At 38.9% G+C, this 57,671-nt stretch carries 46 protein-coding genes, 2 pseudogenes and 1 CRISPR repeat array (2 of these 49 running past the window's edge); of the genes and pseudogenes, 12 read left to right on the top strand and 36 right to left on the bottom strand.

Annotated elements, in window-relative coordinates; translation table 11 throughout:
* On the bottom strand, positions 1–282 hold the start of the coding sequence (locus MTP09_RS08440) for a DNA polymerase III subunit alpha (protein WP_243547888.1). It extends 2,781 nt beyond the left edge of the window; 282 of the gene's 3,063 nt are visible here — the first part of the coding sequence; it begins with the start codon at positions 280–282; its stop codon lies off the left edge, out of view.
* A 19-nt stretch (positions 283–301) separates the two neighbouring features.
* Complete coding sequence (gene dinB, locus MTP09_RS08445; RefSeq protein WP_243547889.1) at positions 302–1,444, bottom strand: DNA polymerase IV; 1,143 nt, start codon at positions 1,442–1,444, stop codon at positions 302–304.
* A 61-nt stretch (positions 1,445–1,505) separates the two neighbouring features.
* Between dinB and MTP09_RS08450 the strand changes: the two genes are divergently transcribed.
* On the top strand, positions 1,506–2,285 hold the full coding sequence (locus MTP09_RS08450) for an XRE family transcriptional regulator (RefSeq protein ID WP_243547890.1): 780 nt from the start codon (positions 1,506–1,508) through the stop codon (positions 2,283–2,285).
* 109 nt (positions 2,286–2,394) lie between these two features.
* Here MTP09_RS08450 and MTP09_RS08455 read toward each other — a convergent pair whose 3' ends face one another.
* The 3 genes from MTP09_RS08455 to MTP09_RS08465 form a co-directional block, all read right to left on the bottom strand.
* Entirely contained in the window at positions 2,395–2,775 is a 381-nt protein-coding gene (locus MTP09_RS08455; protein WP_243547891.1) for a transposase, read from the bottom strand.
* Positions 2,711–2,947, bottom strand: a complete 237-nt coding sequence (locus MTP09_RS08460; RefSeq protein ID WP_243547893.1) for a helix-turn-helix transcriptional regulator — start codon at positions 2,945–2,947, stop codon at positions 2,711–2,713. The genes MTP09_RS08455 and MTP09_RS08460 overlap by 65 nt, the downstream gene beginning before the upstream one ends.
* Before the next feature lie 136 nt (positions 2,948–3,083).
* The gene (locus MTP09_RS08465) at positions 3,084–3,314 is read right to left on the bottom strand and encodes a tautomerase family protein (RefSeq protein WP_243547895.1); all 231 of its coding nucleotides are present in this window, start codon (positions 3,312–3,314) and stop codon (positions 3,084–3,086) included.
* A 132-nt stretch (positions 3,315–3,446) separates the two neighbouring features.
* On the opposite strand from MTP09_RS08465, the pseudogene MTP09_RS08470 reads away from it, so the two are divergent.
* Together MTP09_RS08470 and MTP09_RS08475 are read left to right on the top strand one after the other, a co-directional pair.
* Positions 3,447–3,793, top strand: a pseudogene (locus tag MTP09_RS08470) (transposase).
* 32 nt (positions 3,794–3,825) lie between these two features.
* Entirely contained in the window at positions 3,826–4,224 is a 399-nt protein-coding gene (locus MTP09_RS08475; RefSeq protein WP_243547899.1) for a transposase, read from the top strand.
* 196 nt (positions 4,225–4,420) lie between these two features.
* Here MTP09_RS08475 and MTP09_RS08480 read toward each other — a convergent pair whose 3' ends face one another.
* The 6 genes from MTP09_RS08480 to MTP09_RS08505 all read right to left on the bottom strand — a co-directional run bounded on the left by MTP09_RS08480 (position 4,421) and on the right by MTP09_RS08505 (position 8,638).
* A complete protein-coding gene (locus MTP09_RS08480) occupies positions 4,421–4,675 on the bottom strand; it encodes a hypothetical protein (RefSeq protein WP_243547901.1) in 255 nt (84 codons plus the stop codon).
* 322 nt (positions 4,676–4,997) lie between these two features.
* Complete coding sequence (locus MTP09_RS08485; RefSeq protein WP_243547903.1) at positions 4,998–5,846, bottom strand: aldo/keto reductase; 849 nt, start codon at positions 5,844–5,846, stop codon at positions 4,998–5,000.
* Positions 5,847–5,870: 24 nt separating this feature from the next.
* Complete coding sequence (locus tag MTP09_RS08490; protein WP_243547905.1) at positions 5,871–7,055, bottom strand: NAD(P)-dependent alcohol dehydrogenase; 1,185 nt, start codon at positions 7,053–7,055, stop codon at positions 5,871–5,873.
* A gap of 33 nt (positions 7,056–7,088) precedes the next feature.
* Positions 7,089–7,475 carry a DUF2255 family protein gene (locus tag MTP09_RS08495; RefSeq protein ID WP_243547907.1) on the bottom strand — a complete coding sequence of 129 codons (387 nt, stop codon included), beginning with the start codon at positions 7,473–7,475 and terminating at the stop codon, positions 7,089–7,091.
* Between the two features lie 5 nt (positions 7,476–7,480).
* Positions 7,481–8,212 carry a carboxymuconolactone decarboxylase family protein gene (locus tag MTP09_RS08500; protein WP_243547909.1) on the bottom strand — a complete coding sequence of 244 codons (732 nt, stop codon included), beginning with the start codon at positions 8,210–8,212 and terminating at the stop codon, positions 7,481–7,483.
* A 12-nt stretch (positions 8,213–8,224) separates the two neighbouring features.
* A complete protein-coding gene (locus tag MTP09_RS08505) occupies positions 8,225–8,638 on the bottom strand; it encodes a (R)-mandelonitrile lyase (RefSeq protein WP_243547911.1) in 414 nt (137 codons plus the stop codon).
* Positions 8,639–8,852: 214 nt separating this feature from the next.
* On the opposite strand from MTP09_RS08505, the gene MTP09_RS08510 reads away from it, so the two are divergent.
* Positions 8,853–9,749, top strand: a complete 897-nt coding sequence (locus MTP09_RS08510) for a helix-turn-helix domain-containing protein (protein ID WP_243547912.1) — start codon at positions 8,853–8,855, stop codon at positions 9,747–9,749.
* A 118-nt stretch (positions 9,750–9,867) separates the two neighbouring features.
* Here MTP09_RS08510 and MTP09_RS08515 read toward each other — a convergent pair whose 3' ends face one another.
* From MTP09_RS08515 to gyrA, 18 genes and pseudogenes are all read right to left on the bottom strand, one after another.
* Positions 9,868–10,101, bottom strand: a complete 234-nt coding sequence (locus MTP09_RS08515) for a restriction endonuclease subunit S (protein WP_243547914.1) — start codon at positions 10,099–10,101, stop codon at positions 9,868–9,870.
* Between the two features lie 1,720 nt (positions 10,102–11,821).
* A CRISPR array of direct repeats spans positions 11,822–20,778; the repeat unit is 30 nt; unit sequence ATTTCAATTCCAGATTGGTTCGATTAAAAG.
* Between the two features lie 206 nt (positions 20,779–20,984).
* Entirely contained in the window at positions 20,985–21,248 is a 264-nt protein-coding gene (gene cas2, locus MTP09_RS08520) for a CRISPR-associated endonuclease Cas2 (protein ID WP_263008864.1), read from the bottom strand.
* A gap of 1 nt (position 21,249) precedes the next feature.
* A complete protein-coding gene (cas1b, locus tag MTP09_RS08525) occupies positions 21,250–22,254 on the bottom strand; it encodes a type I-B CRISPR-associated endonuclease Cas1b (RefSeq protein ID WP_243547918.1) in 1,005 nt (334 codons plus the stop codon).
* Entirely contained in the window at positions 22,254–22,781 is a 528-nt protein-coding gene (gene cas4, locus MTP09_RS08530; protein WP_243547920.1) for a CRISPR-associated protein Cas4, read from the bottom strand. The genes cas1b and cas4 overlap by 1 nt, the downstream gene beginning before the upstream one ends.
* A gap of 29 nt (positions 22,782–22,810) precedes the next feature.
* Positions 22,811–23,878: a hypothetical protein gene (locus MTP09_RS08535; RefSeq protein ID WP_243547922.1), complete on the bottom strand. Its 1,068-nt coding sequence runs from the start codon at positions 23,876–23,878 to the stop codon at positions 22,811–22,813.
* 15 nt (positions 23,879–23,893) lie between these two features.
* Positions 23,894–25,204, bottom strand: coding sequence for a hypothetical protein (locus MTP09_RS08540; protein WP_243547924.1), 1,311 nt, complete (start codon positions 25,202–25,204; stop codon positions 23,894–23,896).
* 1 nt (position 25,205) lies between these two features.
* On the bottom strand, positions 25,206–27,380 hold the full coding sequence (gene cas3 / locus MTP09_RS08545; protein ID WP_243547926.1) for a CRISPR-associated helicase Cas3': 2,175 nt from the start codon (positions 27,378–27,380) through the stop codon (positions 25,206–25,208).
* Positions 27,364–27,957, bottom strand: a complete 594-nt coding sequence (locus MTP09_RS08550; protein ID WP_243547927.1) for a hypothetical protein — start codon at positions 27,955–27,957, stop codon at positions 27,364–27,366. Before MTP09_RS08550 ends, cas3 begins: the two co-directional genes overlap by 17 nt.
* 3 nt (positions 27,958–27,960) lie before the next feature.
* Positions 27,961–28,629, bottom strand: a complete 669-nt coding sequence (gene cas6, locus MTP09_RS08555; RefSeq protein ID WP_243547929.1) for a CRISPR-associated endoribonuclease Cas6 — start codon at positions 28,627–28,629, stop codon at positions 27,961–27,963.
* Between the two features lie 113 nt (positions 28,630–28,742).
* Positions 28,743–29,459 carry a CRISPR-associated endoribonuclease Cas6 gene (locus MTP09_RS08560; protein WP_243547931.1) on the bottom strand — a complete coding sequence of 239 codons (717 nt, stop codon included), beginning with the start codon at positions 29,457–29,459 and terminating at the stop codon, positions 28,743–28,745.
* A gap of 106 nt (positions 29,460–29,565) precedes the next feature.
* Positions 29,566–29,829, bottom strand: a pseudogene (locus tag MTP09_RS08565) (transposase); the annotation flags it as partial.
* An 838-nt stretch (positions 29,830–30,667) separates the two neighbouring features.
* A complete protein-coding gene (locus MTP09_RS08570) occupies positions 30,668–31,039 on the bottom strand; it encodes a hypothetical protein (protein WP_243547933.1) in 372 nt (123 codons plus the stop codon).
* Positions 31,040–31,289: 250 nt separating this feature from the next.
* Positions 31,290–31,472 carry a hypothetical protein gene (locus tag MTP09_RS08575; protein WP_243547935.1) on the bottom strand — a complete coding sequence of 61 codons (183 nt, stop codon included), beginning with the start codon at positions 31,470–31,472 and terminating at the stop codon, positions 31,290–31,292.
* Between the two features lie 315 nt (positions 31,473–31,787).
* Positions 31,788–32,633, bottom strand: coding sequence for a tyrosine-type recombinase/integrase (locus MTP09_RS08580; protein ID WP_243547936.1), 846 nt, complete (start codon positions 32,631–32,633; stop codon positions 31,788–31,790).
* A gap of 427 nt (positions 32,634–33,060) precedes the next feature.
* Entirely contained in the window at positions 33,061–34,449 is a 1,389-nt protein-coding gene (mnmE, locus tag MTP09_RS08585; RefSeq protein WP_243547938.1) for a tRNA uridine-5-carboxymethylaminomethyl(34) synthesis GTPase MnmE, read from the bottom strand.
* 70 nt (positions 34,450–34,519) lie between these two features.
* Positions 34,520–36,292, bottom strand: coding sequence for an aminopeptidase P family protein (locus tag MTP09_RS08590; protein WP_243547939.1), 1,773 nt, complete (start codon positions 36,290–36,292; stop codon positions 34,520–34,522).
* Positions 36,293–36,749: 457 nt separating this feature from the next.
* Entirely contained in the window at positions 36,750–38,138 is a 1,389-nt protein-coding gene (locus tag MTP09_RS08595; RefSeq protein ID WP_243547940.1) for a tetratricopeptide repeat protein, read from the bottom strand.
* A 28-nt stretch (positions 38,139–38,166) separates the two neighbouring features.
* Entirely contained in the window at positions 38,167–40,836 is a 2,670-nt protein-coding gene (gene gyrA, locus MTP09_RS08600; RefSeq protein ID WP_243547941.1) for a DNA gyrase subunit A, read from the bottom strand.
* 149 nt (positions 40,837–40,985) lie between these two features.
* Here gyrA and MTP09_RS08605 point away from each other — a divergent pair, with 149 nt between their 5' ends.
* Entirely contained in the window at positions 40,986–41,300 is a 315-nt protein-coding gene (locus MTP09_RS08605; RefSeq protein WP_243547942.1) for a DUF4286 family protein, read from the top strand.
* A gap of 1 nt (position 41,301) precedes the next feature.
* Here the strand turns inward: MTP09_RS08605 and MTP09_RS08610 are convergent, their stop codons facing one another.
* The gene (locus tag MTP09_RS08610; protein WP_243547944.1) at positions 41,302–42,336 is read right to left on the bottom strand and encodes an acyl-CoA reductase; all 1,035 of its coding nucleotides are present in this window, start codon (positions 42,334–42,336) and stop codon (positions 41,302–41,304) included.
* A gap of 61 nt (positions 42,337–42,397) precedes the next feature.
* Between MTP09_RS08610 and MTP09_RS08615 the strand changes: the two genes are divergently transcribed.
* The 6 genes from MTP09_RS08615 (at position 42,398) to MTP09_RS08640 (ending at position 48,645) form a co-directional block, all read left to right on the top strand.
* Entirely contained in the window at positions 42,398–42,748 is a 351-nt protein-coding gene (locus MTP09_RS08615; protein ID WP_243547946.1) for a 4Fe-4S binding protein, read from the top strand.
* A gap of 58 nt (positions 42,749–42,806) precedes the next feature.
* The gene (gene serC, locus MTP09_RS08620) at positions 42,807–43,871 is read left to right on the top strand and encodes a 3-phosphoserine/phosphohydroxythreonine transaminase (RefSeq protein ID WP_243547948.1); all 1,065 of its coding nucleotides are present in this window, start codon (positions 42,807–42,809) and stop codon (positions 43,869–43,871) included.
* A 50-nt stretch (positions 43,872–43,921) separates the two neighbouring features.
* On the top strand, positions 43,922–44,881 hold the full coding sequence (locus MTP09_RS08625) for a D-2-hydroxyacid dehydrogenase (RefSeq protein WP_243547949.1): 960 nt from the start codon (positions 43,922–43,924) through the stop codon (positions 44,879–44,881).
* A 7-nt stretch (positions 44,882–44,888) separates the two neighbouring features.
* Entirely contained in the window at positions 44,889–46,133 is a 1,245-nt protein-coding gene (locus tag MTP09_RS08630; RefSeq protein ID WP_243547951.1) for a DUF1015 domain-containing protein, read from the top strand.
* A gap of 645 nt (positions 46,134–46,778) precedes the next feature.
* Positions 46,779–48,143 carry a M20/M25/M40 family metallo-hydrolase gene (locus MTP09_RS08635; protein WP_243547952.1) on the top strand — a complete coding sequence of 455 codons (1,365 nt, stop codon included), beginning with the start codon at positions 46,779–46,781 and terminating at the stop codon, positions 48,141–48,143.
* A 145-nt stretch (positions 48,144–48,288) separates the two neighbouring features.
* The gene (locus MTP09_RS08640; RefSeq protein ID WP_243547954.1) at positions 48,289–48,645 is read left to right on the top strand and encodes a diacylglycerol kinase family protein; all 357 of its coding nucleotides are present in this window, start codon (positions 48,289–48,291) and stop codon (positions 48,643–48,645) included.
* Between the two features lie 445 nt (positions 48,646–49,090).
* Here the strand turns inward: MTP09_RS08640 and MTP09_RS08645 are convergent, their stop codons facing one another.
* From MTP09_RS08645 to lpdA, 3 genes are all read right to left on the bottom strand, one after another.
* On the bottom strand, positions 49,091–49,864 hold the full coding sequence (locus tag MTP09_RS08645) for a patatin-like phospholipase family protein (protein ID WP_243547955.1): 774 nt from the start codon (positions 49,862–49,864) through the stop codon (positions 49,091–49,093).
* A 174-nt stretch (positions 49,865–50,038) separates the two neighbouring features.
* Entirely contained in the window at positions 50,039–51,982 is a 1,944-nt protein-coding gene (locus MTP09_RS08650; RefSeq protein ID WP_243547957.1) for a S9 family peptidase, read from the bottom strand.
* Positions 51,983–52,110: 128 nt separating this feature from the next.
* Positions 52,111–53,502, bottom strand: a complete 1,392-nt coding sequence (gene lpdA / locus MTP09_RS08655) for a dihydrolipoyl dehydrogenase (protein WP_243547958.1) — start codon at positions 53,500–53,502, stop codon at positions 52,111–52,113.
* 416 nt (positions 53,503–53,918) lie between these two features.
* Here lpdA and MTP09_RS08660 point away from each other — a divergent pair, with 416 nt between their 5' ends.
* Entirely contained in the window at positions 53,919–54,182 is a 264-nt protein-coding gene (locus MTP09_RS08660) for a hypothetical protein (RefSeq protein WP_243547959.1), read from the top strand.
* A 1-nt stretch (position 54,183) separates the two neighbouring features.
* Here the strand turns inward: MTP09_RS08660 and MTP09_RS08665 are convergent, their stop codons facing one another.
* The 3 genes from MTP09_RS08665 to lat form a co-directional block, all read right to left on the bottom strand.
* Entirely contained in the window at positions 54,184–56,613 is a 2,430-nt protein-coding gene (locus tag MTP09_RS08665) for an alpha-ketoacid dehydrogenase subunit alpha/beta (protein ID WP_243547960.1), read from the bottom strand.
* Between the two features lie 308 nt (positions 56,614–56,921).
* Positions 56,922–57,170, bottom strand: a complete 249-nt coding sequence (locus MTP09_RS08670; RefSeq protein ID WP_243547961.1) for a DUF2007 domain-containing protein — start codon at positions 57,168–57,170, stop codon at positions 56,922–56,924.
* An 88-nt stretch (positions 57,171–57,258) separates the two neighbouring features.
* Positions 57,259–57,671, bottom strand: the end of a protein-coding gene (gene lat, locus MTP09_RS08675) for an L-lysine 6-transaminase (protein WP_243547962.1). The gene runs 922 nt beyond the window's last position; only the last 413 of its 1,335 coding nucleotides appear in the window; the start codon falls outside the window, past its right edge — the gene reads right to left on this strand; it ends in the stop codon at positions 57,259–57,261.

The raw sequence follows: 57,671 nt of genomic DNA on the forward strand, positions 1-57,671 counted from the left end.
ACAGTTGAAAGCGGTAATTATCCGGTTGATTTCCGAAATTCCATCAGGATTTTTCGCAAGTGCCACATAATACTGCTCATTATCCACACGAATATCTACGCCGACAATCGGTTTGATGAGATGCGTTTTGCAAAGTTTATAGAACTCGTAAATTCCCGTAATCGTGTTAATGTCCGTCAAAGCCAATGCAGGAATACGCATTGCGGCAGCGTTTTCCACCAAATCTTCAATAGATATGGTTCCGTAACGCAGGCTGTGGTAGGAATGGCAGTTGAGGAACATTGGTAATTTTTCAATTGATTTAGACTAAATATCCCGACGCTCTCTGCACCGCATCACTTCCAAATCTTTTCTTCATTTTGTCCATCGCCTGATACAGATTCATGAGTTCTTCCGTGTCTTCAAAAAGATTCATCTGATGCTGTCCGTGAACCAATCCTGAAAATTTGACGCCGATTAATCTTAGACGCATTCTTCTTGTGTAGAGTTTTTTGAATAATTCCAAGGCGTACTTCAGCAAAGTATGGTCTGCAGAATTGTAGGGAATACGGCATTGTTTGGTTTCCGTATCGAAGTTGGCGTAACGGATTTTCACCGTGACAATTGAAGTGAGAAGTTTTTGTTCGCGCAGTTGGAACGCCAGATTTTCCACCATTCCGGAAATTAAACTCCGCATATTTTCAACATCAATCGTGTCTTCCGTAAATGTATGTTCCTTGGAAATGGATTTTCTTTCGGAATAAGGAATGACGGGCGATTCATCGATTCCGTTGGCCTTTTTCCATAGTTCGCTTCCGTTTTTCCCAATCATCTGTTGCAGAACTTCCACAGGCATTTCCGACAAAGTTTGAATGGTTCTAATTCCGATTCTCGACAATAATTGAAAAGTCACACTTCCCACCATTGGAATTTTCCTGATGGACAAAGGATTTAAAAAAGGTTGAACCAAATCGCTTTTAATTTCCAGTCTTCCCAAAGGTTTTGCTTCGCCGGTTCCGATTTTTGAAACGGTTTTGTTCGTAGAAAGTGCAAAGGAAATTGGCAGTCCGGTTTCTTTGGTAATGGTTTGGGTAATTTCATTCGTAAGTTTGTAGCATCCGAAAAATTTGTCCATACCCGATAAATCGAGGTAAAATTCATCGATGCTTGCTTTTTCCATCAAGGGAACATTTTCCTGAATGATTTCGGTAACCTCGTTGGATTTTTTGGAGAATAATTCGTAGTCGCCTTTTACCACTTTTGCATCAGGACAAAGCCGTAAAGCCATCTTCATCGGCATTGCGGAATGCACCCCAAATCTTCTCGCTTCATAAGAACAACTTGCGACGACACCCCTTTCTCCACCACCTACTATTACGGGAACGCCTTCCAGTCTGCTGTCCAACAATCGGGTGCAGGAAACAAAGAAGGTATCCAAATCCATATGTACAATCGAACGATTCATACTGCAAAACTATTGCGGATTTATAACATTTTTATTAAATTTGTTGTTCTAATTTATAACAATGTCTATTTTTTCAGATAACATCAGGGTTTTGAGAGACCGCAAGAATATTTCCCAACAAAAGTTGGCGGACGACCTTTTAATTACCAGAAGCCGGTATGTAAAATACGAGGACGGAACTTCGGAACCGCCTTTGGAACTCTTGCTTCGCTTCTCCAAGTATTTTAATGTGAGTGTCGATTTGCTTTTGAGTGTCGATATTCGAAAATATCCTTTAGACGACATGCTGAAAGTGGCTGAAAACCGAATTCTACTGCCTGTCACAGTAGATTCTAAAGGTGACAACAAAATTGAAATTGTCCCCGAAAAAGCATCAATGGGCTATCTGAACGGTTACAATGATCCAGGTTATATCGAAAGTCTTCAAACTTTGTCGCTTCCGTTTTTAAGGAACGGGAAATACCGTGCTTTTCCCGCGAAAGGCGATTCGATGCCACCTTACAAGGACGGAACATATATCGTTGGGAAATTTGTGGAAGATATTTCGGAACTGAAAACCGACAAAACTTATGTCTTTATCACAGTAAATGACGGTATTATTTACAAGCGTTTCCAATTTCACGAGGGCAGTTCGATTTGGGTAAAATCCGACAATAATTTCTATGAACCATACAAAATTTCGCTGTTTGACATCTATGAAATTTGGGAATTTGCCTGCAGTATCAACACCGAGGAATACCGCCCCGACGAATTTGAAAACCAAAATGTGCGGGAAATGTTTTCTGAGATTAAGAGTGAGATAAAGTATATCAGCGAAAGGATTAATATTAAGACTAAATAACTTGTTTATAATAACATAGCCCACGCTTACTTAAAAAATAATATTTTAAAAAATAATTACTTAAATAAATAAACTTTTATATATTTACATAATTATATATTGAAGTTGTTTAAAGTTTCCTAATCAAGATGCTGCAGAACGGGATAAGGTGCAGATTCCTCCAGTAACTTTCCTTTTTCTCGTATCTGACCAATAGGGATTTGAAGCCGTCAATCCACGCATTCATCCGCTCAATCACGAATCTTCTTTTGTATAGTTCCCTATCCAGGATTTCCTCTCTGTCGGAAATGTTTCCGTTTCTTTTGTTGAAGTCGATATTGGTGAAAATCTCGTTCGCCGTAAAGTAGCTTCTCAAACTTTCGGCATCAAACCCAGCGTCTGCATTTAGGAACAGCCCGTCCGTCCTTCTATTTGACTTTTTGATTTCATCCAGCATCTTTTCCATCTGTTTCTCCACATCGTAAAGGTCGTGGTGGTTGCCTGGAATCACTTCCGAACAATGCTAAAACCTGATTTACTTTATCCAGCCGAAGTGTTTGCTTACCCTGTTCCATTTCACGAATAAAACGCAAGCCGACGCCTGCTCTTTCCGCAAGTTCGGGTTGAGTAAGTTTTAGTTGTTTCCGTTTTTCTTTTATGAATTGTGATAAAGAAAGATTCATTTTATACCTTTTAGGGTATAAAATTATAAAATTATTTTTAATTATACCTTTTGGGGTATAAAAATTAAACTCCCTTCAGCATGTTTTACCTTCAATTGCAAAAAATCCTGTATACTGATTATTTTTCAAACTGTTTTTACTCCATTTTATATCCCGGTGACTTGTATAACTTATTTTTCTGTTCTATAATATCCGACTGATATACTTTTTCTTTCCAATCGTTTGGTTCAACATCTTCTATAGCTACAGAGAAGGAGCTTTCATCATAACCAATAACAGATATTGCTGCATTAGTTAATGCTTCGGCAAGTTTTTTCTTCTGTGTTTCTGATTTGCCTTTCCAAAGTTTTACAATTATATGTGGCATTATTTAGTGTTTAATAAGATTATTCGATACTTCTTTTTTACTGGTTAAATCATGTACTTTTTAATTAGAGATTATCTCAAAAATGGTTTTGAATAGGTATGGGCTTTGTGGATTGGAATAGAAAAGTGAGTTATGAAAGGTGGTGTTTGTCTTAGTGATGGTGAATGGGCTGCAGTAAGTGATTTGCTGCCTAAACAAAAGAAGCGAAAAGACGGCAAAGGAAGGCCTCGGCGCAACCCAAGGGAAGTGCTGAACGGCATTATCTATATTCTGTTTTCCGGTGCGCCTGGCATCTGCTGCCTGCTGAGTACCCGCCCTACCAAACTTGTCACCGGTACTTTCAGGCATGGACAAAGGCTGGTGTGTTCAGGAAAATGCTTACGAGATTAAGCGCTTATCACAACGGTAAAAGCCGTAAGGCACAAACAGCATTCATCGACGGCTCTTTTGCCGGGGCAAAAAAAGGGGCTTTGGCGTAGGCAAAACAAAGCGCGGCAAGGGCTCTAAGATCATGGCAATCACCACAAGGGATAGCCGGCCACATTCGGTACATGTGTTTTCAGCCACTCCTTTTCAAGCCACTTTGGTGGAACAAACCTTCAAGCATCGCTTTAGCAAGGCCAGAATCGGTAAGTTGGTTGGTGATAAGGCTTATGACAGCGATCCATTGGACAAACGGATGAAGCGAAGGGGTATTGAACTTATTGCACCGCACAAAAGAAACCGCAAGCGAAAGAAAACACAAGATGGAAGAAAGCTAAGGCCTTACAAAAAGCGCTGGACCATAGAAAGGTTCTTTGCCTGGCTGCAGAACTATAGGCGCTGTTTAGTAAGGTGGGAACGAAAGCTCGAAAACTTTCAAGCGTTCATCTTTCTAGCTTCTGTCATTATCCTATTAAGGTATTTTTAAGATAGCCTCTAAGCTCTTTTACTTCCGAAATTAAAATTTACAGCAAATGCTAATAAAAGCATTATTATCCCCACCATACACACACCTATCCAGTTGTACAAATTCCAGGCAATTGAACCCAATGTAGAGCCTACCGCACCGCCTACGAAGTTTGACACAACAAATACAGTATTCAACCAGCTTCGCTCGCTGTCACTCAAACTATAAATAAGTGATTGTGTAGAAACCATTGTCCCCTGAATACCAGATCCAAAACAATAATTCCAAGAATAATTCCGATAATGTATGTGCCTGCAAACCCTAACACTGCATAAGCAATGAGGCATGAAATGATACATACTACGATGATTCTACGGCTATCTTTTTTATCATTAAGCCCACCAATTACCCGAGCACCTAATGCACCTACTGCACCCACAAGACCAAATAAACCGATTTGATTGGGGTTCATGTTATATGAGGGACTTTCAAGTAAAAATGTCAACGAAGTCCAAAAGACACTAAATGAACTAAATATTATTGCTCCTGTGAATTGCCCCTCATCTCAATACTGCATACTTTTTAGTAATAGCCAGCAGCGATTGAAGTAATTGTTTATATGAAAGATTTGCATACGCAGTGACTGCCGGTATACTTCTAATCCACTACTTCCCAACTTTCTTGTTGCATAACTTCTTGTTGTACTTTATTTTGTATGCAGCCTGAAATGCTCAGAATTTGCAGAAGTATCAGAAAGAGGAATTTCATTGCATTTTGCTTTTGTCCTGTAATGTTTAAAGTCCAGACCAAAGTTTAAACTGTTTTACCATCTCTGGAGTAGCGTGAGTGAAAAAAGCACTTTCAGGATTATCGAGTTTGGCAATTTCCTGCATATCATCAGCGGAAAGTTCAAAATCAAAAACTTCAAAATTCTCTTTAATTCTGGAAGGGGTCACTGACTTTGGAATCACAACCACATCACGCTGAATAAGCCATCTTAATGTTACCTGTGCTGGAGTTTTACCGTATTTGTTTCCAATTTTCAGAAGTGTTTCATTACCAAAAAGATTATTTCTGCCTTCTGCAAACGGCGCCCAGGACTGGTGAACAACACCATATTCATCCATTGTTTTTCGGTCTTCATTTCTTTGGAAAAACGGGTGCGTTTCAATCTGGTTGATGGCCGGAATGATTTCATTGAATTCAATTAAATCAGCCAACCGGTCAGGATAAAAATTACTTACACCAATCGCACGGATTTTTCCGGATTTGTTCAGTTCTTCCAACGCTCGCCATGAACCATAAATATCATTGAAAGGTTGATGAAGCAAGTACAAATCTAAAGCCTCCAACTGCAGTTTTTCCATGGATCTCTCAAAGGCTGTTTTGGCTTTCTCATAACCGTAGTCAGAAATCCAAAGTTTGGTGGTAACAAAAATTTCGTTTCTTGGAATTCCACTTTCTTTTATGGCGTCGCCAACGGCTTTTTCGTTTCCATAAGCCTGTGCGGTGTCGATACTTCTGTAACCGGTTTCCAGAGCGGTTAACACGCTTTTTTTACATTCGTCATAATTCGGAATTTGATAGACTCCAAATCCTAAAATCGGCATTTCCACACCGTTATTAAATTTTACTGTTTTCATAATTTTTTTATTTCTTTTATTGTTTTAAATCGTTGAAGCATCGATTACATAGCGATACCGTGCTTCTTTGTTTACAATTTTTTCCCAGGCATCATTAATATCTTCTGCCTTTATTAACTGGATTTGCGGATAGATTTTCTTTTGAGCACAGTAATCCACTACTTCCTGTGTTTCGGGAATACCCCCAATTAACGAACCATTGAAATTGACACGGTTGAAAATCATGTTGAAGTTGTTAATAGTAAGCTCACCATTAACAGGTTGCCCTACTTGTGTAAAGTAACCGTAAGGCTTTACGCAATCAATGTATGAGGACATTTCATAAGCATATGGGATAGTGGAAATCATGTAATCCAATTTCCCCTTCCATGGTTTAAAGCTATCTGCACCGCTCACTACAATTACTTCTTTCGCTCCAAACTTTTTGATGTCTTCTACTTTTGACGCTGAAGTTGTGAATGCATAAACTTCAGCTCCTTTTGATACTGCTAATTGAATAGCCATGTGACCTAAACCTCCAATACCCGCTACGCCAACCTTATCACCCTTTTTAATTTTTGCGTGCATTAAAGGAGAATAAGTTGTAATACCCGCACAAAGCAGCGGTGCTGCATGTTGCAGATCTATATTGTCCGGGATTTTAATTGCGAAATGATCCCTTACCACAAGATTATTGGAATAACCACCTTGTGAAATTCCAGTAGGTGATGATTTTTCCGGTGAACCATAAGTGCCAGTAAAACCAGTTGTTTCACAATGATGCTCTTCGCCCTTTTTACAGCTTTCACATTCCATGCAGCTATCAACCATACAGCCTACACCTGCTTTATCTCCCACTTTGAATTTGGTTACATTCTTTCCTACTGCTGATACGATCCCTGCAATTTCATGCCCCGGAACCTGTGGGTATTGCTGCGGACCCCAATGTCCTTTCATCTGATGTATATCTGAATGGCATATACTTGCATATTTAATGTCAATGAGAATGTCATTATCACCCAATGGTCTGCGTTCAAACTCCCAAAGGCTTAATTTACCGGAACTGTCTTTTGCGGCATAGGCTCTTGATTTAATGTTGTTGCTCATATTTTTAAAATTATTTGTTTGTGAAAGAAGTTGTAAAGGGTTTGTAACTATTAAAGCTGCACCAGCCAATGCTGTTTGCTCTATAAATTTTCTTCTTGATAATTGATTGTTTTTATTTGCCATAGCCTTATCAATTAATTGTATTTATACATTCATTTATTTAATCGGTATAACTTTTACAGTAGCTTCTTTGGCACGGGTACTAATCATTGAGGACAGGTATGGGCTTTTAGCATACTTTTTTTTGTAAGCTTCATCAATTTGTTCATTGATACTGCCGTTAACTTTTTCAAAATTCACATCCTTAACCATACCCGCCGCATGAACACGACCTGCCTTTTGTGCAATAGCTGATTGATACCAGCGGGATTTAATGCCATTATAAGCCCGTACATATAAATCATCATTCACTACTACTGCCCATATCCATGTAGGTGTGCCATAAGTAACACCATCGGAACGGAAAGGCGATATTTTTAAGTCATCTGCTTTGTTTATATTTTGTAATTCTTCCAATGAGAATTTTGTATTTACTGAATCCATTTTTATTAATTGTTTATTAAAAAATTTGACAAGACGCTTCTTGCAGTATCTGCCTGAGTTTTATTAATACTTTCTTCAATCAGGCTAAATACTTCCATCAATTGCATTTTTGTAATACCTGTATTTATTCCCATTGTAATGTGGGCTTGCAACTGCGGCTCAACACCGGGCATTGAAGCCAAAGCCGAAATTGTAACCAACTCCCTTTGCTGATAACTCAAAACATCGCTATTAAAAATATCGGCAAACAAATGTTCCTTCAGAAAAGCATCAATACGAGGTGCAAACTCGCCAAAACCCAGAGCCGGTTTGGACTGCGAAACTTTGGTAAGAACTTCTAAAACCTTTCTACCTTGTTCATATTTGTCTGATGATGTGTCTTCAACAATAATTTGTTTTCCTATGCTGTCTGTAATTCCTTTTGCCTTTCTTTCATCCAATACGACTTTAAAAGTATTAAGAGCATTGAGACTTCTTGGAAAACCACAATAGGCATAGAGCTGTACCAATGTTTCCTTAATCTCGTTAATTGTTAGACCAGAATCCAATCCTTTATTTAGCTGCGGTTTTAATTGCAGCAAATTTCCAGCTGCCGTTAATGCAGAAATATTTACAAGGCTTTGCTGCATTGGACTCAAGGTTGGATTTGTAATTGTATTTTGCTGTGCGTACATTTTAGTAATGCTTACTGTGAGAACAAAAAGAATTAGCCAACGAAGGGTTTTGTTTTTCATCATCACTAACAAACTTTATTTTTTGTTTGCTGCTTTATATTCTTCGTCTGTAACAGGATTTAGCCATACAGCGTTTTCCTGTCCTTCGTAATTAGTAATAGCAATGTGAACCATTTTGCTTTGAGCTGTTGCTCCATGCCAATGTTCAACGTTTTCCGGGATATTTACTACATCACCTTTCTTAATGAACTGTGCCGGCTTTCCTCTCTCCTGATATATGCCTTCACCTTCGGTTACAATCAGTACCTGTCCTTTGGGGTGTGTATGCCAATTGGTTCTTGCGCCGGGTTCAAATGTTACTGCACCAGCAGAGAAATTATTATTCTTATCCTTTGAAATCATTGGATACAAAAATGCAGTGCCTGTAAACCACTGTTTCGGCAACTGTTGCCCTTTAGGGAAAATTGAGGTATTGTTATCTGTTGTCATTTTGGAAGTGTTTTTAGTACTATTGCAGGCTGTTAATGTAACAGCTATAATCAGCAATTGAATTAACTTGAATTTCATACTGCAAATATCGCAACTATCTAATGCACCCGGTTTATACAGAATACTGTTCTTTTTACCACTTTTACTGATTATTACTAAACTGAGCCAAAACAGCATTTAGAATTACTAAATTTGCAGAGAGAAAATTTAAGATATGGAAGAGATAAGGAAAATTGGAAATGTAAAGGACTATAACAATTGCCTTGGCGTAGACACCCTGCACCCGCTTGTAAGTATTGTTAATTTTGACGATTTACCTGAGGTACAGACTCATAGACTTAATATGAGTATTTACGCTGTGTTACTCAAAAATATCAAATGCGGTGATTTACGTTACGGCAACAGCCATTATGACTATGCAGATGGCACATTGATTTTTATTGCTCCAGGTCAGTTATATGGTGTGGATAGCAAAGGGGCTAAAGTAAGAGCATCAGGATATGCTTTGGTTTTTCATCCGGATTTGATTGCCGGAACCTCATTAGGGAAAAATATTAAAGACTATACCTTTTTTTCCTATGAGGTTGAAGAAGCCCTGCACCTCTCCAAGAAAGAAAGGAGGACTATCATTGATTGCTTTAATAAGATTAATGATGAGATAGACCAAAATATTGATAAGCATAGCAAGACACTTATAGTATCAACAATTGAACTTCTTTTAAACTACTGTCAGCGTTTTTATGACCGACAATTTATAACACGAAGCACTGCCAATAAGGATATACTGACCCGATTTGAAAACCTATTGAACGATTATTTCAAAACAGACAGGTCAAGTACTTTTGGATTACCAACTGTTGCCTATTGTGCAGATGCACTACATCTATCACCAAATTATTTTGGAGACCTAATAAAAAAGGAAACAGGCAGCACTGCTTTGGACTATATACAAACACGATTAATTGATGAGGCAAAAAATCGGATATTTGACAGAAGCAAAACAATAAATGATGTTGCTAATGAATTAGGCTTTAAATACCAACAACATTTTACAAGGTTGTTTAAACAAAAGGTTGGAGTTACACCTAATGAGTACAGACATTTGAATTAACCTCTTACAGAAACCAAAGACTTTCCCTGCCAAAGTCACCACCATGCATATATCCCATGCTTCCAGAGTAGTCGAGTAATATTCTTAAATGCGTGCTCATATATTGAAAAATAAAATTTTAACCCCCTCCTTCCAGCGCTTCCCTCAAAACCTGTTGCAGAAGAAGATTATTGGCGTTTTGACTTTCTTTTACGCTGGCTTCCAGCGCATCGCAGTGGTGCATCAGTTCATCCAGTTTGGCGACAATTCTTTCCTGAATTTCAAGCGGGGGAAGTGGAAATAAAAATGACTTGATTCGCCCTAAATTAAAATTTCCGGCTGAACCTCCTTTACTTGATATTTCCTTTTGCATATTTTACTCCATAAGGTGAGTTTAATAAATAGGCTAAAAAAAATGAGTTAACAAACTTTTTGAATGGCTTAGATTATTGCATGTAAAGAATTGATTTATTTATATTTGATTTCAATTCCAGATTGGTTCGATTAAAAGACACAATTTATGTAATATCAGAAGGCGGTCATTACGATTTCAATTCCAGAAGGTTCGATTAATAGAATATTGGAAGTTGTACGTGACGGCATCCGAATAGAATTTCAATTCCAGAAGGTTCGATTAAAAGTGTCATCGCCGCGAAGTTCGGAATCAATTAAATCGGATTTCAATTCCAGAAGGTTCGATTAAAAGTTTCCATCGTCCAGGACATCCGAAACGATTTTCAATTTCAATTCCAGAAGGTTCGATTAAAAGAACAATTCTTTAAAATTTTCACCTTTTAGAAGTCTGATTTCAATTCCAGAAGGTTCGATTAAAAGGCGGGAAAGATATTCAGCTCGTTGTCAACGAGATTCCATTTCAATTCCAGAAGGTTCGATTAAAAGCAGCACTACTAAAAACAGCAACTGGAAAAGACGAATTTCAATTCCAGAAGGTTCGATTAAAAGAATCAAAAAAATTAAATAATTATGGCAGATTGCTTATTTCAATTCCAGAAGGTTCGATTAAAAGTTCCGTCTTTCCAACCTGTTAATAAAGTTTCATTGATTTCAATTCCAGAAGGTTCGATTAAAAGTATAAGCAAAATTTAAATCATCCTACTTTTAGGAATTTCAATTCCAGAAGGTTCGATTAAAAGTTGAAAAACCGCCATTTCTCTAAATTGTTTAAATAAATTTCAATTCCAGAAGGTTCGATTAAAAGATTTTGTTGACCAATAGGGAAATAAAGCCATCCAAATTTCAATTCCAGAAGGTTCGATTAAAAGTTAAATCCACATCGAAAGTAACAGAATCAGCGGAATTTCAATTCCAGAAGGTTCGATTAAAAGTTCTATATTCTTTTTTTCTCTTTTTTTCTTCTACGAATTTCAATTCCAGAAGGTTCGATTAAAAGAATTAATAGTTTTTTCATAGCACTTATTTTTTATGGATTTCAATTCCAGAAGGTTCGATTAAAAGCAAATGATATTAGATAACGGAACTGAATGTTTATTGATTTCAATTCCAGAAGGTTCGATTAAAAGTTAAAATTATGCTTCCGAAAGCTCTGTCTGCAATTGAATTTCAATTCCAGAAGGTTCGATTAAAAGTATTTCCAGGAGCGCAGTTTGTGTAGATTTTTCATATTTCAATTCCAGAAGGTTCGATTAAAAGAAGTGCAGGAACATCCCGAACTCGCAAAAATTATATTTCAATTCCAGAAGGTTCGATTAAAAGGTGAGCGTCTTATGCGAATCTTTATTTGAGTACGTAATTTCAATTCCAGAAGGTTCGATTAAAAGCCGAATTTCGGAGCGGTTACGGAAGATGAAACATAATTTCAATTCCAGAAGGTTCGATTAAAAGTTAGTTTTTCGATATGGTATTATAGTTTTTATCAAATTTCAATTCCAGAAGGTTCGATTAAAAGATGTTTTTATTGCCACGCTTCAGAGTTCCATAAGGATATTTCAATTCCAGAAGGTTCGATTAAAAGACTGTTGCTGCTGCTTTTATTGCTCGTCTGCAACAATTTCAATTCCAGAAGGTTCGATTAAAAGGCTGTTCCACTTGCCCGGGTGTTCGTGGGTTTCTCAATTTCAATTCCAGATTGGTTCGATTAAAAGTCGGAAGTGTGGTCGGAGGTGGTGGAACCTGATTGATTTCAATTCCAGATTGGTTCGATTAAAAGTTTTCTACCGCTTTTTGCAATCTTTCTACCACTTTATTTCAATTCCAGATTGGTTCGATTAAAAGCCAAACGCCCAAAACCATTTTTCCTAAAATAGACCCCATTTCAATTCCAGATTGGTTCGATTAAAAGATGCTCCACTTTCGGATTTGGCGTTTACTAACGAATTTCAATTCCAGATTGGTTCGATTAAAAGTCTTTCGGAAGATTTGTCTTTTTCAAAACCATCATATTTCAATTCCAGATTGGTTCGATTAAAAGTTATTTAATTTTCTATCTAAATATCCTGCACAGCACTATTTCAATTCCAGATTGGTTCGATTAAAAGTTTTTCGGCTGCGCCGCTGTGCGTCTCGCCGGCTGATTTCAATTCCAGATTGGTTCGATTAAAAGTCTGATGTGGGAAAATCAGAATCTTTGTCCGGAAATTTCAATTCCAGATTGGTTCGATTAAAAGTAATCGTCGAGCATCGATTCCTCGTAATCAATATTCCATTTCAATTCCAGATTGGTTCGATTAAAAGAATGACGATGATGAACGGTTCCTCGATCATATTCTATTTCAATTCCAGATTGGTTCGATTAAAAGATCTATCGTCTGAAACATTGTGATTTGTTTCATCGATTTCAATTCCAGATTGGTTCGATTAAAAGACTTTCCGGGAAGCGGGCGTTTTGAAGAATAATTCGATTTCAATTCCAGATTGGTTCGATTAAAAGAATCTGATTATCAATAAGTTAAAAGTTATAGTTAAATTTCAATTCCAGATTGGTTCGATTAAAAGCTCGAAAGGCAATGTACATGGGTTTTTTTTACAATTATTTCAATTCCAGATTGGTTCGATTAAAAGATGTTTCCCAGGTTTCCGCATATATTTCGAAATATAATTTCAATTCCAGATTGGTTCGATTAAAAGGAAACATCCGTAGGATTCAGCACCATTTTCTTTTGTTATTTCAATTCCAGATTGGTTCGATTAAAAGATTGACACTCGTAACGTAGTTGCCGGTGCAACAAAATTTCAATTCCAGATTGGTTCGATTAAAAGTGCATCTGGGTAGTTATCCAACATGTATTGTAACGTATTTCAATTCCAGATTGGTTCGATTAAAAGTCCCTGTCCAAATCCTCTACGGTAACTAAAGGATAAATTTCAATTCCAGATTGGTTCGATTAAAAGGGTTTCGACAAATAACGGAATAATAAAGGTTTCAGAATTTCAATTCCAGATTGGTTCGATTAAAAGTTCAAGATGAAGGCGGAAGCGTTCATAAAACTTTATTTCAATTCCAGATTGGTTCGATTAAAAGACTATAATTATTAAAAACAATATAGAAAAATTCAATATTTCAATTCCAGATTGGTTCGATTAAAAGCAGGAACGGAAGTATCCACCATGTTGATGATATGCTATTTCAATTCCAGATTGGTTCGATTAAAAGTTCTTAATGGTTTGCTTTTTAAAATCTTCCAGGGAAATTTCAATTCCAGATTGGTTCGATTAAAAGCGGTTTCGGGGCGGGGGGCTATCGTTACCCCCAGTTATTTCAATTCCAGATTGGTTCGATTAAAAGCCACCGTCTGATTTGTATAGCCCAACAAGCTGTTAAATTTCAATTCCAAATTGGTTCGATTAAAAGTGGTCTGTAAATAAAGTTGACGTGCAAAGCAGGGAAATTTCAATTCCAGATTGGTTCGATTAAAAGCATATACGGAGGGGCAAATAACGTGAATACCATTATATTTCAATTCCAGATTGGTTCGATTAAAAGTTGTAGGTAATACCTGCGTTCACCCATTTTTGCGATTTCAATTCCAGATTGGTTCGATTAAAAGCGGTAATTGCAGCTTTAAACAAAATTACTAATGACATTTCAATTCCAGATTGGTTCGATTAAAAGGAGAAAACGCTCCTGAAGCATGTACGACGTTTTGAATTTCAATTCCAGATTGGTTCGATTAAAAGATTTTAACGCTTTGCCAAAGCAAACTTTTCGAACTGCATTTCAATTCCAGATTGGTTCGATTAAAAGTTTTCGTTTGGTGAAGCAACAACAGCTACAACTTTATTTCAATTCCAGATTGGTTCGATTAAAAGCAGCTTCCCGGATGTTTATTATCGCAAAGGTTTCTTCATTTCAATTCCAGATTGGTTCGATTAAAAGAGCCGCGGCAAATGCAGCCGGTATCGCTCCTGCAATATTTCAATTCCAGATTGGTTCGATTAAAAGTGTCGCTTCCAAAATCGAAAAGGTTTCGGTTGTAGATTTCAATTCCAGATTGGTTCGATTAAAAGTGGTGTCAAACGGCGTGGAGTAGCATATCAGCCAAATTTCAATTCCAGATTGGTTCGATTAAAAGGCCGCGGCAAATGCAGCCGGTATCGCTCCTGCAATATTTCAATTCCAGATTGGTTCGATTAAAAGATATTTGCTAATTAACTTTTAAATTTTATATATTAATTTCAATTCCAGATTGGTTCGATTAAAAGGAAAAATCCCGGTTATCATTTTATAATCGATAAAGAATTTCAATTCCAGATTGGTTCGATTAAAAGTCGCAATAGACCATATAATAGGAACATTCGTACACATTTCAATTCCAGATTGGTTCGATTAAAAGATTACAACGAAAAATCCGCAGAAAATTTAAACCGATTTCAATTCCAGATTGGTTCGATTAAAAGATACGAAAATAACTAAAATAATTCTGGGTGATTTTTATTTCAATTCCAGATTGGTTCGATTAAAAGTCCCTACGACCTTTCGGCAAACTTCCGACTAATCCCATTTCAATTCCAGATTGGTTCGATTAAAAGTAGAACATACTGTCGAAGGTGTTCTGGAGGTAAAATTTCAATTCCAGATTGGTTCGATTAAAAGTTATTAATGACATTTTTTTAGTGTTGAGGGTTATTAATTTCAATTCCAGATTGGTTCGATTAAAAGAGCGAGGAATTTTGAATCAACGTCCGCTTTTTCCGCATTTCAATTCCAGATTGGTTCGATTAAAAGAGCTTAATGAGCGGCTTCAGATCATTATTGTGCTTTCATTTCAATTCCAGATTGGTTCGATTAAAAGGGTAAAAGAAGCTGGATTCGTGGATGATGTGGATTATTTCAATTCCAGATTGGTTCGATTAAAAGACGAATAAATACCATTCTTCCCCTACTATCGCGATCCGATTTCAATTCCAGATTGGTTCGATTAAAAGTTGAGACGCAATACCAGCAAAACCCGAAACCGAAAGATTTCAATTCCAGATTGGTTCGATTAAAAGAAGTCTTCCACGCTGTTCTACTTGTCCCGCTGTTCTATTTCAATTCCAGATTGGTTCGATTAAAAGGATGTCCATCTCCTTTTTCACGTCCTGCTTTTCGGAATTTCAATTCCAGATTGGTTCGATTAAAAGTCCGCCGTCGGCTTTCTCGCCTTCATCAGCTTTTACATTTCAATTCCAGATTGGTTCGATTAAAAGCATTTGATATAAAATTTAAAAGTTAATAATCAATTATATTTCAATTCCAGATTGGTTCGATTAAAAGCCGAAATGAAGGGAGCAACACACGGCAACCGAGGGAAATTTCAATTCCAGATTGGTTCGATTAAAAGAAGTCTTCCACGCTGTTCTACTTGTCCCGCTGTTCTATTTCAATTCCAGATTGGTTCGATTAAAAGAAGCAAGAGTTTCTTGATAAATTTTCAGAATTAAAATTTCAATTCCAGATTGGTTCGATTAAAAGGTAATCTTATCGATTAATTCAACCTTCGAAGGATGATTTCAATTCCAGATTGGTTCGATTAAAAGTCCTGCACCGGACTGATTGATTAATGAATTATTGAATTTCAATTCCAGATTGGTTCGATTAAAAGTTTCGTAAACAAAGCCCGCAATTTGCGCGGGCAAATTTCAATTCCAGATTGGTTCGATTAAAAGTGTAAATCTCACCTTGAAATTCTTTTCCGCAAAAAATTTCAATTCCAGATTGGTTCGATTAAAAGTATATCCTTGCCAAAGAGTATAAATTCTCATTACAAATTTCAATTCCAGATTGGTTCGATTAAAAGTCTACCGCCGTTGCCGGTGGATTTATGAGCAGGAAAACGGATTTCAATTCCAGATTGGTTCGATTAAAAGTAGCAATAGCAATGTTTTCTTTTGCAAGCATTTCCGATTTCAATTCCAGATTGGTTCGATTAAAAGCGCATTCTGTAACCTGAACACGGAACTCGGATTTATTTCAATTCCAGATTGGTTCGATTAAAAGGTCAGTACGGGAACTTTGCTGGTAGGCGACGTGAAATTTCAATTCCAGATTGGTTCGATTAAAAGTCCAAATTCACGTCATCCATCAGGAAAACCTCGTAATTTCAATTCCAGATTGGTTCGATTAAAAGACATCCAGTCAAGCAAACGCGGCAGACCTAAAGAATATTTCAATTCCAGATTGGTTCGATTAAAAGCGTACGGCACTCTAAAACGTGGTAACAAAAACATATTTCAATTCCAGATTGGTTCGATTAAAAGGATTCGGCTTCGGGTAACTTTAGACCTTATTTTTTATTTCAATTCCAGATTGGTTCGATTAAAAGTCTACGATGTGGGATTCAACACCGATACACCTTGTATTTCAATTCCAGATTGGTTCGATTAAAAGTGGTCTGTAAATAAAGTTGACGTTCAAAGCAGGGAAATTTCAATTCCAGATTGGTTCGATTAAAAGAAGAAACCTCTCCCTTTTTTCCGTTACGGCAACTTTATTTCAATTCCAGATTGGTTCGATTAAAAGCTCAGAACGTAACGACGATGTCGTCTATGTTCAAATTTCAATTCCAGATTGGTTCGATTAAAAGTATCCATCGCAGGGAATTTACACCGTGAAGATTAATTTCAATTCCAGATTGGTTCGATTAAAAGCGTTTTGGATAGGCGTAGCGATTGTCTCGAACATCTAATTTCAATTCCAGATTGGTTCGATTAAAAGTTCAACGGAAAAAACATCTTTTTCCAATCTTACGAATTTCAATTCCAGATTGGTTCGATTAAAAGTCATCCTCGGACTTTCGATGGATGAACTTCAACCATATTTCAATTCCAGATTGGTTCGATTAAAAGTTCGGCTTTGACGAGGATTAATAATTTGGAAGCTATTTCAATTCCAGATTGGTTCGATTAAAAGTCTTGTTTGCGATAAGTTCCTTCACAGCCTCTTCCAATTTCAATTCCAGATTGGTTCGATTAAAAGAACTGGTAAAACAACCGAAGAAGCACGTTTTTTCGTTATTTCAATTCCAGATTGGTTCGATTAAAAGTTGTTTACCGTCTGCAATCAATTTCTTAATGTAGTTAATTTCAATTCCAGATTGGTTCGATTAAAAGTATTTGGAAAGGAATAGAATTTCTCCGTCTTGTTCCATTTCAATTCCAGATTGGTTCGATTAAAAGGCCGTAGTTGAAGATATAATCAAACACCTCGTCTTTATTTCAATTCCAGATTGGTTCGATTAAAAGTGAAAACCGTTCGGACTTGGATATGAAGGAAGTAAATTTCAATTCCAGATTGGTTCGATTAAAAGCGTTTTCCAATTTTTAGGATAATTTTTATAATCTATATTTCAATTCCAGATTGGTTCGATTAAAAGGCTGCGATTGAACCCTTCACAAAAGCTCTCTTATCGATTTCAATTCCAGATTGGTTCGATTAAAAGTAGAAAAACTTAGTATTATCAGTAATAGTACCCGTATTTCAATTCCAGATTGGTTCGATTAAAAGATACAATAGTACTCACTATTGTGCTAATCCTAATCATATTTCAATTCCAGATTGGTTCGATTAAAAGATGGCGTAGATTCCATTCGGGGCAGTTTCTTCTACATTTCAATTCCAGATTGGTTCGATTAAAAGAAATTTTCTTTTACTTCAAATTTTCGCTTTCATTATATTTCAATTCCAGATTGGTTCGATTAAAAGCCGGAAGACTGGAAAGATATTACCACAATTTGCTAATTTCAATTCCAGATTGGTTCGATTAAAAGTTATCTGTGTCCTGCAAAAGTTCCGACAATAGGATAATTTCAATTCCAGATTGGTTCGATTAAAAGATAGCTCAGAATTTCCGTTTCGGGGGTTTCAATATTATTTCAATTCCAGATTGGTTCGATTAAAAGATTACCAACAAATAGTGCTATTATTAAAGTTTCAGAATTTCAATTCCAGATTGGTTCGATTAAAAGTGTTTTGCTCCTCCGCCGACATTTTGCCGATCTCTTATTTCAATTCCAGATTGGTTCGATTAAAAGAGCAGAGTTTCGCAACATGGTATCAGGAATTTCCAGATTTCAATTCCAGATTGGTTCGATTAAAAGAGTCTTTTCGGGGCAAATCTGAACCGCAGAGACTTGGATTTCAATTCCAGATTGGTTCGATTAAAAGCCTCAATGTCGGTAATGTCTGCAAGTCCTCATTCGATTTCAATTCCAGATTGGTTCGATTAAAAGTTGAGTTTTACTTTTGCCCCGTCAATTTCCAACACTATTTCAATTCCAGATTGGTTCGATTAAAAGACTGGTTCGGAGATTACTATTTAGGAGGTTCAAACGGATTTCAATTCCAGATTGGTTCGATTAAAAGGGAATTAACGAACTGAATGCAGTTGGAATAAAAAAATTTCAATTCCAGATTGGTTCGATTAAAAGATAATTCCCAAAATGACACAATTACAACAGATGATGATTTCAATTCCAGATTGGTTCGATTAAAAGTACCCGAGCGAAAAAAATATGTTCTCACATTCTACTATTTCAATTCCAGATTGGTTCGATTAAAAGTCGTTTTTCTGTAGAATTTTTCCTGTGATTTCCATATTTCAATTCCAGATTGGTTCGATTAAAAGCATATCAATTATTACCTGATTCGCCCTTTGGTCTATTATTTCAATTCCAGATTGGTTCGATTAAAAGAGCTAAACTATCCATATAGTGGTCGTTCTTTTTAATATTTCAATTCCAGATTGGTTCGATTAAAAGTCTGGATGAGGACGCCATCAATGAGATTTCTACCAATTTCAATTCCAGATTGGTTCGATTAAAAGATGTGGTGCTTTATGCACAATATTACTTATCTTTCGAATTTCAATTCCAGATTGGTTCGATTAAAAGGGGTGAAAAGTTTTGGAGTTTCCGGATTGGTAGTATTTCAATTCCAGATTGGTTCGATTAAAAGGGCAGAAGCATCCAGTAAGAATTCGCCGTTCGATATTTCAATTCCAGATTGGTTCGATTAAAAGCGTCCGCATCGAAATCATTGAAATCGGCAACTCCGAATTTCAATTCCAGATTGGTTCGATTAAAAGACGAAAATGCGTAGAAAGCAATCGCCCTTTTAACAATATTTCAATTCCAGATTGGTTCGATTAAAAGTTTTATTGCCTATTTTCGATAGTTTGGAATTGCATAATTTCAATTCCAGATTGGTTCGATTAAAAGAACAGATACTGTAGGATATCAAGTCTTCAACACAATTTCAATTCCAGATTGGTTCGATTAAAAGTGAGATTTTCCGATTTTATTTTTCCAGTGCTGTCAGATTTCAATTCCAGATTGGTTCGATTAAAAGGAGCGGAGAGACCCCGAAATGAAGGGAGCAACACAATTTCAATTCCAGATTGGTTCGATTAAAAGTCGTTGCAGACGAAACACCGAGAGTTTTAAATCCAATTTCAATTCCAGATTGGTTCGATTAAAAGTTTTCAATAATTCGTGCCAAATTGAGCGGTAGATTATTTCAATTCCAGATTGGTTCGATTAAAAGCAGGAGGGGAACGGAGCGGAGCGAAGTGTTGTCAGGGCATTTCAATTCCAGATTGGTTCGATTAAAAGCCCAAATAGGCTCATCTGCATATTCCGTTAAATCTTATTTCAATTCCAGATTGGTTCGATTAAAAGCTGTCTGCAGAATGATTACGTTACTTTCGATGATAAATTTCAATTCCAGATTGGTTCGATTAAAAGTATTTATAGAAATATCCTAATGATCGTGAATAATATTTCAATTCCAGATTGGTTCGATTAAAAGAATAAAGCGGGTTACCGCTTATTCACTGCCTTATTGATTTCAATTCCAGATTGGTTCGATTAAAAGTTAAATCTTCTGCTGTTCTTGCGTATGGTTTTCTAAATTTCAATTCCAGATTGGTTCGATTAAAAGTATAAATAATGCGCTAATATCTCGTGAACAATGCCAATTTCAATTCCAGATTGGTTCGATTAAAAGCCGAAAACCCACAAGGAAACCAGCCACTAAACAGACATTTCAATTCCAGATTGGTTCGATTAAAAGGTTCGCGGACTGATCAGCTTGTTTAAATCTACATCATTTCAATTCCAGATTGGTTCGATTAAAAGAAACGAAGAACCTTGCTTCTTCCGTTGTTTTTCCTGATTTCAATTCCAGATTGGTTCGATTAAAAGCTCAATGTTGGTAATGTCTGCAAGTCCTCATTCGATTTCAATTCCAGATTGGTTCGATTAAAAGCTTTTAACAACCAATTTTGATGTAGAAACTACCTTATTTCAATTCCAGATTGGTTCGATTAAAAGTTTAGAGCTCCGAGCGGTGCAAGTCTGTTTAGTGGCATTTCAATTCCAGATTGGTTCGATTAAAAGTTCCTGTTGCTGTTTTTAATAATTCCGAATTATTTATTTCAATTCCAGATTGGTTCGATTAAAAGATCCAAAGAAATTCCGCCCAAATCGGAAAGCATCTTTATTTCAATTCCAGATTGGTTCGATTAAAAGGCAGGATGCAAAGATATCAAGTATTGTTAGCTATATTTCAATTCCAGATTGGTTCGATTAAAAGACGTTATTTCGACAAGTATAAAAACCTTGTTTCCAAGGTTTTGTATTGGTAAATATAGTGATTTTTCTGATTAAAAATCGTCGATACCCAATCATAGGATTTACCTTGGATATCGACGACAGAGCAATCTTCTGAATCTCAATGTTTTATAAATTTTCGTAAATGTCAAAGACCTTCTTTGCATGTTTCCACTGTCTCTGCGACAACTATAAAAAGGTGTCCAAATCATTTTTTTCCAGCCCTACAACCTGTTTTTCCAGCCATTTCTCCTGCCGGCTCTTGAAGATGATGATGCTATCCGTCTCGTCATCCATGATGTGTTTGGCTTTTTCAACGAGTTCTTTCAGTTTCACCTCCGTTATCTCGCCTTCGAAAACGCTGTTCTGTATCCAGTTCAAATATTGCCTGCACAACTTGAGCATCTTGCCCACGCGCTTTACATTGATATCGTAAACCAAAATCACATACATATCACCACCACGCCTTAAAAGGTTGATACTCTTCCATATCCATTATATGCTTCATAAGTTTATAGCATTCTAATTTTACCAAATGCTTATAGCTCACGCTTCTGCCGAGCGAGCGGTGCTTTATAGTTTCATTCAGTTTTTCTTCCCACGCGCGCACCACTTTTTTTCGTCCCGATTCCTTTAAAAGGCACTGGTTCAGCTTTTTATCAAAATCGGAACTCTGGATGACTTTCTTGTTGAGCAGGGCAAACATCGTGCGGTCCACCAAAATGGGCTTGAATATTTCCGCCAGATCCAACGCCAGGGAATACCGCCTAAAGCCCGGCTCATGCAGAAAGCTCACCGTGGGATCGAGCTGGGTATGGTAAATTTGATCCAAGCAAAGTGTGTAACACATCATATTCATAAACGAAATCAGGGCATTTACCTCATTTGAAGGCGGTTGCTTGGTTCGGTTTCCCATCTCGAAATCATTGATGATGGTATCGAACGCCTCGTAATAAGTCATCCTGATATTCCCTTCGATGCCCATAATCTCGCTGATGCCGTTGTATTGCTCCAAAGATTGGGACAACTCGCTGATTTTGGTAATCTGAACTTCGCAGTTTTTGCTCCTGCTGCTATAATATTTTAAATTTTTGGTCATATTGAAGGCCGCTCCCTCCACCAATTTTCGGGCAATGGCGGCGCGCTTCTTTTTGTTGGTATAATGCCCCACCTGCTGTATCAGCACCTTCCCGCTCAATAGATAATCCTTGGACATAAAGCTGCCCGTGTAATGCTCGTAATAATCGAAGAAATGAACTGAAATCTGGTTTTTGCCCAAGAAGTTATACATCGCAGAATTGGCATCGAGAGCGCCAAAGCAGTAAAGGTTTTTCACGCCTTCCACGGGGATGTATTTCGGCATGCCTTCTCTCCCCTCTTCATCTGTAGGCACAAATTTCAGGGTATTGTCCTTCCGGCTCAGTCTCCCGGGATTAAAAAGGTAGTAGGATTTTTTCATTATTCTTCGATATAGCACAACTCATAATAACTGCAGCTTTTACAAATCTTCGCATTGATCTTTGGCGGGCAAAGTTCAGCTTCGATAAGGGATTTTACTTTCTGCACGGTTTCCTGCAAAAATAACCGGTCGGTTTGAGAAAGCAACACCTCGTCCGTCCTTCGCAATTTGGGATATTCCAAAGTTGCGGTTACGCCCTCAATGCCATTCAGCTCCAGTAACCAAATGTAAAATTTCACCTGCCACTCGTGCGCTTCCTCCACCTTATCGCTGCGTTTGGTTTCGTGGATGATTTTATTTTTGGCATCGTAAAAATCTATTTTTCCCGACAAGTCTATTCCATCAAAACTTGCCGAAACCTCAATCTCATTATATTTTTCCGCCCGCTGCGGATAGCTTGTTTCATGAAGCAATTTCCCGTCATAAACGGTGTCGGAAGTGTGCTCCATATTGATGCCGTTTGCAAAAAGCCAAAGCTTGCGCGGGCAAACAATATAGTAGTTGATATGTGTGGCAATGAGGTGCATAAAGAAAGCGGCACACAGCCGCTTATATTTTATTGGTTTTCGTAATCGAAAGCCATCAATAAATCAATCAGTTTTTGCTCGGCTTGTTCAAGGGCATCGGCAAAACCAACAGCACCTGATATATATGCATTTGCAATCGGTGTTACAAATAAATCTGCTTTTGCCGTTTCATCTATTCTTGGCGTAGCTGTCGGTCTATCCTTGTCTTCACGCAGTTCGCCACGAATAGAATATGCCAATTGGTTTGCGTTATCACTAATTGCAATCGCCAAGGTGTCCATCAAACTAAACGTTCTTGATTGGTTTGAAGTTATCCGCCAATTAATTAATGCTTTTGCCAAAGCGGGAATTATCTTTTCCCTTTCTTCTTTTGGGCAAATCAGGCATTTACCAAAAATATTTTCACCCTCAACCCAACCTGCATTTCTTAACTTCTCTTCAATTTCAGGGAATAATTCAGGCTCAAGTTTATTGGTAGATACACAAAACAATGTTCTTAAGTCAATAGCAATGTCGTACACAAATAATCCACTTGCTCTGGTTTGATCTTGAATAAAAGCACGATTGGGCAATGTTCTTTGATTTGTAGTTAACCACTCGGTTAGTTCTTCTTCAGTTAATTTTGCGCCTCTTTTATTTTTCTCAACCCAAAAAACATTTACATGATGATGTTCGGGATGTGAAGTACGATCAAAAGAAAGATTCTCTGTAGGAGATTCTATACCACCCAATAAAGGATGTAGAGGACGCATTGCTGAAATTGATAAAGGGCTTCTACGCTTTACCGTTCCTGCACCTGATTCCGCTTTCATATAACCGCCAAGCAATTGGTCTGGAAACGTAGGGTCGCAAGGAGAATGCGGCTCTTTTTGACTTGCCTTGTTATCCTTTTTATCGATTTCCCAATTAAAAGTAATTGCTGCAAATGGCAAATTTAATGCTTCGATTACAGATCGCTTAACTTGTTGTCCACTTGAATAGGCCATTTTATATCCAAACTGTGGATCGTAATAAAATTTTTGACCATCATTGACAGCAAATACAGTATGCTCTGCTCTGCGCAGACCACGCAAATAAATAAATGGATTATTACTCATGATTTTGATGTTTTATTATTTTTGAAAATTATACTCAAATCTTATTAATGTGATAAAAAGCGGAAAATTGTCAGAAGGCATTTTCAGCACTTCTTCTACTACACTTTTGAATAGTTCTTTATCAGAATCTGTCTTATCCATCAATTCTGAAATATTCTCAATGAATTTGACCAAGGATCTCGATTCTCGAATATCTGCTGAAATTGTAGCATGAACTTTCTTGCCTCGCTCATCTTCCTTTTCAAATTTTAATAATACTTCGGCTATTTTTTCTGCCAAATGCAGTAAATCGGTTTTGTTTAGCATAGCGGTAATCCAAATTTTATAGAGTTGATAATATTGATATGATTCTTCGTTTGCAAATTTGAGTTCTTTTCCTTGCGCATATAACACAGAGCCTTTCGGCATATACTCTCTTAATTTAGCAGGCTCCAATGCTTTTAAGCCAATCATTCCCGTTTGACATGCGGCTTTGAAATTATAAAACGTTCCAAGTTTTATTATTTCTTTATCTGTTAAGATTGTATCCTCCTTATCAATAAAAAGTTTATCCCTCAATTCATACATTTCTGTAATCTCGTGTAAAAATATTTTTATAAATCCAAGGGTAGTATTGGTTTGCGACAGGTTATATGAATAAGCAATTAGATCCTTTTCTTTTGAATACTTTTTTGACAGATAAAATATCACTTCTGACCATTGTTTTGTAGGAATTGCAGTATTACCTTGCACTTCTGCTGTTTCAATTTGCAATCCTGCACCAGGATTCGATGCATTAAAGTCATCACTGAAACAATAACTAACCCACTGCCCATTCCATGTTTCAATTTGTTTATCTTTTACATTGGGCGTTTTCAAAAACTTTCTATACTGCGTCCAACCATTGTAAATTGTGAACATCAAATCCTCATTATCAATCAACATTACATAACCACCACTTACTCCAATACCAAATGCTTGTCCAATCCATGATGCATACATCTCTTCCGAATCAACAGCAACATCAATACTCGACAATTGTCCTGATGTTGTACCACCAACATCTTTTGCAGCATAGCCCACAAATATTGACATATTAGGCACATCATTTAAAATTGATTGATGTAAGTTTGCTAATTGAGCTTTTGCCTTTCCTCCATGTTTTTCTACATCCTCTGCTTTGGGTTTTTGAAAGAACGGGGAATTTCCAACATGCATCAGATGTGAATCATCATGAAAGAATAAAGGAAAAAACTCACCATTAAAAAACTCCTCAGCAGAATAATTCTTATTTTCCTTTTTGTTGTATAATTCCAAAAATTTTTTGCCAATATAACTTGTGTACATTTTACCAAATATTTTCGTGTTCAACTAATTCTAAACCATATTTTTCGTGCATTTCCTCCTTTTGTGGAACTACAAAAGGGCGACTGCCAACTTCCAACTGCTCGTACTCTTTTACATAACCGCGAAGGGTTTTCCAGTTTACTGGTATTTCAAATTCTATTCGTTGTTCCCAATTGCTTAATAAGTATTTTTCTCGGTCTGCTTCCAAAATACATGTTGCTCCCTCGATTTCGAGTGCTTCAATAAGTACTGATTTTTTGCAATCGGTCAGTTCTTTTAGCACAATCTGATTATCAATAAATTTTAGATGAATATCGATTTCTTTCATGTCGAAAACATCATACACCAGATCAATCCCTTCCTGTAAACTGCATTCTTCCAACACGGCACCATTTTCAGGAAGAGCACTAAAACTTTTTTGTAAAATATCTAACTTATATGGCAAGACATTTCCTTTGGGTTCAATAACATGCACAGACTTAAGTTTCCCGATATTTTTTTCAGACCTATATCTGTTTACTCTGCCAAATCTTTGAATTAGGGCATCCAAAGGTGCGCATTGTGTTATCATTCGATCAAAGCTTATATCTAAACTAACTTCTACAACTTGTGTAGAAACCACAATGCAGGGTTTAAATCCAACATTATCTTTCGTACCATTATAAAACTCCTTTAAATTATTCTCAAGATTTACCCTCAAACCTCTTTTAAAACGACTATGAATAAGCATTTTCGGAACGCTTGGATAATTTTCTTCTATTTTTTTAAACGCTTGTTGCGCACCCTTTACGGTATTATAAATGATAAGTAACTTTTCCTTATTTTCGATTGCCAGATTAATTAATTCAGAAATATCATAATCAGCAGAATGCTTATAAACCTTATGTCTATTAAACTTTTCCAACTCAGCATCTGACAACTTCACTTCGTACACATTTTCACTACTTCCAAGAATTTCTATCAATTTTTTATAAAGCAATGTAGGCATTGTAGCTGTGCCAATATGTATTCTACATTCAAGATATTTTAAAGCTTTGATAACTTCCAAAACCATTGCTTGCGAAAAGTCTGAATAAGTATGTATTTCATCAAGAATAACATCGCAACCCTTAATGTCTAACATTGCTGTTTCAAACCCCCTAATTCCAAATACAATGGAAGCAATCTGATGTGGAGTAAGAACCTTGATGGACGAACCTGCAAGCGGTTGTAAAATTTGTTCATCAACATAATTCTTGCCTCCTTCTCTTTTCACAACTATTTCGGAAGTTGCATGTAACAATCGAATATCTTTGTTCGGAACTACTTTTTTGAACCGTTGATACATAGCATTGATTGAAGCTTGAAAAGGTAATGTATAAAATATACGTCCCTTACATCTTTTCATCAAAAAATCTGTTTTGCCTGCTCCTGTAGGCGCAATAACAATTGTATGTAAGCGGGCATCACTTGTATCTATTAAAGAAAGTGGATATAGTTCCGACCTTCTGTCACTCCCATAGTAAAAAGATAGATTTGGCTTTTCAAACAAAGAATCTAATTGCTCGCTTGTCTTTTCATTAAAAGCTGAGGCAAAATGATCGGCGGCTTTTAATAAACCTCTCCATGGCGACCAGCCTGTTTTCTTTTGCTGACAATATTTTCGTACATATTGTAAAGACTCGGTAGCGTTTTCTTTTGATATTTCCGGACAATTATAACCAAAACTTTCTAAAAGCTCTTTTCCACATTCCCACCATTCATCCCAATCCAATAAATGATTACTTGCCCAATCACGCTCATCCGTTGAAATATCCAAAATACCCTTTCTTTTGCTATCATTTTGAACGGATTTATGATGGCCTACAACCATGTCAATTAACGCATCCCATTCTTCCTCAGGAAATGCACTCAAAAAAGCCAAAGAACTAATTTCATGACGATGTGTAATGCTTTCGAAGTGTCGCTTCTTTAATAGAGAATCATGATTATACTCTGATATTCGACTTCTAAAATGTGGATGCGCCTTTCCTATATCGTGCAAAACAGCACCTTTTTTAGCCAACTCAATATCAAACGGATAATCTAATTGTTCTGCAAACAACTCAATCGCATTTACAACATCTTTTGTATGATTTAATAAAGATGTTCCTCCATAATGAATACTCTTAGCATAGATGTCAGCTAATTTTATCATAAGTACGAATTGGATTGCCTACAATTTTTAATTCACCAAACATTTCCGAAGCACTATCAAACCTATTATGCCCAACCTTAAAGCCGTTCTTAACTGATTTACCCCAAATTAATTCAAAACCTCCAATATTTTCAAATTCCTCCATGGGCATATCCTGCATCCATTCCGGGTGCAATATATCTTCGTTTCGGCATAAACAAATAGATTGAGTATTTGCTTTTTCAGCATCAGAAATATGATTAAACGCCAAGTATAAATTTGGCTCAATCATTACACCTCTTTTTAAAATTCCAAGGTTTGTTTTATAGACACCTTTCTCTTTAGAAAATGAAAAGCCACCTTTTGCCCACGTTCTTTCTTGTTGAATATCAATACTGCAATAATTCAACCTATGCCCGACAATCTTTTTTATCCCAACTTCATTAAGCAATTCGGGAAACAACTTTTTTTCAATTCCTTCAACAATAGATGGCGTTAGAAACTGTTGTGAAAAGGTTTCACTATCTCGTACAGCTGTCCAAGGTTTGATAAAACCAAAAGGACCGGAATATTTTACAACGTATATTGTTTTCTCCATAATCTAATATTTTTCAATTGAACCAAATCCTACTCCCGTACTGTTTCCAAGGCCTACATTCCATGCAAATGCGATTTGCTCAGGTGCTCCCTCTATAAATACCGGACAAATATTAGCTTTATTCCTAATTTTACCATAGGAAATGATCTTGGTTTTAGGGTTCGAATATTCTTTATCAAAGTAAACACGCACACCTTCATCATCCATTCCCGCCTCTCTAAGTTTTGTCTTCAAGGTTGTTGTCATCAATTCATCCGATTCCTCGTCTTCGTAAGTATAATGCTTTTCATTTCCATCCTCCAATCTTCTCTTAATTAAAATTGGACTTGTAATGTAAAACCTTTCATGATCAAAAAATTCGGGCGTATCTTGAATCAAGACATCTCTTACTTTAATTCCGCAAAACATTTCGGGAGACTTCAAAATTCCTTTGATTACTTCTTTTGCCAACTCACTTTCATGAAAACTGAAAAACATATGCGAGTCGCGAGTTAGATTCAATCCCTTTTGAGATGGTTTTACATTTTGAAGCCATGAAAATGAATACAGACTTACAATTCCGTGCTGAGAATTGTTTTCACCAATCCATTTATGCACGCATCCCGTAAGCAATTTTTGATAATTGAACGGTATTATTTCAGTATTTTTAGTAAGTTTTATATGAAGCCTCATCGTCTATTTTTTTTCAAATTTAGATTTTATTTTTAAATTTGCCAAATCATTTTGAACTTTTAGAATTTAAAAAATCACTTTGAGCTTTTATTTTAATCGCACCGTTTGGAATTTTACAACAACTCTACAAACCGCTTCTCCCCAATCACTTCCAACCCGAAATCGGTAAAACCACGGATTTTGGTTTCGGCGGGCGTGTCGGCTTTTATCGTCATCAATCGCGATTTAGGTAGCTTATCAAATAGTTTTACTTCAATAGAAAGCATTTGCTGCGCAATATCCACATCAGGAAGTACCGATTTTATTTTCTCCTTCCAATTATATAGCAGGCTTTCAGCAAAACGCGGATCGGTAGGCGCTAAAAACTCATAATTGTCTTTTTCATTTTTACTCCCCGCCACGCAAGCCGATGCGGTTTCAAATTTTGCTTGAACTATTTCGTGGTCTTTTTTACCGGCAAATGGATTAGGCAAGGTTTCCACGGTCTGCACAATACCGGAAACACGGCTCTTCTTATCCGCAATATCCATCTGCTGACTCATAAATAAACCCTTAATAAAATTCTGCGATGCTTCCGGCAAATGGAAAGAAATTTCAAAAGAAATTGTATCGTTTTGCAAATTGAATCGGTCGCCTTCTGCCTTAAATTTTCCCCTTAAATCCGAAAAACAAAACAGCTTAAATCCTTTACCATATCCCGTCTCGTGCAGAAATTCCGCATAGTCTTTATCAGCTTTGTCAATAATTTTATAAATAGCCGCAGACAAGGGATATTGATAATTTATGGGCAGTTGCTTGCCCTTTGCAAACAAGGTAATTTTAAATCTCATAGGAAATGTTTTGATTTATGACGCGTACCTGTCTCCCAAAGTTATAACTTTTCTTATTTCTTTCCATAAACAAATAAATTATAATATTTAAACTCACAGTGCATTATCAAACGAGATTTATTTTTAAGTTGTTAATGTTTCTGTTAAACACAAATTTGTTTAGATATTGGATGGCTGTCAACGTCGTGATTTCCGCCAATATTCTTGTCTTAAACCCTTCAAACGTTTTCGCATAATTCCTTCTAATCATGAACTGGTCGCAAAGTTGGGAAAAGAGCGTCTCAATTCTTTTCCTGTATTTTTTGAATTGGAAAAACTGCGGCTTATAATCCTTCTGATTTTTTCTTTTGGTCGTTTCCAATTGGATGTTACTTGGCTTTTCGAAGATATAAATTTTAAGATTTTCAAATCCCTTAGATGTCTTCTTTTTCCATCGCTAGAAATCTCAGAACCTCGATAAAATTCAATAGATAGATTTATCTTTCCGTCCTTTAACTTTCTTTGTTTCAGTGTAATCTTCATAATTAGTACAGTTGTACCAAATTTCAGATTCGTGTGGTCAAATGTAATCACAAAAGCACAAACAAACTCTTATATGAGAAAATAAAATCTATGTAAATTATTGATAATCAAATAAAAGAAAGCAATAGAAATCAAAGAAAATTCTATTTATTTACCGATACAAAACTTGCCCATATCAGTGATTTGATTAACAGCGCATTGCAGTTTTCATAGAAACAAATTAGCAACAAAAACCCTCTAATATAGGCAGTTAACATCAAATCAAGGGCAAAATACGAAGTTATGAAAAATAAAAAACCGCTCCAATTTTGAAGCGGTTTCTAACAAGAATATTTAATCGGTCTAAGCAACCGTTACTGAGCTAAATAAAGACTGTTTGCCACCTTAGTTCCATCGTCAGAAACAAAACCAATATACATGGCTCGATGACATTCCGGTCGAATATTTCCTGTACCCCGAATACGATCCGCCGCTGGAAGCAGAAAACCTCACCAACATCGAAGGCACAGCGACCCTGTTTTAATCCCGCTATCCAAAAGTTGTAACCTGCCTCCCTCATCACCACATCAACCAATCACCACATCACCACATCGACCAATCACCACATCAACCCATCACCACATCGCCACATCAACCCATCAACCCATCAACCCATCTCCGCATCGCCACATCAACCCATCAACCGCCTATTGCACCAAACCGCAAGTCCACCGATGATCCGGAATGGTAGGAAATACCAGAAAAAATTTATTGGGCCGGTCAATTTTTTCAGCCGTCCCGTCATTCAGGTAACCGCCTTTAAAGTGGAGATTCCCCTTTTCATCCACCGTAAACTTACCATTGCTGGGCTTTTCAAATCCGGCATAGGTATAGGTGCCGTCTTTTTTTAAGGTAAAAGAACCTTTGGGAATATACTGATAAGACCCGCCGCTGTATTTGGCAACCGTACAGCCGTATTTACCCATTTTTGGCGCCCCATTATTGCTTTGGGATTTCACCATGTTTCCAAAGAAAAGCAAGAGCGCTATCGCTCCTAAACGCAAATATTTGTGTTTCATGCATAAAATTTTTATCTTCAAAAATACAATTTTTTCCTAAAAGTACCGGCGCTAGTGTTTTCTTTTTTGATTTTTGTGCAGCCGGTATAATCATACGGAGGTTTGTCATGGAATGTCACGCGATGCAATCGCGTGTGAGCGGGGGTAGACCTGGAACTTCAAATTCTTGCGGGTAAATAATCTCTCTCCATACAGCACTTAAAAAAAGGCTGCCTCATTTTTGGGGCAGCCTTTTTTATCAGCATTATTTTCAGCCGGTTTTCTGTAAGACATTCCGGATCTGTTCAGAGCTGATGCCCAGATACTCAGAAACTTCCTCTACGGTGACTTTCTGATGTTTGAGTTTTGCCTTTGAACTTTTAATTTTTCTCAAGATTCTTCTACAGTGGCCGATGCTGTAGTGGGTAACGGCATGAACGTCTACTGCGTCCATAATTAATTTCTCTTTCACTTTTTTCCATGTTTTTAAGCTTCATCATTCAGAAGTTTTTATTCAACAATTATTTTATTAAACTGATGTTCTTAAAATAACTGTGAGAAACTAGAAAGGAGCAGGAAAAGCAAAAGAACAGCCTACAGAGAAATTGGTTAATTTTTTCATGTGTAGATTGATTGGTTGTTTTTTGTTTGATTCTATTTTTTGGCAACTCTGTGAGATCCTGTTCAAACTTAGATTCAGAAATATTACTATCAATCCAAGGCCGCAAATAGTCACCGACTATGTTATTAAAGGATTTGAATTCAAAACTCATAAATCTAATTTTATCTTGTTAGCGGCTTCAATCTTTTTTGAATCAATAACTTTTGCATAAATCTGCGTTGTTCTCAGTTCTCTGTGCCCAAGAAGTTTTGAAACCGTATAAATGTCGGTTCCTGCTGCTAACTGCAAGGTAGCGTATGTATGACGAGCACAGTGAAAAGTTATGGTTCTATGGATGCCTGCAGCCATCATCCATTGTTGCAATTTCAGGTTATACCACGCAGAATATCTTAAATTTACAAAAACTCTTTCGTCCGTTTCACTGCGTTCTCCCAACAATCCAACTGCCTGTTCAGAAATTGGAAGTGTTTCTGCTCCTTTGGTTTTCTTCTGAATGAATCTGATATGATTTCCCAATTCATTTGAAAACTGAATTTCGGACCATACCAATTTTTGGCAATCAGACCACCGCAAACCTGTAAGCGCAGAAAACAGAAAAGCGGTTTTCATTACAGGAATTTCACACTCTGTTTTGGCGACTGCTTTAAGTTCTTCCAAACTTAAGTATTCCCGTTGCGGTTCTCCCTGTTTGAAGCCATCAACGTCTTCACCTGGATTGGTTGGTAATATTCTATCTCTTACCGCTTGCTTTAAAGCCGCTTTAAATTTATTGAAGTAGGAGTATTTAGAATTCTGGGAAAGTTTAACGCCTTCAGACTTTGTTTCTGCACCAACAAGATAATCTTTAAACCCTTCAACAAAATCACGATCTAAATTTTCAAACAAAAGATGTCCATTGGTATACTTCACAAGATGTTTATACATTGAAATCCAATTCCCGTGGTTGCCACTGCTGTCCTGCTTTTTGTCAGCAAGTTTTTTAATATAATCCAATGCACTGGCTTTTAGTTTCTCACTGTCCTGGAAGCCATACACTCCGTTCTGGATTTCAATTTGCCTTTTGGCTCTTACACTTTCTGCAAGTTGCAAGGTTTTTTTATTCAAATCCTTCTCCTCCTTTGTTTTAGCATTTGGATTCAGATAGAGTTTCAACTATTCCAGTTTGCGTTTACCTTTATGGTAAATCCAGATACAGACTGGTTTTTCCTCCTTGGTTGCGTTCTCGTAAAGTGACTTTCATATCTTGTGATTTTTGTTGCTGTCAGGCTGTTTTCAAGGTTTGTTGCTAGAAACAATTTTGTTGTTAGCAACAACAATACAGAAACAAAAGTAAAAAAGTGCAAATAAGCAACAGAAACAGGAAGGAAAATTTATATAAAATGCAATAAATGAAGGCGTTAACTAATCAAGTGCAAGGTAATCACTTTCCGATACAAAACTTCGAAAAAATATTCCCCAAAACCTCGTCGTTCGTAAACTCCCCGGAAATCTCACCGAGGTGTTCCAAAGCGTAACGAAGTTCGTAAGCCAAAAGTTCGGTGTGGAAACTTTGGGAGATGGCAGATTTTACACGCTTTACAGATTCCAAAGATTTTTGTAGGGACTCGTAATGCCTTTGATTGGTAATGACCGTGTTTTCAGAGGTTTTGATGTCCTCGATGTATTCCACCAGTTCATTTTTGATGGCTTCTACGGAAGTGCCTTCTTTGGCGGAAACGCCAATAATGGAATTGGTAAATTTTGGGAACAGTTCGGCTTTCACTTTTTTGTCAAAATCATTTTCAAAATAACCTCCCGAAAGGTCGATCTTATTGTGCAGAAGAATGATTTTCAAGTCTTCACGCCAAAAGGTTTTTACAAAATCGATGACTTCATGCGGTTCACTGTCGAACTCGTCATATAGGTAAAGAAGAATTTTCGCTGTGGAAATTTTTTCTTTGGCTTTTTGAACACCGATGGCCTCGATTTTATCCGTTGTTTCACGGATTCCAGCAGTATCGATGAAACGGAAGGCTGTACCTTTAATATGCAGAATTTCCTCGATCGTGTCGCGCGTCGTTCCCGCAATATCCGAAACGATGGCTCTTTCTTCCTTTAATAAAGCATTCAGTAACGTAGATTTTCCTGCGTTGGGTTTTCCGATAATGGCGACATCTACCCCATTTTTGATGGCGTTTCCGTACTGGAAGCTGTCGATTAGTGACGAAAGTTTATCCTCGATTTTATTTAAAAGCTTATTCAGAGCGGAACGGTCTGCAAACTCCACGTCTTCCTCCGCGAAATCAAGTTCGAGTTCAACCAATGAAGTAAAGTTGAGCAAATCTCCACGGAGATTAGAAATCTCGTTAGAAATCCCGCCTTTCAACTGATTTAAAGCGACTTTCCTCGAAGCTTCATTTTCGGACGCGATCAGATCCGCAATCGATTCTGCCTGACTCAGGTCGATCCTTCCGTTCATGAACGCGCGCATCGTAAACTCACCCGCTTTCGCCATTCTCGCCCCGTTTTTTATTAAAACTTCCAGAATTTTTTTGGCAATATGCGGCGATCCGTGAAACGAAATTTCAACAGAATTCTCTGTGGTAAAGGTTTTTGGCGAATGAAAAACTGAAACCATCACCTCATCGATAACTTCGTTTTCATCTTTAATGAAGCCATAATGAACTGAATGAGATTTCACTTTTTCAAGGTTTTTACCCTGAAAAACTTTATCCACGATTTTAAAAGAGCGCTCTCCAGAAACCCTGATAATCCCGATCGCGCCGATTCCGTTGGCAGTTGCTAATGCGCAGATTGTGTCGTTGTTCATTTGGCAAATTTACACAAAAAAACCTCCTGGACTTTCCATCCTGAAGGTTCATATTTTTTAGAAATATACTTTAAATTGGTTTCACCTGCTCCAAAAACCAATCCCTTACTTCGCCCTCCAGATCGTTTTCGAGTTTTTCCTTGCACCATTGGTGGTAGTTGTTCAGCCATTCTTTTTCTGGTTCGGTGAGAAGGGAAACCTCGATCACATTGCGGTCGAACGGACAGATCGTCAAGGTTTCGAATTCGTAGAAACTTCCGAAGTCGGTTTTCTTCCATTCTTTCACAGCGATCAGATTTTCGTGGCGGATTCCGTAGTGGTAGTCGAAATAGAATCCCGGCTCGTTGGAAACCACCATTCCCGGAATCAGATCCTGGAAGTTCATATCCTTTCTGATATTTTGCGGACCTTCGTGCACGTTCATAAAGCTTCCCACACCGTGTCCCGTTCCGTGGTTGTAGTCTTTTGCCTCTTTCCACAACGCCATTCTCGCAAATGCGTCGAGCTGCACTCCCCTCGTTCCTTTCGGGAATTTCACCATTGAGAGTTGGATCATTCCTTTTAAAGCTAACGTACAATTACGCTTGAACTCATCGGAAACTGCTCCCAAAGCCAAAGTTCTGGTAATGTCCGTAGTTCCTTCCAGATACTGTCCGCCGGAATCGACGAGGATAGATGACGCATTGGTCACTTCCTTGCTTCCCTCGCTTTTCGCCGAGTAATGCATGATGGCACCGTTTTCCAGATAGCCGACGATGGAACCGAAACTTTCGCCCACAAAGTTTTTGCCTTCCGCACGGAAACTACGAAGTTTCTTCCCGATGGAATATTCGGTCATCGCTTCTTTTCCAGCTTGATGAGTGAGCCAGTACAGGAACTTCACCATCGCCACACCATCGCGCTGCATCACCGTTCTGAAACCTTCGAGTTCGGTTTCGTTCTTAATGGCTTTCATCAGATTGCCGGGAACAGGTGCTTTGATAAAGGTATTGTCGGTTTTGAGATGCTCAAAAATCGATTGGTTGCTGTTTGGCGAAATGAGGATGGCTTGATTCTTTATTTGTTTCAAAGCGGTAAAGAATTCGTCGTACGGACGCACCTTCACGAAGGAATCGTACATCTGTTTTCTGGCGTGGTCGTCGAGTTTTTCTGTATCTACAAAAAGTTCAGCCGTGTCTTTTGTTAAAACGATATACCCTAAGAACACCGGGTTTGCCTGAACATCGCTTCCCCTTAAATTTAAAGTCCACGCTACATCGTCCAAACTTGAAATAATGTGGGTGGAAGCTCCCATTTCCTCCATCTTATTACGGATGTCGAAGAGTTTATCTGTTACTGATCTTCCTGCTCTTTCGATGGGATGCACGAAAACCGGGTTCTTTTTCGCATTGGGATTTCTGTTTGTCCAGATCTCCTTTAGCAATGGTAAATCCACCAATTTTCTACCTTTTGCCGAAAGCTTCTCAGTCAGCAATTCCCAGTTGGAGTTGGAAGTCGCCAAAGCATTTACAGCAACGGTTCCTTTTTCCGGCGTTTCAGAAATGATCCAGTCGATATAGTTGGGTGTTCCTTCCATACCGTCCTTCATCAGTACAATTCCTGAACCTTCGAGCTCGATCGGCGCCTGTACGAAATATCTTCCGTCGGTCCACAAAGCCGCATTGTTTTTGGTCACCACCACGAATCCAGCAGAACCGGTAAAACCTGAAAGCCACGACCTTTCCTGCCACTCGTCGGGAAGATACTCGCTCATGTGAGGATCTGCCGAAAAGACGATGAAAGCGTCGATATTGTTTTCTGACATTTTTTGGCGGAGCGCCGATATTTTTTGTGAAGAAGTCATACCTGAAATTTTTTGTGAATTTACAAAGAAATTGAGAGCCGACCGTAACCGAAGTACTATTTTTTTATAGTAATAAACCTACAGTGCTTGATATACTTGCCACGAAATCGAAGATTCGACGGAGTCAATACACGAATTTTCATAAAAATGACAAATATTTTTATATTCCTCTCAAATAATTGAATGCTTAATATTCAATTTATTCTTGTGATGATTACTTTATTTATAACATTCTAAAATTTTGTAATTCGTGCATGAGTAGCAAAATAAAACTTTACTGATATGGTGGCGTTTATAAAACCATCGATAATGCACTACAGGTAGTAATAATTTTGTGAAAGCCGAAATTTGTCTTTCCCTAAAACCTTTATAAATGTATTGCGGATACAAAAAAGCCACCTCAATCGAGATGGCTTTCTGTTGATTTTGAAAAAAATCAATGCCTGCTTACGTGGAATTATTTTCCGGCTGCTTTCATTGCTTTTTCTTTGGCTTCGAATTCTTCGTGCTTCGCCTGGTTTTTGTTGGACAGATAAAGTCCTTTCAAAAGACTTACTGCATCGATGCTTTCAGGATCCGCTTGATACCATTTTTCAGCGTAAGGTAGTGCAGCTGCCAATCTTGCTCTTCTTGCCTCGATGATTTTGTTGGCTTCTGCAGTTTTGCCTGCTTTTCTTGCCGCGTTGTAATCGTCAATGGCTTTTGCATCATCACCCATCGTAATGAAGGTCAGGTTTTGATACGCCTGTGCAAAATTCGGCTTTAATTCCACCGCTTTTTTGAAAGCAGCAATTGCATCATTCATCGTTGCCGGATCTTTACTTTGCAAAACTCCAAGGTTGTACCAGTTGTTGGCATCATTTGGATTTTGCGCAAGCTGTGTTTTCAATGTTGCAAGGAACTGGTCCATTTTACCGGATTTGTAGTATGCTGTTCCCTGAAGGTCGGCAAGCTTGCTGTTTTTAGGGAATTTAGCCAATCCTTTCTGGATGAAAGCTACCGCTTCTTCAGCACGGTCAGCATCTACCAAAAGCGCAGCTTTGGTTTCGTAAAGCTCCTGCTCGATGCTTTTTGAAGTCTCGGTTTTGAAGTCGGTATAATCACCGGTAGCTCCCATTTTTTTATAAAGGTCCCAAGTTGTTCTGTCGAGCGTATCCACCGTTCCGGTTTTCTTGTTTTTCGCAGTATAGGTGGTTTCCACACCGGTGTAGCCAGAATCGATCAGATAAGAATATCCTTTGATTGCTTCCGGTTTGTCATCGGCAAGCGCGTAACTTAGCGCGGAATAGTACATCAGTTGTTTGTTGTCTTGTCCAACTGCTTTCAAGAGGTCATAAGCTTCTTTGAACTTCACCGCAGCAGATGAATATTTCTTGCCGTTGTGTTCCTCTAAAGCTGCTTTGTAAGTTCTCTCGATAATTGGGTTGAGCGATGCGCCCAATTTGCTGTTCAGTGACGGAGAATAACTTTCTTCTTTTAATCCTTGAATTCCGGAAGCATCTGCAGAAGCTTTACCAACGTAATATACTCTGTTTTTGGAGCTGTCTCTTCCGGTAAAGATTTTATTCTTTCCAAGGTCATCAATCTTCGCAAGATAAGAAGCACCTTCGGCAGTTTTACCCGCTTTCAAAAGTGACAAACCTTTAGCATAATAATACTGCTCCTGAAGTGATGGTTCAAGAAGGTAGAGATTACCTCCCATTGCCGCCTCAGCTGCAGTAACCTGCGCATTTGCAGTGGCTGTATCTCCTGCGTCAATTGCTTTTACCGCAGCGGAGATTTCCTTTTTTTGTGCAAAGGCAAAAGTCACAGAAACCATTGCCACGCTTAAAAATATTCTTTTCATAATATTTTAAAAAATTTAGGTTTACAATTTATTCCTCGGAATCATCAGATTCTTCGGCGTCTTTTTCTCTTTCGAGCTTTTCGTTTTGTTTAGCTTCCTCCTCCTCTATCTTTTTCAGATATTTTTCGTCGCCCATATTGCTGATGGCGTTGTCGCCGGTTTGAGGCACATCCTTAAATTCTGGAAGTTGAGAATCTACTGCTCCCGGAAGTGTTTCGGTTTCTTCATCATTTTCGTCTTCGACATCTTTGTCCATTTCCACTTTAGCGATGGCAGCAATCTCGTCGCCGTTTTTCAGGTTGATTACTTTCACACCCTGAGTATTTCTACCCATTACACGAAGTTCGTCCACACTCATTCTAATCGCAACACCCGACTTATTAATGATCATCAAACCATCACCATCAACCACGTTCTGAATCGCGATGAGGTTACCTGTTTTCTCGGTAACGTTCAGTGTGATCACCCCTTTTCCACCACGGTTGGTGATCCGGTAATCCTCAACTGCCGAACGTTTTCCGTATCCTTTTTCAGAAACCACTAAAACGCTTTCATTCGCCACATCATTCGCAATTATCATACCAATAACCTCGTCGTTTTCTTCAAGCGTAATTCCACGAACTCCAATCGATCCTCTTCCTACTGCTCTCGCCTTTTCTTCAGGGAATCGGATACATTTACCGTTCTTGGTTGCAATCATGATCTGAGATTTTCCGTCGGTCAACCTTGCTCCTAAAAGCTGGTCGTTGTCACGGATTTCGATAGCGTTGATTCCGTTGGTTCTCGGTCTTGAATACGCTTCAAGCGAAGTTTTCTTCACCGTACCGTTTTTAGTAATCATCACAACGTTCATCTGGTTGACGTATTCCTCGTCTTTCAGATCATTAGTTCTGATATAAGCTTTTACTTTATCGTCAGGTTCAATATTGATCAAATTCTGGATCGCCCTTCCTTTCGCAGTTCTGGAACCTTCAGGAATTTCGAAAACCCTTAACCAATAACATTTCCCTTTTTCGGTAAAGAAGAGCATATACTGGTGATTGGTCGCGGAAACGATGTATTCGGAGAAATCTTCGTCACGCATTGAAGCCGCCTTGTTTCCTACACCTCCTCTGCTCTGAATTCTGTATTCCGAAAGCAAAGTTCTTTTGATATAACCAGCGTGCGAAATCGTAACCACTACGGTTTCGTTAGGGATAAAGTCTTCGATCGACATATCACCTCCCGCATAATCGATTTCGGTTCTTCTTTCGTCGCCGTATTTTTCCTTCATTTCCAAAAGTTCGTTCTTAATGATTTCAAACCTTCTGGACTCGTTCGCAAGAATATCTTCCAAATCCTTGATCAAGTTCATGATTTCTTCGTACTCTGCACGGATTTTGTCGAGCTCCATTCCCGTCAATCGGGCAAGCCGAAGATCCAAAATCGCCTGTGCCTGAATTTCGGAAAGGTCGAACTCGGTCATCAATCCCTCCTTCGCTTCCTGCGGATTCGCACTGTGACGGATGATTGCAATGGCTTTATCTAAATCGTCCTGAGTTCCGATCACCTTCATGAACCCTTCAAGAATGTGGGCTCTTTCCCTGGCTTTTTTCAGTTCGAATTCGGTTCTTCTTACAATAACCTCGTGACGGTGATCCACAAAATGATGGATGATTTGTTTCAGGTTGAGCTGCTCTGGTCTTCCTTTAACCAAAGCAATATTGTTCACGCTGAAAGAGGTTTGAAGCGCCGTGTATTTAAAGAGCATGTTCAGCACCACATTCGGAATCGCGTCGTTTTTAAGTTCGTAAACGATACGCATTCCTTGTCTGTCGGACTCGTCGCGGATTTCGAAGATTCCAGGAATCTTTTCTTCCTTCACCAATTCCGCGGTTCTGGCGATCATTTCCGCTTTGTTTACCTGATACGGAACTTCCGTAACGATGATGGCGTTTCTGTTCCCCACTTCCTCAAAATTCACTTTCGCGCGGAGCACGATTCTTCCTCGACCAGTATGGAATGCGTCGCGAACACCGTCGTAACCGTAGATAATTCCACCTGTCGGGAAATCCGGTGCAATGATGTGCTTCATCAGTTCATCGATGGTAATCTCATTGTTATCGATATAGGCAACAATCGCGTCGATACTTTCAGAAAGGTTGTGCGGCGCCATATTGGTCGCCATTCCCACCGCGATACCCGAAGTACCGTTCACCAAAAGATTCGGGATTTTTGTAGGCAATACGGAAGGTTCCGTCAACGAATCGTCGAAGTTGTTTTGGAAATCCACGGTCTCCTTATCAAGATCGGCTAAGATTTCGTCGGAAATCTTTTTCAACCTTGCCTCGGTATAACGCATCGCTGCAGGCGGATCACCGTCCATCGAACCGAAGTTACCCTGTCCGTCAACTTGCGGATAGCGCAAACTCCATGGTTGCGCCATTCTCACCATCGCATCGTAAACCGACGTATCGCCGTGTGGATGGTATTTACCGAGAACGTCACCAACAATTCTCGCGGATTTTAAGTATTTTCTGTTTGAAAAAACGCCGAGTCCGTACATACCGTAGAGAACTCTTCTGTGAACGGGTTTCAAGCCGTCTCTTACATCGGGTAACGCTCTGGAAACAATTACCGACATCGAATAGTCGATGTAAGAGGATTTCATTTCATCAACAATGTTGATAGGAATTAACCTTTCTCCTTCTTTTTGCATAATGAGTTTTAATAAAATGAAAATCAGCCACTTAAAAGCTTCGCTGAAATTTCCTTAATTTCTAATTTTAATAACGTGCTAAAATACGAAAAATTTACCGATTTTTGCCAATGAATTTATCCACAATCATCATAAATTAAGTTAAAAAAATGAGTGTTCTGAGCATCACTTTCCACAGTACCGAAAGCACTGGTAAAGAATGGGGAAATTACCTTGAAGGCGAGTTTCATCAAATGGTCGAAAACCTGATGGATGTTGAGAAGTACATCCTGTCGGAAGTGCAAAGCGAAATGGTAACCGAAGGAAAAAACACCAATCTGCTCCTGGTTTTTGATAACGAAGAAAAACGCGGGGATTTTGTGGAGATCGAACTGAAAAACATCACCGAAAGAATCGAAAGCAAATTCGGCGAAAACGTGATGGTTTTTATGACGTTTTTGAATCCGAAGAAACAGCGATTATAGTTTAAACCACCTCCAAGAACTTCATCGTATCGACATTGTCCGCGTACGTTTCCAGTCCTGGGTTTTGCGCTTCACCGAAATTAATCGAATCTAATCCTAATTCTGGTTTTGCGACAATTGCTTGGATATTTTCTTGATTAATTTTAATGAAACCCCTTACTTCGTCCAAATCTGAGTATCTTGAAAAATTAATGACAGAAAGCGGCGAAAACAGCTTCTCATCCTCCTTCAGCATTACAAAATTATTGTCCCAGAACTGCTCCTGATTCAGTAAATAGATGGCACGGTTGTATTCGTAATTATTGGCGTATTGGTGGTGGTTGATAATTTCCTTAAAATTCAAAAAATTCTCAAATAACCTGTCGATTTTGAAATCGGAAGGAATAAAAATCCTTGTGACATTTCTGCATCCTAAACCAAAATATCTGAAAATATCTTCAGCCAAAAGCTGAAGTTCCGCGTCGGTTTCATCTCCTTTCAAAACCGCAATTGTTGTTCTGTTTTTTCGGATGATGCTCAGGTAATCTTTAAAGTAATACTCGAGATATCGCGCTGTATTATTGCTGCCCGTGGCGATTACCGCATCATAGTTTTCCAATTTTTCTACCAGTTCGTAGTTGACGTTTCCATCAGAAAATTCGTTCCACTTTTTTAAGAGAAAAGGAATCACCCGCTTATCTTTGGAAGAAAGTTTGATCACAGGAATATTTCCGCTCAAAACAACGGAGATCACATCGTGAAACCCCACCATTGGAATGTTTCCCGCCAGAATCAATCCGATTTTCTTTGGAATTTTAGCAATCTGATAATTTGAGAGCCATTTTTTTATCCCTTCTTCATTGAGCAAATCCGCCCACTGTTTCATGGCAAATTTTTGATTTTCGATCGTGAACCAGGAATTTTCGATTTGTGATTTTCTCAACAGAGCATCTAATTCACTTTCAACTTCATTATAAAATCCAGGTTCTTTTTTCAAGAATTCTGTAATAAAATCACCTAACTTGCAAAGTCCTAAAATCTGATTTTCTATTGCCATATTGTGGGAAATTAGCGGATTTTTCGTAATTTTGTGCAAATTTAAAAATAATATATTAGCAATGGCTATCAGAATAACAGATGAGTGTATCAACTGCGGCGCGTGTGAACCGGAATGCCCGAACAACGCGATTTATGAGGGAGCAGTTGACTGGAAAGCTTCCGACGGAACCGCACTGAAAGGAACAGTGGTGATGAAGTCGGGGTTGACAATTGATGCAGACGCACCACAGGAACCAGTTTCCGACGATATCTACTTTATCGTGACCGATAAATGTACCGAATGCAAAGGTTTCCACGAGGAACCACAATGTGCAGCGGTTTGTCCGGTGGACTGCTGTATTCCCGATGAAGACCACGTCGAGTCCGAAGAAGAACTGCTTGAGAAAAAAGCGTTTCTTCATGGCGAATAACAAGCTCACTAACCGTGGGCTTTTTTTTCATTAAAAATCTAAATCACAAAAAATAAAAATGAACAAGAAACACAACTTCAGCGCAGGTCCGTGCATCCTTCCACAGGAAGTTTTCGAAAAATCAGCACAGGCGGTTCTCGATTTTAACGGAATAGGATTATCAATCCTCGAAATTTCTCACCGCAGCAAGGATTTCGTTCCCGTAATGGACGAAGCGAGGGCAATCGTAAAGCGCCTTCTCAACCTTAATGATGATTATGAAGTACTTTATTTAGGAGGTGGCGCAAGCTTGCAATTCCTGATGGTTCCCTTTAACCTGATGAAACAGGAAAACGGAAAAGCCGCATATTTAGATACTGGAACCTGGGCTTCCAATGCAATCAAAGAGGCAAAACGACTTGGGACGGTGCATGTTGTCGGCTCCTCAAAAGCTGAAAATTACTCCTTTATTCCAAAAGATTATAAAGTGGGAAGCGAATATGATTATTTCCACTGCACTTCCAACAACACGATTTATGGAACCCAGATGAAAACCTTTCCCGATGTGGATACTTTGATGGTTTGCGACATGAGTTCCGATATTTTTTCGAGACAGCTCGACTTCTCCAAATTCGATGTGATTTACGCGGGAGCTCAGAAAAATATGGGTCCAGCCGGAGTTACAATGGTCGTTGTGAAAAAAGAGATTCTCGGGAAAACAGGAAGAGACATTCCTTCGTACCTTGATTATTCGTTGCACATTGCGAAAGAATCAATGTTTAATACGCCGCCAGTTTTCCCTGTTTATGCATCTTTACTGACATTACAACATTTAGAAAATAACGGCGGAATTGCGGAAGCAGAAAAAAGAAACGAGGCAAAGGCAAAACTACTCTACGACGAAATCGACAGTAATCCGATGTTTGAGACCTTCTGCAAAAAAGAGGATCGCTCACTAATGAATGTTCCCTTCAAGATCACCGACGAATCCAAAAAAGAGGAATTCGACAACGCCTGGAAAGCCGCAGGAATCAACGGCTTGAACGGACACAGAAGTTTGGGCGGTTACCGAGCGAGCTTATACAATGCTTTGCCGATTGAAAGTGTGCAGGTTTTGGTGGATGTTATGAAGTCGATCAAGTAATATTTTTCATTTTCAAATTTCCAAATTATCAAATTTCTAAATTAATAAAAATGAAAGTTTTAGCAAACGACGGAATTTCCAAAGCGGGTGAACTGGCGCTTAAAGAAGCCGGAATCGAATTTATCGAGGCGAAAGTTGCACAGGAACACCTTGCCAATTTCATTAATGAAAATAATATCGACGTTCTTCTGGTTCGTAGCGCAACCAAAGTGAGAACCGACCTTATCGACGCTTGTCCGTCACTGAAAATCATCGGAAGAGGCGGCGTTGGAATGGACAATATCGATGTGGAATACGCAAGGACCAAAGGAATCCAAGTGATCAATACTCCGAATGCATCCTCGCGTTCGGTGGCGGAAATGGTTTTTGCGCACTTCTTTTCGTTAGCAAGATTCCTGCACGAAGCCAACCGAATGATGCCGCTTGAAGGGGAATCCAACTTTAATGCCCTGAAGAAATCCTATTCCAAAGCAGTCGAGCTTGAAGGCAAAACTTTAGGGGTGATCGGTTTCGGCGGTATCGGTGAAGAAGTGGTGAAGATGGGAATTTCAATGGGAATGAAGGTGAAAGTCCTCACCAGAAATCCAAGAACCAAAACGGTTACCCTGAATTTCTTCGACGGACAGAAAGTGGATTTCGAGATTTCTTCAATTAACGATATGGACGAATTGCTGAAAGACACCGATTTCATCAGCATCAACACGCCGAAAACAGACCGTTATATTATCGACACTCCGCAATTTGAAAAAATGAAGGACGGCGTGTTCATCGTCAACACTGCGAGAGGCGGCGTTATCAACGAAGTTACCCTACTCGATTTTATTGAATCTGGCAAAGTTGCAGGTGCCGCTCTCGACGTTTTCGAAAACGAACCGACTCCCGAACTGACGATTCTGATGAACCCAAACCTTTCATTATCACCGCATTTGGGAGGAAATACTTTGGATGCACAGAGCAAAATCGGAGCAGAACTTGCTTCGCAAATTATTGAAATCAAAAAGAAACTATAGAAACACAATGCCTATATTTAAACCTTTTCGGGGAATCCGTCCCAACGACGATTACGTCGAGGTTTTCCCAACCCATCCTTTAGACAACTTCACGCAGGAAGAGATTAATAAGAAAGCGCAGGTGGATTCTTCGTACATCCAGATGATCAAACCTTACGTGGTGAGCAAATCAAAGGACATCGACCGAAACCTGAGAAAAATCCGAACCAATTTCGAGGAACTTCTCGCCGATAAAAAATTGGTGCAGGATAATAATGCTTCCTATTATCTTTATGAGCAGATTTTGCCCAATAAATCGATCTTTCGCGGGCTTCTCGGTTTGGTGAGTGTGGACGATTTCTGGAACGGGAAAATCAAAAAGCACGAATCGACTCTAACCCACAAAAAGGAGAAACTGGCTTACTATCTCGAAAAGGTGAATATTCAGGCAGAACCCGTTTTGCTTACTTATATGGCGAATCCGAAAGTGGAACTGCTGATGAACCATGAGGAGAAAAACGTTCCAATCCTTAATTATCTTGACGACAGCGGAATCCGACACAAAGTTTGGAGAATCGACAACCGACTGAAAATGCAGCAGTTCAAGGAAGTTCTGGAACAGATCGATTCCTTCTATATTGCGGATGGTCACCACAGAATCGGCTCCACAGCGCTGAATGCGAGAAACCTTCAGGAAAAGAACAAGAAGCACAGCGGAATCGAACACTACAACTATGTTTACAGTTTTATCGTTTCTAACCAGTCTATCAAAATTCACGACTACAACCGTCTTCTCGAAGATTTGAACGGACTCACCGAAAAGCAGTTTCTGAAAAAAATTGAGAAAAATTTCCTCGTTCACGAAAAGGGAGAAACGCCTTATTATCCGTCGCAGAAATTCCATATTTCGATGTATTTGGGCGGAAAGTTTTATTCGCTCCACGTGAAGCACGACCTGCGCAAACAGCAAAGCGAGCTGAACGATCTCGACCATTTCCTTCTTGAAGAATTCATTATCAAAGACATTCTGGGAATCGACGATCCGAAAACTACTGACAAGATTACCTATATCAAAGGAAATTCGGGAATCGACGGAATCATGAGCATCAAGGAAAAAGTGGATTCCGGGAAATACAAAGTCGGCTTCGGAATCTATCCCGTAAGTTTTTCGGATCTCTTAAAGGTCTCCGACAAAAACATCAAGATGCCGCCAAAGTGCACCTATATCGAACCGAAGCTGGTAACGGCTTTGGTGATGTACGATATGAAGTAAGAGGAAGGTTGAGGTTGAGGTTGAGGTTGTGGTTGTGGTTGAGGTATTTGCCATCGATTTGCAAACTTTACTGTGTCGGAACCACAAAAAATTTCACGTAGATTATTGGGAACTTTTTCAGGTGGGAAAAGTTAAAAAATGTTTATAAGTAATTCGTAATTAAACTATTTTGTAATTTTGAACAAAACATACTTATGGATTTACAAACGAGAAAGTTAGAGTTAATAAGAATTTTTCTAAATCTTCAAAACGAGGAAATAATAAATCAAGTGAGAATATTGAATTTGGAAACTTAATAATCCTGCTAAATCAGGTTACTTATGTGGAACGTTTTTCAAAAACTCAATATTATCTAATGAAATTTTCTAGAATGTCGGGAATGTTGGGAAATAGAATATTTTTAAACAGTGAAATTTATATTGACTGTAAAAACTCAAAAATTGGAATTCAATAAAGAAACTGAACGTAACACATCATTACAAAAGTTACAGTTGAAAAAATAATTAGATACTCTTCCACTTTCACAAAAAGATTATCGATGGACTTGTACTTTTCTTTTCCATAGAATTCGGAAACTGAAAGAAAAAAGTTTTCACCACAACATAAATTTGTTTACATTTGAATTTAGAATTCAGAAAACGAACAATGAAATTGATGCTCATAAAAATACTTCCGCTCTTTCTGGGCGGATTTTTATTTGCCCAAACCAAGGCAGATTCCCTACAGTTTAAAAGGATTTCGGACGAGATGTTGGTGAACGGAACCGCTTACGAAAACCTCAGAACTTTAACCAAAAATATCGGTCACCGTTTGAGCGGGTCGGAAGCGTATGAGAAATCCACAGATTGGGCGGTGCAAAAACTGAAGGAAGCAGGAGCCGACAAAGTCTGGAAGGAAGAAGTAATGGTTCCTGTTTGGGAAAGAGGCAAGCAATCCCTCCATATCAAAACCCAGAACGGAAAATGGAAACCACTAAGAATGTTGTCTTTAGGAAATTCCGAAGGAACGAAAGGAAAAGACGTAGAAGCCGAAATTATCTTCGTGAAAAACAAGACGGAATTCAACCAACTTTCTGAAAGTCAGGTAAAAGGAAAAATCATTTTCTTTAATTATGCTTTTGACCAAAGGTTTATCGTGACAGGACAAGCTTATGGTGATGCAGGAATGTACCGTCGTTCCGCCGCGAGTTGGGCAGGAAAAAAAGGTGCGAAAGCAGTCATCATCCGTTCGCTTTCTTCCGCGTTTGACGATGTTCCGCATACTGGTGCAATGCGTTACGACAAAGACGACACCACTAAAATTCCTGCAGTTGCAATCGGTCCGAAAAGTGCGGACGAATTAGAGAAAACTTTAAAAACGCAGAAAGTTTTCGCCAAACTGAATTCCAACTGCACGATGAAAGGTGAAAAACTTTCCCATTCCGTGATCGGTGAAATTACAGGAAACAAAGATCAGAGCGTGATCGTTGTCGGCGGACATCTCGATTCCTGGGATGTGGGAGAAGGTGCGCACGACGACGGAGCGGGAATTGTTCAAAGTATTGAAATCTTACGAACTTTCAAGAAATTAGGAATTAAGAACAACCACACGATCCGCGTTGTCTGTTTTGCGAATGAAGAAAACGGTGTTCGCGGCGGAAACAAATATGCCGAAAATATCCAGAAAAATAATGAAAAGCATATCTTCGCCATAGAAAGTGACGGTGGTGGATTTACTCCGCGCGGAATTGCGTTGGTAATGAGTCCTGAAAAAAGAAAGGAAGTTCAGTCGTGGCGGAATTTATTTTTGCCTTACGGAATCCATAATTTTGAATTCCAGTACGCAGGAGCCGATATCGAACCGATGGAAAAACTCGGCATTCCTTTAGCAGAACTTGTTCCCGATTCGCAAAGGTATTTCGATATCCACCATACCGAAGAAGATACTTTTGAAAAGGTAAACCGCAGAGAGCTGCTTTTAGGCGCAGTCGCGATGGGACAGCTGATTTATATGGTGGATAAAAGTTGGTAACTATCGGTGAATAATGAGTTTTTAGGTGAATGGTGAATTTTCCTTCGGAAGTCAATTGTGAATTTAGGAATCGCAAACTTGAAACTTGAAACTTGGAACAACAATATAACCATCGCAACAACTGCAACCATTGCAACAAAAAAATATGAGAAAACCTCCATTCCATAAAAGTGTGGGAAACGCAATCAGAGGCGTGATCTGGATGCTGAAATCCGAGAGGAATTTTCAGCTGGAAGTTTTGGCTTTACTGATTAACATTTTCCTGATCGTATTCCTAAAGCTCAACACCGTCGATGCTGCAATTATTCTCGTGGTCTGTTTTTCTGTTTTGAGTATGGAAATCCTGAACACTTGTGTGGAAAAAATCTGCGACATCATTCAACCCGAATTTGATGAACGCATCAAAATTATCAAGGACATTGCCGCAGCTTCAGTGGGGTTAATGGCGTTCGCTTCTGTTGCAGTGGGTATTTTGGTGTATTGGAAGTATATTTTTCATTAAGAGTTTATAAATTAAATACCTCTTCCGAATTGGTATCTTTGTATATCTTTACTAAGCGATAGCGCCTTTGCCTCCTTTTTTAGTTTTATCAAATGGACTCGGCGAATTTACGATTTGTCTGTCTTTAATTTGGAGCAGCAATATTAATTTATCTTTGTTTAGCTTTGCGAGTATTTTTTCCTCGCAAAGTGCGCAAGGAATATTTTACTAAATGACTTCATAATTATGCGCGCGAAGGCATTTCATTTAGCAATGACAGACATAATTTTTATTAAAAGTTGATTATTAAATAGATACAAGTCAAACCTAAATTCTACAGGAATCAACTCTTTAAACTTATTTTTTGATTTACAATATAAATTTCGGCTAAAGCCAAATGAGCTCGACAAAATTAAAGCGGACTAAAGTCCGCTCCTATTGATTTTCAAAAAACTCATTGTAGTTCTTAACCCAGAAAACTGACAAAGGAATCTTTCGCCGCATTGTAGCCGATCTCGAAAATTTCCTGCAAATGTTCTGGTTTTCGCTCGAAGGTTCCGTATTGCGCCAATTTCTTGGAGGTGATGAACCAATCGCAATAAGAGAATTTATGCAGTTCGGTTCGGTAAGAAAGCAAATCGTAGGAACGCGAAACCACCGAACGGATCGAGTGCAGATCCTGAATCTCGATATCCTGCGGCGGAGAAACGAAAACGCCGATCATTTTTTCGCAGTCGTGCTGGATGATATCCGCAGGAAAATTGTTCAAAACTCCACCATCGCTGAACATCTCTTCACCCACAATATACGGAGTTGTGATTCCTGGAATGGAGCAGGAAGCGATAATCGCGTCGATCACGCTGAAATCCTTGTCGAAAATTTTCTGGGTTCCCGAAACCAACTCTGTGGCGACAATCCGAATATCTTTGTCGAGGTCGCCAATTTTCATATCCTTAAAAATCGGCTCCAGATAAGTCCTGAAAATCCGTGAAGAAACCAAACCTGGCTTGTTGATTGCAAAATGCCGCCAGTTGAAGAAATAGACGGAGTTGAAAAAACTCAAAATTTCTTCAGGCGATTTTCCCACCGCATACATACAGCCGACAATGGAACCCGCGCTGCAAGTCGCTAAAATATCCGGTTCAATATTCTTTTCGCCAAGAAATTTGATGGCTCCCGCGTGTGCGACTCCCTTTGTTCCGCCACCTGATAAAACCAATCCTAATTTTTTCTTTTCCATTTCATTCCAAAAGTAAGAAAACGGCAAACAAATCGGTTTCGGAAATCGGTTAAAAATTATGCAGCACTTAAAATCTTCCCTCAACAAAAAGAAAAACCACCGGGAATTTCCGGTGGATATGATTGTAATCAAAGAGATCTTTACATTCTTAAATAAGTTTCACGAAGCAATTTCTTATTTCAAAAGATATTCCTCCATAAATTTAATGACCGCCAATCGTTGGAAATCCGAGTTCTCTTTCTTACGGAAACCGTGCCCCTCGTTTTTGGCTTCCAGATACCAAACCGTATTTCCCTGCGCTTTCAGCTTGTCGCGCATTTGGATCGCTTCAGTTACGGGAACTCGCGGATCGTTCGTTCCCTGGATGATGAACATTGGCTTCTTGATTTTGTCGGTATTGTGAAGCGGTGCAATTTTGGTGAAGAACGCACTCATCTTCGGATCGCGTTCATCGCCGTATTCCACCCTTCTTAAATCGCGTCGGTAATCTTCGGTGTTCTTGAGGAAGGTGTTGAAATCGGAAATTCCTACAATATCAACCGAGCAACGGATTTTGTCGGCATATTCGTAAGCAGTCGCCAAAGTCATAAATCCACCGTAGCTTCCGCCCATAATCATAATCCGGTCTTTGTCGAGGTCGGGCTGCAAAGCAATCCAGTCGAGCAACGCACCGATATCTTTCACCGAATTCATTCTCAGGAAACCGTTATCCATCGCAATGAATTTTTTCCCAAAACCTGATGAGCCACGAACATTAGGGTAAATCAAAGTCACGCCCATTTCGTTGGTAAAATAATTATTCGCTCCGAGTGACGACGCCATCGACTGTCCTTCCGGTCCACCGTGAATATTGATAAGCACCGGTCTTTTCCCCGTAAATTTCTTTGAAGCAGGATACAGGAATCCCGAAATTTTCAGCCCGTCGAAACTTTTCCATTCGATGAATCTCGGTTCCGACATATCGGATTTCTGAAGTTCGCCTTGTTCGCTTTCCGTCCATCGTTCGGTCTTTAAGGAATTTACATCAAGCCGATAAATATCTGAACTGGAATCATACGTTGACTGTGAGAAAAACAGCGATTTGCCGTCTTTGGTAAATTCAAAATTCCCGATTAATCCGGTTGGTAAATTAGGAACCGCAGTGTATGAAGTTCCGTTCGTATTCATGATGTAGAGCTTGTTCAGACCTGCCTCATTCGTTTCGAAAACGAGTTTCGACTTATCGTCAGAAAGTTCATAACCCGAAACCTCCCAAGGAATTGCAGAAGTGATATAACTGATTTTCTTCGTTTTCAGGTTCATTTTTGCAAGCCGGGCAAACTCGTTGTCGCGGTCGGTCACGAACCAAATTTCACCAGGATTTCCTGAAAATCTTGCACTTCTCTGCACGATGCTTTTCTCATTAATATTGGTAATGGGTTGCAGCTTTTTGGCTGAGGTATCCAAAAGATAAATCTGTGATTCATTGGCAGAAATATAGTTTTGGATGATGAGCTGTTTTCCGTCTCCAGAAATATCACCGATGCTCCAACCGCCGCCTTTCATCTCGTAAACAAGCTTGGTTTCTTCTGGTTTAAAGGGGTTCATGAAATAAATATCGCGGTCTCCCCCATTTCTTTTCGTCGAAGTGAAATAAAATCCGGAACCATCCTTCAGCCAAGTAACGCCGCCGTTCTGCGTTCTTCCACCGTCGGTCAGTAGCTTCGATTCCATCGTCTTTAAATCAAGTTTAAAAAGCTGGCCGAATTCGTTGCCACCGATATCTTTTGAATAAACCAAATAGTCGCCATTCACGGGTTCGTAAGAAGCAAAGTTCACGGGTTCATTGAAGAAAGTGAGCTGCTTCCGCATTCCCATCGCTTGCGAAATTTTGTGCAGCTGATTAGTCGAACCAAATCTGGTCACCATAATCAGCTCCTTACCATTCGGATGAACTGCTGAAACCGTCGCACTTCTGCTTTCGGTGTATGTCTTGAGTTTTTCGGTCAAGCTTCTGGGGAGGGACGGAATGTTTTCTGCAATCAGGTTTTCATTGGGCGCTACAAAATCTTTGGTGTTCTGCGCAAAAAGGAATGTCCCGGAAAAAAGGACAAGGAGTAATCCTGCTCTCAATTTCATACTTTCAATTTTGTTTTAAAGATAACAAAAAAGCACGAAATCATCGTGCTTTCTATATTGCTATTTCTGCGAACCAAGTTTGTCTTTTCTCTTGATTCTTTTTACTTGTTTCTTGTTTCTTGTCTCTTTTAAATATGGATCACCTCTCCATAAGCAGCCGCAACTGCCTCCATTACGGCCTCGGAAATAGTTGGATGCGGGTGAATTGACTTTAAAACTTCGTGACCCGTGGTTTCGAGTTTTCTTGCAACAACCGCTTCAGCGATCATATCGGTAACTCCGTCTCCGACCATGTGGCAACCAAGCCATTCCCCGTATTTCGCATCGAAAATTACTTTAATGAAACCGTCGGTATCACCATTTGCGGTAGCTTTTCCGGAAGCTGAGAAAGGGAATTTGCCCACTTTCAGTTCGTAACCTTTTTCTTTGGCCTGCTTTTCAGTTAAGCCCACGGAAGCGATTTCCGGATGACAGTAAGTACATCCCGGAATATTTCCGTAGTCGATTTTTTCTACGTGAAGTCCCTTGATTTTTTCAACGCAGGTAATTCCTTCCGCGGAAGCAACGTGCGCCAATGCCTGAGTCGGCAAAATATCACCGATCGCGTAATATCCGGGAACAGAAGTTTCGTACCATTCATTCACCAAAACTCTACCTTTTTCGGTTTGGATTCCTACTTCCTCGAATCCCTGGTTTTCAATATTTGCTGCGATTCCTACTGCGGAAAGAAGAATGTCGGCTTCCAAAGTGATGTTTCCGGTAGCGGTTTTCACGTTAGCTTTAACGCCGTTTCCTGATGTATCAACAGATTCAACGGAAGCATTGGTCATAATTTCGATTCCGGATTTTTTCAGGGATTTCTCCACGTGTTTTGAAACATCCTCATCTTCAACGGGAACGATATTCGGCATGAATTCAACGATGGTTACTTTCGTTCCCAAAGAATTGTAGAAATCCGCGAACTCCACTCCGATTGCGCCGGAACCAACAACGATCATCGATTTCGGCTGTTCGGGAAGCGAAAGCGCCTGTCTGTAACCGATCACTTTTTTGCCATCCTGTGGAAGATTTGGTAATTCTCTTGAACGAGCTCCAGTTGCGATGATGATGTGTTCCCCTAAATATTCGGTGGTTTTACCGTCGTTATCGGTTACGGAAACCTTCTTCCCTTTCTGGATTTTTGCAGTTCCCATGATCACGTCGATCTTGTTTTTCTTCATCAGAAAAGCGATTCCGCCGCTCATTTTCTGGGCAACTCCCCTGCTTCGCTGGATGACTTTAGAAAAATCAAAACCAGGATTTTCTACTTTATTGAGACCGAATTCCTCGGCTTTTTGAAGGTATTTAAAAACGTGTGCAGATTTCAACAGCGCCTTTGTCGGGATACATCCCCAGTTCAGACAGATTCCGCCAAGATTTTCCTTTTCGATAATGGCAGTTTTGAAACCCAATTGTGCCGCTCTGATCGCGGTCACATATCCACCGGGACCACTCCCGATCACAATGATATCGTAATTCATCAGTTAAAAAATTTAGTGCGAATTTACGGATTTTTTTCGAGGTTTTGACAGTATCAAAAACTGCGGAAGATTAAATGCTTCTTAATTTTAACCACAAAAGGAACAACAGTTTTTATTTCAACAAAACATTCATTTCAGAAACCGCAAATACTCTTATAGTAAACAAAAGTTGAAAAAAATCTTCGATTTTTTCTTTTGTGTTCTATCAAAAGCATTATTCGAAACTCTATACTTAAATTTTCGAACAGAATTCTTTTGTAACTTTTGTGGTCTTAATGAATTTCTACTTTTAGTCAGTTTGACCAAAATCTATCGTTGAACTTTACAAATGATTGAATATTATTTAAATTAGAGTTAACACATTGATATACAAAATGTTCCTAACTTTGATCTGCCAATCATTAAATCTTTCTACGATGAAATACACATTAATCAAAAGAAGGAAAAGCATTTTCGCAAGAAATCATTCGGATTTTGTGACCTGGATGCGCAAGAATGATCTGCAAAAATGGAGCAACAACAAAGAGTTTATCGATGGTTACGTGCACCGAAAATCCTTGTTCGAGAAAATTTTCCTGAGCTCGGAATCAGAGGATTCTTTTGTGAGCGACCTGATCAAAAATAAGCTTCTGGAAATTACTAAACCAAAAGCTCATTTTTTAGGGTTGCTGAAGTTTTAAGTTAAATCTTCGGAAACTTCGCAGGATTCGATTCGTTGAACATCGCGTAGATTCTCTCCACCATATCATCCGAACTTGGTTTGCTGAAATAGTCGCCGTCACTTGCATAAGCAGGTCGGTGATTTTCCGCGCAAATCGTGAGCGGATCGGAATCGAGGTATCTGAACGCTTTCTGCTTCTCCAAAATCTGCTGCAGCATAAATGCGGTAGTTCCGCCTTCCACATCTTCGTCGATCACCACCAATCGGTTGGTTTTCTTCACACTTTCCGCAATTTCATGGGTAAGGTCAAATGGAATTAGTGACTGCACATCGATCACTTCCGCAGAAATACCGAGTTTTTCCAGTTCGTTCGCAGCTTCCGTCACGATTCTCCAAGTGGATCCGTAAGTTACTAAAGTCACGTCTTTTCCTTCTTTGGTAATCTCTACTTTACCGACAGGAACGGTGAACTCGCCCAAATTGTCGGGTTGCTTTTCCTTGAGTCGGTAACCGTTCAAACATTCCACAATCACGCAAGGTTCGTCACTTTGAAGCATCGTATTGTAAAACCCTGCAGCTTTGGTCAGGTTTCTTGGAACAAGAATGTTGATTCCTTTCGACAGGTTGATAATCCCCGCCATCGGCGATCCAGAATGCCAAATTCCCTCCAAACGGTGACCGCGGGTTCTGATAATCACAGGAGATTTCTGCCCGCCTTTTGTTCGGTATTGAACGGTCGCCAAATCGTCGCTCATTCCCTGCAAACAGTATAAAATATAGTCGAGATACTGAATTTCGGCAATCGGTCTCAAACCGCGCATCGCCATTCCGATTCCCTGTCCGAGAATGGTCGCCTCGCGAATTCCGGTGTCGGCAACTCTGGTCTCTCCGTATTTTTCCTGAAGTCCTTCCAGTCCCTGATTTACGTCGCCGATATTTCCGGAGTCTTCTCCAAAAACCAAAGTTTCAGGATATTTTTCAAAAATTTTGTCGAAGTTATTTCGCACCACCATTCTTCCGTCCACCATTTCGGAACTGTCGGAATAAATTGGCGGAACCTCCTTGATATTGGTCGCCTTCCACTTTGATTGCGAGTAAAGATGTGATGAATAATTGTCTTTTTCTACTTTGTAGAGCTTTTCGGTTTTTTGCTGAAGTTGCTGTCTTTCCGCAGTTAGATTGGTTCTCGTTAAAAGCAAAACTTTTCTTGCCAAATGGAAGATGTCCTTTTTCGCCACCGAAATAATTTTGCCGAATTTTTCGAGTTCGGCTGCAACTTCTTCATTTTGAAGTTTTAGATTTTCAACTAAAGGAATTATGGAATTCTTAATTTCCGTAATAGAATTTTGATAATTTTCCCAAGCTTTTTTCTGGCCTTCCTTCACAAATTTTTTGGCCTCAGAATCGACAGCGTCCAATTCTTCGGAAGTCGCCAAAACTTCTTCTTTACCTTCTATTTCAATGGAATAATTCAAAATCCACTCCTTGAATTTGCTCAGTCCGTCGAAATCGGTTTCCCACTGCAAACGCTCTTCGTTTTTATATCTTTCGTGCGACCCGGAAGTGGAATGTCCTTGCGGTTGTGTAACTTCCACAACGTGGATCACCACTGGAACAGACTCGGTTCTTGCAAAATGTTCAGCTCGTGCATAAGCATCCAAAAGCGACGGGTAATCCCACGCTTTAACCTGGATGATTTCGCAACCCTGATTCTCCCCTTCCTTCCTTTGAAATCCGGAAAGCATTTCTGCGATATCTGCTTTTGCTCTTTGATTTTGCGTAGGTACAGAAATTCCGTAACCATCATCCCAAATCGAAACAATCATCGGGACTTGAAGCGCACAAGCAGCGTTCAAAGTTTCCCAAAAATGTCCTTCCGCGGTTGATGCGTCGCCAATGGTACCGAAAGCGATTTCATTTCCGTTATTGGAAAACTTTTCAGAACCGTCAAATTTTACTGATTTATAGATTTTTGACGCTTGAGCCAAACCTAAAAGTCGCGGCATTTGTCCTGCAGTCGGGGAAATATCGGAGGAAATATTTTTCTGTTCCATCAGATTTTTCCAGCTTCCATCATCGTTCAAACTTCGGGTTGCGTAGTGACCGTTCATCTGTCTTCCTGCAGACGCAGGTTCGCGCTCAACACTTGTATCCGCATACAGTTGCGCGAAGAAACTCTCCACCGAAACCGCACCAATCGCCATCGCAAAAGTCTGGTCGCGGTAATATCCGGAACGGAAGTCACCATTTTTGAAAACTTTAGCCATCGCCAATTGCGGAAGTTCCTTTCCATCGCCGAAAATCCCGAACTTGGCTTTTCCGGTAAGTACTTCCCTTCTTCCGAGATATGACATTTCGCGGGAAATTCTTCCTAAACGGTAATCTTCAAGAACAGTGTTTTTGAAATCCTGAAAAGAAATCTGCTGAGTTTCAATATAAGTGGTTTGCATAGGAAATCTGAATTTTTACAAAGATAAAAATTTTGAGCAAATACCGCGTTTTTATTTTTGAACAGAATTTAATTATTTTAAAGATTTTTGCGAAATTGATAAAAGCTGGAGGTTTGAAGACGGAGGACGGAAGATGAAAAGGTGTGAATTCGCTTCGCGGTGAATTTCTTCGAGTGAATTTGCATTGCGGTGAATTTGTTTTAAAGTAAATTTTGGAAAAAAAACCAAAAGTCTCTAACAAAAAAACCGGCATCAAATCAATTGATGCCGACTTCTGTAAAACGTAAAATTTAAAATTATGAAATTGTTTATTTAGGGTTCTTATTAATTTCTAAATCGGTTTCTTTCAGGTATTCGTCAATGATTTCGAATGACTTCTTCTCGTCGTTGATATCGACCATCACTTTCATCGACGTTGCGGTGGGCGTCGTGGTAAAAGACATATACTTGTCGTTAAGATAAACCTTGATCTCGCCCGCTTCCAGTTTTGATTTGATTAACTGTATTTCCTGCGGTTTGTCGCTTTCAAAAACTGGCACTCTTACTTCTCTTTCCATATTGCTTTAGTTTTGAGAGATAAAAGTACAAAAAATGACCGAAATGCAATATTAACTTTTCATAAAATTTTCATAATTAATTGCCTGGCTACACTTTATCGATATTGTCGGCAATTTTGTCGAGCGCAATCTGAATTTCTTCTTTGGTCACATTCAGGTGCGGACGGAAACGGATCGATTGATCACCGCACGCCAAAATAATCAGCCCGTCGTCATAAAGAACTTCTCTCATTCTATCTCTTTGTTGTCCCGATGGCAAGTCGATCGCGCACATCAATCCGCGACCTCTCGCGTTGGAAATTTTGTCGGGGAATCTTTGTTCGAGTTCCTTTAATCCATCCAAAAGATAATTACCAACGTCGCGGGAATTTTCGATAAGGTTTTCATTTTCAATCACTTCCAAGATGAGTTTGAACCGCATCATATCGATAAAGTTTCCTCCGAAAGTCGAGTTGATTCTTGAACTCTCCCGGAAAACGTTGTTCGGAATTTCGTCGAACT

The organism is Chryseobacterium suipulveris (assembly GCF_022811685.1).
GTDB lineage: Bacteria > Bacteroidota > Bacteroidia > Flavobacteriales > Weeksellaceae > Kaistella > Kaistella suipulveris.

Bases quoted from the DNA above. Each gene is read 5' to 3' on its own strand.
- dinB (WP_243547889.1), bottom strand. From the start codon at position 1,444: ATGAATCGTTCGATTGTACATATGGATTTGGATACCTTCTTTGTTTCC.
- MTP09_RS08450 (WP_243547890.1), top strand. From the start codon at position 1,506: ATGTCTATTTTTTCAGATAACATCAGGGTTTTGAGAGACCGCAAGAAT.
- MTP09_RS08460 (WP_243547893.1), bottom strand. From the start codon at position 2,947: ATGAATCTTTCTTTATCACAATTCATAAAAGAAAAACGGAAACAACTA.
- MTP09_RS08465 (WP_243547895.1), bottom strand. From the start codon at position 3,314: ATGCCACATATAATTGTAAAACTTTGGAAAGGCAAATCAGAAACACAG.
- MTP09_RS08475 (WP_243547899.1), top strand. From the start codon at position 3,826: ATGGCAATCACCACAAGGGATAGCCGGCCACATTCGGTACATGTGTTT.
- MTP09_RS08480 (WP_243547901.1), bottom strand. From the start codon at position 4,675: ATGAACCCCAATCAAATCGGTTTATTTGGTCTTGTGGGTGCAGTAGGT.
- MTP09_RS08485 (WP_243547903.1), bottom strand. From the start codon at position 5,846: ATGAAAACAGTAAAATTTAATAACGGTGTGGAAATGCCGATTTTAGGA.
- MTP09_RS08490 (WP_243547905.1), bottom strand. From the start codon at position 7,055: ATGGCAAATAAAAACAATCAATTATCAAGAAGAAAATTTATAGAGCAA.
- MTP09_RS08495 (WP_243547907.1), bottom strand. From the start codon at position 7,475: ATGGATTCAGTAAATACAAAATTCTCATTGGAAGAATTACAAAATATA.
- MTP09_RS08500 (WP_243547909.1), bottom strand. From the start codon at position 8,212: ATGATGAAAAACAAAACCCTTCGTTGGCTAATTCTTTTTGTTCTCACA.
- MTP09_RS08505 (WP_243547911.1), bottom strand. From the start codon at position 8,638: ATGACAACAGATAACAATACCTCAATTTTCCCTAAAGGGCAACAGTTG.
- MTP09_RS08510 (WP_243547912.1), top strand. From the start codon at position 8,853: ATGGAAGAGATAAGGAAAATTGGAAATGTAAAGGACTATAACAATTGC.
- MTP09_RS08515 (WP_243547914.1), bottom strand. From the start codon at position 10,101: ATGCAAAAGGAAATATCAAGTAAAGGAGGTTCAGCCGGAAATTTTAAT.
- cas2 (WP_263008864.1), bottom strand. From the start codon at position 21,248: ATGTATGTGATTTTGGTTTACGATATCAATGTAAAGCGCGTGGGCAAG.
- cas1b (WP_243547918.1), bottom strand. From the start codon at position 22,254: ATGAAAAAATCCTACTACCTTTTTAATCCCGGGAGACTGAGCCGGAAG.
- cas4 (WP_243547920.1), bottom strand. From the start codon at position 22,781: ATGCACCTCATTGCCACACATATCAACTACTATATTGTTTGCCCGCGC.
- MTP09_RS08535 (WP_243547922.1), bottom strand. From the start codon at position 23,878: ATGAGTAATAATCCATTTATTTATTTGCGTGGTCTGCGCAGAGCAGAG.
- MTP09_RS08540 (WP_243547924.1), bottom strand. From the start codon at position 25,204: ATGTACACAAGTTATATTGGCAAAAAATTTTTGGAATTATACAACAAA.
- cas3 (WP_243547926.1), bottom strand. From the start codon at position 27,380: ATGATAAAATTAGCTGACATCTATGCTAAGAGTATTCATTATGGAGGA.
- MTP09_RS08550 (WP_243547927.1), bottom strand. From the start codon at position 27,957: ATGGAGAAAACAATATACGTTGTAAAATATTCCGGTCCTTTTGGTTTT.
- cas6 (WP_243547929.1), bottom strand. From the start codon at position 28,629: ATGAGGCTTCATATAAAACTTACTAAAAATACTGAAATAATACCGTTC.
- MTP09_RS08560 (WP_243547931.1), bottom strand. From the start codon at position 29,459: ATGAGATTTAAAATTACCTTGTTTGCAAAGGGCAAGCAACTGCCCATA.
- MTP09_RS08570 (WP_243547933.1), bottom strand. From the start codon at position 31,039: ATGAAACACAAATATTTGCGTTTAGGAGCGATAGCGCTCTTGCTTTTC.
- MTP09_RS08575 (WP_243547935.1), bottom strand. From the start codon at position 31,472: ATGGACGCAGTAGACGTTCATGCCGTTACCCACTACAGCATCGGCCAC.
- mnmE (WP_243547938.1), bottom strand. From the start codon at position 34,449: ATGAACAACGACACAATCTGCGCATTAGCAACTGCCAACGGAATCGGC.
- MTP09_RS08590 (WP_243547939.1), bottom strand. From the start codon at position 36,292: ATGACTTCTTCACAAAAAATATCGGCGCTCCGCCAAAAAATGTCAGAA.
- MTP09_RS08595 (WP_243547940.1), bottom strand. From the start codon at position 38,138: ATGAAAAGAATATTTTTAAGCGTGGCAATGGTTTCTGTGACTTTTGCC.
- gyrA (WP_243547941.1), bottom strand. From the start codon at position 40,836: ATGCAAAAAGAAGGAGAAAGGTTAATTCCTATCAACATTGTTGATGAA.
- MTP09_RS08605 (WP_243547942.1), top strand. From the start codon at position 40,986: ATGAGTGTTCTGAGCATCACTTTCCACAGTACCGAAAGCACTGGTAAA.
- MTP09_RS08610 (WP_243547944.1), bottom strand. From the start codon at position 42,336: ATGGCAATAGAAAATCAGATTTTAGGACTTTGCAAGTTAGGTGATTTT.
- MTP09_RS08615 (WP_243547946.1), top strand. From the start codon at position 42,398: ATGGCTATCAGAATAACAGATGAGTGTATCAACTGCGGCGCGTGTGAA.
- serC (WP_243547948.1), top strand. From the start codon at position 42,807: ATGAACAAGAAACACAACTTCAGCGCAGGTCCGTGCATCCTTCCACAG.
- MTP09_RS08625 (WP_243547949.1), top strand. From the start codon at position 43,922: ATGAAAGTTTTAGCAAACGACGGAATTTCCAAAGCGGGTGAACTGGCG.
- MTP09_RS08630 (WP_243547951.1), top strand. From the start codon at position 44,889: ATGCCTATATTTAAACCTTTTCGGGGAATCCGTCCCAACGACGATTAC.
- MTP09_RS08635 (WP_243547952.1), top strand. From the start codon at position 46,779: ATGAAATTGATGCTCATAAAAATACTTCCGCTCTTTCTGGGCGGATTT.
- MTP09_RS08640 (WP_243547954.1), top strand. From the start codon at position 48,289: ATGAGAAAACCTCCATTCCATAAAAGTGTGGGAAACGCAATCAGAGGC.
- MTP09_RS08645 (WP_243547955.1), bottom strand. From the start codon at position 49,864: ATGGAAAAGAAAAAATTAGGATTGGTTTTATCAGGTGGCGGAACAAAG.
- MTP09_RS08650 (WP_243547957.1), bottom strand. From the start codon at position 51,982: ATGAAATTGAGAGCAGGATTACTCCTTGTCCTTTTTTCCGGGACATTC.
- lpdA (WP_243547958.1), bottom strand. From the start codon at position 53,502: ATGAATTACGATATCATTGTGATCGGGAGTGGTCCCGGTGGATATGTG.
- MTP09_RS08660 (WP_243547959.1), top strand. From the start codon at position 53,919: ATGAAATACACATTAATCAAAAGAAGGAAAAGCATTTTCGCAAGAAAT.
- MTP09_RS08665 (WP_243547960.1), bottom strand. From the start codon at position 56,613: ATGCAAACCACTTATATTGAAACTCAGCAGATTTCTTTTCAGGATTTC.
- MTP09_RS08670 (WP_243547961.1), bottom strand. From the start codon at position 57,170: ATGGAAAGAGAAGTAAGAGTGCCAGTTTTTGAAAGCGACAAACCGCAG.